The following is a 49,103-nucleotide window of genomic DNA, read 5'->3' as shown; positions in this document are numbered from 1 at the left end:
TCTCTATCACGAGGCGATTAAGGCGCACATGAGTGAGCAAACCAACCCAAGCCTTTGATAGCGTGCTAGACAAAGCGGCATTGCAAAATTATATCAGTAGGAGATTCTGCAACAAACCCCCACAGAGTTATAAATGGCGATTAATAATGTCGTGCAAAGGGGAGGTAAAGTGTGTGCCTACGATGAAAATGGCGAGGAGCTTTTTAGTAAATCTGGGGAGTTGGTGCGCTACACGAGTAGCTCCGTTTATGCAAGATGGGGAAATAAAGTGTGTAAGCTTGATGCTTACGACTATGTGATGAATCCGGATGTCAAGGATGAAGGAGGAGACTGGATATGGGGTGTTTTATTTGTGGTTGTCGTTGGAGTGTTTGCTGCGTATTGTTCTAGTGATCGTAATAAACCAGCTACCCAAGAGCAGAGCAATAAAGGATATGACAAACAGCGGATATCTTCTACGATGCGATGGAGTTCTTCACACAGCGAAGCTACGAACAAGCTTTAGAGCGTTTTATTTGGCTTGCCCAAATCAAATACCGCCCTGCCTTTAGTTCTTACATGGCGGGGCAATGTGCTTATAAAGAGAAACACTACCAAGAAGCCATTAAATTTTATCAACAAAGCCTAGCGATTAAAGAACAGGCAAGCTACACAGCCATTTTATTAGAAAACCTAGCCAAAGCCTATAAAGCCCTCAAAGATGAGAAACATTATGCGCATTACAGGCATCTTTTAGAACAACAAAGAGCAGGGGATTGATAAGGGCGCAAGATTTAAGCCCCACCCCCTTTTCAAGTTTTGATCTCTTAGAGCGTGCGCGAGAGGGGGGAGCGACTAGCCCTCCAACTTTTCTTTTAACAGCGCGTTGAGCGCGCTAGGGTCTGCCCCCTTGAGGTTTTTGAGCGCCTGCCCAACAAAAAAGCCCAAGAGCTTACTCTTACCCCCCCTATACTCAGCCACCTTGTCAGGATGTTGGGCTAATAGGGCTTCAACCACGCGCAACAACGCCCCTTGATCTTGAATTTGGGCTAGCCCAAGTTTTTCTATCAAAGTGTCCACATCGCTAGGCTGGCTAGAGTTTTGATTCAACAGAGCGTCTAAAATCTCCTTGCCCGCCTTGCCAGAGATTTTCTTAGAATCAATGCGCTGCACCAAAGTGCCCAGAGTCTGCGCGCCCACTGTGCAAGATTCTAACTCTCCTCCCTCCAGCCGCCCCAATAACTCCACACACAGCCAAGACACGCTCCCCTTCACGCTCGCGCCCATCTCTACCATCTCTTCAAAATAGCGCGCGATGCCCACATCGCTCACCAGGATAGCCGCGTCTTCAGGCTTTACGCCTAATTCTACATAGCGCGCCCTTTTGGCATCGGGCAATTCGGGGATGTCTTGATCTAAGAGCGCTTGGGGGATGTGCACGCGCCTAAGATCGGGATCGGGGAAGTAACGATAATCTGCCGAGCCCTCCTTATCGCGCATGGATTGGGTGATCCCCTTGGCCGTGTCAAAAAGCCTAGTTTCTTGTACCACTTCTTTAGCGTAAGTCCCCCGCTCAAAGGCCTCAATCTGGCGTTCTACCTCGTACTCAATGGCCTTTTGGATAAATCTAAAACTATTGAGATTTTTGATCTCCACACGGGTATAAAGCTTCTCTTCCCCCTTAGGGCGAATGGACACATTGGCATCGCAACGAAAATTCCCCTCCTGCATATTAGCGTCCGAAATGCCCAAAAAGCGCACCAAGGCGTGCAATTTCTTAAGGTAACTGATGGCCTCTTGCGCGCTGCGCAAATCCGGGCGACTCACGATCTCTAGTAAAGGCGTGCCCGCGCGATTCAAATCCACCTTAGAAAACTCCCCTTCATGGATGTTTTTCCCCGCGTCCTCTTCTAAGTGGGCGCGCTCAATGCCAATGCGCTTCACGCCTGTTTCTGTGTCAATGTCCAAATACCCCGCGCTCACAATGGGGATTTCAAATTGGGAGATTTGATAGGCCTTGGGCAAATCCGGGTAAAAGTAATTCTTGCGCGCAAAGATCGAATCCTGGTTAATGGTGGCATCAATGGCCATCCCAAAAGCGATCGCCTTCTTTAAGGCCACTTCATTGAGCACGGGCAAAGCCCCGGGCAGGCCTAGGCACACCGGACAGGTGTGGCTATTGGGGGTGTCTTTAAAGCTAGTCGGACAGCTACAAAAAATCTTAGTCTGGGTGTTGAGCTGGGTATGCACTTCTAGTCCGATAATGGTTTCAAACATGAAAATCCTTTAGAATTTAATGCCAAATACTCTCAAGACAAGCACCACAACTGCGCCCACAAGGGCTAGCCCAAGCAAGACAACTGCGATATTGGCAAAGAAGACAAGTACCGCCACCACAAGGGCGATTGCAAAGGCGATCACAAGGGCGATGATCAAAAAGACCGCCGATTCGATGAGCAGGTCAAACACCACCGGAAACACGCTCACAAGCCCCCCCAAAGCCAACAGCCCAAGCAGGCAAAGCAAGAAAGTGCCCATCAAAAAAGCTCCACGCTAACACCTGAGTGCTTGCTATTTGCGCTCTACGGGAGCCATTTTTTCCTTTTGCGCCGCCTTTCTGGCTTGGACTTTGGGATCCATAGTGAGGATGCTAAAGCTCAAATCCGCCACCTCTGGGTGGGATTTGATATAGGCGTTGATCTCTTCTAGTTTCAAGTTCTTGATGCGCTCTAGCATGATCTTGTCGTAGTTGAGAGGAAGGCCTAAGTAGAAATTGTGAAACTTGGTGTTCAAGCGCTTGCCCAAAGTTTCATTGGCCAAAGGCTCAGAACCTAGCAAGAATTTCTTAGCCCCTTCTAGCTCCTCTTGGGTGATGCCCTTTTGTACAAATTCTTTAACCACCTGCTTGACCAACGCGATGCTCTTGTCTTGATTCTCTAGCTTGGTTTGCAAGTAACCTGTGGCGCAATTGATGATGCGCGAGAGTTGGACGCGCATGTAAGCGCTGTAGGCCAAGCCCCCCTTGACTCGAACAGCGTCCATCAAACGCGAACCAAAGCCACTAGAACCCAACACAAAGCTCATCACTTTGGCTAGGGGCAACTCTTTTTCCAAATCTTTCATGTGGAAGGGCGATCCAAAGTAGATATAGGCTTGCTGGGTGTCCTTGTAAATGATTTTCTCTTGGGCTTTTTGCGCCGTACTAAAGTGGGGGGTGAAAAAGGGTTTGTTGGAGGGCAGGGCCTCTAGCAAGGGTTTGAGCTGTTCTAGGGTTTTATCCGTATCCATGTCTCCGCCCATCACGATAATGAGCCGCTCAATGTCCAGCGCGTCCTCTAGGCGTTTTTTCACATCCTCTAACGAAATGCTTTGGATACTTTTTGGCGTACCCACAGCCGGGTGGGCTAGGGGGGTGTTGGCAAAGAGAATTTTATTGAGCTCAAGCTGGGCGATGTAGTCAAAATTGCTCATTTTGGTGAGCGCGTTGGCCACCATGTTTTTTTGCACCTTCTCTAAAGCGCTCGCGGTGAGATTGGGGGAGAGCAAGAGATCGTGCAAGTAACCGATGGCCTTTTGTTGGTATTCTTTCAGAAAGCCCAAATCAATGTGCAAGGATTCCAATCTAATATCTGTGTCTAGGGTGATGGCCAATTGTTCTAATTGCTCGGCAAATTTGACACTGCCTAACTCTTTGGTCCCCTCATTGAGCATCTCCGCGCTCAATTTAGACAAGCCGTATTTGTCCTTATCGCGCAAATTCCCCCCCCCAATGAACATCAAACGAATCGTACCCATGGGCAATAAGTGATTTTCTTCATAAATCACGGGGATCTTGATCCCTCGGATGGCAAAATATTTAATGCCCTCCCCAACCTGATCGCGCTTGATCACGCCGTATGTATCGCCCACTTGATTTTGTTTGGTCTGTTCCATCCATGCTCCTATCATAATTAGCACCAACACCACAATGGCTAGCAACAGTGCGTAGCGTATTCCTTTGACTTTCGCGCCCATCAATACCTCTCTAAAATTTCATAGGCCGTATTGCGTTTGGCGGCCTTGCCCCCTAAATCGTTCACCAGGGCGATCATCTCTTTTTGATCCATACAAAAACTCGTGCCCGCTGCCTTGACCACATTCTCCTCCATCATCACACTCCCTAAATCATTCGCTCCAAAGAGCAAAGCCAACTGCCCGACCATCGCTCCTTGAGTTACCCATGAACTTTGGATATTGACAATATTATCCAAAAATAGACGGCTACAGGCTAACAAGCGCAAATACCGATTCGCGCTGGCTTTTTTAATGTCGGGTCTTTCTTGCTGTAGGGGGGTGAAATTGGGCTGAAAACTCCAAAGAATAAAAGCCCGAAAGCCCCCCGTTTCATCCTGCAAATCGCGCACTCTTTGCAAATGTTCTACCACATCTTCTTCTGTATCCACACTCCCAAACATCATGGTCGCCGTGCTCTTGATCCCGCATTGGTGCGCTTGTCTGTGCACCTCAATCCATGCATCTGCGCTGAGTTTTTTAGGCGCAATGACCTGGCGCACCCGGTCGCTTAAAATCTCTGCGCCCGCTCCCGGGATCGAGCTCAAACCAGCCGCTTTTAGGCGTTGCAAGACTTCTCTTAAAGAGAGTCTAGAAACTTTGGCGATGTAGTCAACCTCTACAGCTGAAAAGCCGTGGATGGTGATGGTGGGGAATTTTTGGGCGATATGAGAGAGCAGGTTTTCGTAATAGTCAATTTTGAGCTGGGGGTGCACCCCACCTTGAAATAAAATCTGTGTACCCCCAATGGCTAACAATTCCTCAATTTTACAATCGATCTCTTCAAAACTGAGCAGGTAGGCATCCTTGTCTTTGAGGGTGCGCTTAAAGGCGCAAAACTTGCAATCCACAAAGCAAATATTGGTGTAATTGATATTGCGATCCACAATGAAGGTCGTGGTGTTGTCCGGGTGCAAAGCCTGCTTTTTGGCTAGGGCTAAAGCCCCGAGTTCCTTAAGCGGCTTGCGCAACATCCACTCTAAAAGGGTGCTCTTATCTAGTCGTTTCATCTTGTTCCTTAAAAACGCGTTCCCATAGAAAACTCAAAGCGTTGGGTGAGATCGCCCATGTCCGTGTTGAAATACAAGCCCTTCTTGCTGCTCCAGTCGTTGAAAAAGGCGATGGGGAAGATGAGTACCAAAGGCCCCATAGGCGAGATCCACTCAATTTGAATCCCCGTAGAAGCCCGCCAAGTACCATGCTCATAACCCGCCCCGATCACGCCATAATCTTTAAAACTCACATCGCTAGTGGTCAAAGCGTTGTGCCAAAAGCCCCCCATTTTGCTAGCGGTTTTAAAGGTCAAAAAGCCCCAGTCAAAGAACCATGCCACGCGCATTTTAGCCGCCTTGAGCAAACCATAACTCAATTCCACAGAACCGGTGTAGATTCCATCGCCCCCAACCCACATCCCTTCTGCGTTTCTGGGCGTGATCGAGCGGTTTCTAAAGCCACGCACCGTGGTAACACCCCCCAAGTAAAACACAGAGTTCAAGGGCAAATAATCCTCTGTATTGTAGCGGAAGATATAGCCCCCCTGCGTCTTGAAGCGCGCGATCAGATCAATTAAAATGTATTTTTTCAAATGGTGGTAGGCGGCGAATTTGCCATAGATTTTAGCGTTGCGCACATTCCCACCCAAGCCATTCCAAGAGTTGAGCGTGCTTGAAGAGGGCAGGCCGGCCATCGTGGTGTAGTTGGCAAAGGTGAAGCCATTTTTGGGGAAGTAGTAATCGTCCGTGTTGTCAAAATTGGTGCTTAGGGTGAACGAACTGGTGGTGGGGGTGTGGTAATCGCGATCCCATAAACCACGCAAGGGTTGGCCATTGGGCCCTAGTGCTGGTTGCCCATTAGGATAACGGATGATAGTGTCCTTGCTGCTGTAAAACATTTCATAGAGTGGGCTAGAAAACCCGATGATCTTGTTGATGCTGTAGTTATACCCTAAATTCATGCTAAAGGTGTTGGTGATCATGCGCCCCACAGACGCGCTAAAGCCCCCGCCTTGCTGGATATAGTTGTAGTTAATGATGTATTCAGCAAAGAGGCTAAGTGAAGAGCTATAACGGCTATCAAAAATCCTAGGGTTTCGAAGCGTCAAGTTTCCAGAGAACATGCGCCCGCTCCCCCTAATGCCATAATTGCGATTTCCACCCCCTGTAGAGACATTGGCATACAAGCTCATGCTCTGCCCTGTCCCAAAGAGGTTTTTCTCACTCACGCTCCCATTGAGCATCAACCCCCCATAGCTTCCATAGCCCAGACCAAATTGCAATTGCCCCGTGCGCCCCTCTTCAACATTGACTAACAAATCCATCAATTGGCTATTCACCCGTCTCTCTTCAATCTTGACCTTAGAGAAGAAGCCCAAACGGCGCAATGCGTTTTCTGAATTGGCGACTTTGGTCAAGCTGTAGCGTTCTTTAGGGTTGAGCCACACTTCACGGCGGATCACCCGGTCGCTGGTGCGTTGGTTGCCCGAGATAATAATGTCGTTGATGTAGACCATGTCCCCGGGTTCAATACGGTAAATGACCTTTACTTTGCCATTTTTCTCATCCTTATCTAGGTCGGGTTTGACCACCGCAAAGGCGTAGCCCTTATCAGCAATTTCACGCTTGAGTGTTTGGGCATCCGCACGCATGTCCTCAATATTGAACACCAAGCCCTTTTTGATCTTGAGCCCCTTTAAGAGTTTGGGGATGGGCACAATGGGCTTGCTAATTTGAATCTCGATTCCAGAGACGCGGTATTGAATCCCCTCTCTAACCTTGTAGTAGAGTTTGGCCTGATGGGTGGCAAAATTGGTATTTAAAAAGGGAGAAGACACATTCACATCCAAGAAGCCATGGCGCAAATAGACATCTTGGATACGCATGGAGTCGTATTCCAATTCGTTGAGGTGGAGTTTCCCGGAGTTCAAGCCCCACATCCAGCCCATGAAATCGCGTTGTTTGTTCGCGCTCAAGCTCTCCACTACACGGGGTTTGAGCTGTTCGCGCCCTTCATAAGTGGACTTGGTGATGTAAATGTGATTGCCCCGATTCACATGGAAGACGATGCGATAAGCCCCCCCATTGGCTAAACTCTCCGTCTGTGTCTCCACCACGCTTCCATAAAAGCCCTGCTGTTCTAAGGCGGCTTTGAGAATGTATTTGGCGTTCTCTAGCTTGCTTTCATCGTAAGTGTCCCCCTTTTTGATCCCCATTTGGGTGTAGAGATTCTCTTTTTCCTTTTCGGTACCATAGCCCTTGATCTCCACGCCGGCAATGCGGGGTTTTTCTTTGAAGTGGAACACCAACTTGCCCTCTTTAAAAGTGGCATACACATCTTCAAAATAGCCTTGACTGTAAAGGGCTAAGATGGCTTGGTCAATTTGTTCTAGGTCTAGGGGGTCGTTTTTCTTAAGTTTGACAATCTCGCTTGCGAGCATGTCAGACATGTAGGAGAGGTCTTTGTATTCTATGCTGGTGATTCTGGCCTCTTCAGCGTCTACAGGCACGAACAATTGCCCCGCGCACACCAACATAATTGTGAGAAACTTTTTAATGGAACACCTCTGATTTTGCTTGATTACCGGTTAGCCATTATAGCGCATTTGAGCCTTAAGTGTCCTAAAAATAAAAATAAAGTAAACGAAAATTTAACGACTACCACACCTTTAAAGGATTATATAAACTATCCCTCTCCACAGGAATAAAGCGCGCGTCCTTGATTTGGGCGATCAAGTCCTCTTTGGCTATCCCTCCAGCACTTTGTGCGCCCCCAGCAGATTGAATCTTTTCTACCCCAATGGTGCCATCTAGATCGTCTGCGCCAAATTCTTGAGCCACTAGGGCTAGATTGAGCCCCAAAGTCGCCCAATACGCCTTGATATGGGGGATGTTTTGCAAGACAATGCGCGCGATGGCAATTGTCTTTAAAATCTCCACCGCGCTAGGGCTGCGTGCCACCTTGAGAAAATTATGTTCTCTTTGATAGAGTAGAGGGATAAAGGCGTTAAACCCGCCCTTTTTCTCTAGGGCGTTAGGGCTTTGGGCGGCTTTGAGACGCAACATGTGATCTAAGCGATCCTGCTTGCTTTCAACATGCCCAAAGAGCATGGTCGCGTTGCTCATTCTGCCCAAAGAGTGCCAATATTGGTGGATTTCTAGCCACCTTTTTGAACTCACCTTGCCCCCACAAATGCGCTTTCTAACCCTCTCATCAAAGATCTCCGCCCCGCCCCCGGGCATAGAATCCACGCCCGCTTCTAACATGTCCTCTAGCACTTCTTGATAGGGCTTGTCAAATTTGGTGCTTAAAAAATGCACCTCCGCAGCCGTCATCGCTTTTAAATGCAAATGGGGCATGCGCGCCTTGATGAGTCTAAAGAGCTCCAAATACCACTCATAGGTGTAATTAGGGTTGTGCGCGCTCACCACATGCACCTCTTTAATGCCATTTTCATAGGCTTGGGCGATCTGCTCTAAAATCTCTCCATGTCCCATTTCATAGGGATTAGGGTTTTTACGGCTGGCTGAAAAAGCGCAAAACTTGCAACTATCCGCGCAAATATTGCTAGGATTGAGATGGCGGTTGGTGTTGAAAAAGACTTGATCGCCATGAAAACGGCTGCGAATCCCATGCGCGGCTTCGCCCAACGCATAGAGATCGTAATCGTATAGCCTTGCCAGACTAGAAGCGTCTAAATCCTGTGCCTCTAGGGCTTGTGTGAGTAAATCCATTCATCCTCCAGTTTGATAAAATGCGCGCTCAGAAATTTGATAAGCCCCGCTCCAAAGATTCTTTTCAGGCTTGTTAGCCACCGCCTGCTTGAGCGCACCTAGCATGCGCGCGCGCTCCGTACTCAAAATCGCCTCTTTGGCGTTCACGCTATCTTGATAGTACAAACAGGGGAACAAAGTCCCATCTGCGCTCAGGCGCACGCGGTTACAACTCTTGCAAAAATCCTCCTTATGGGGCGCGATGATCCCAAATTGGTAGCCATTTTCTAGGGTGTAAATTTGTGCCGGTCCTAGCTCTTTTTGGGGCGCGCCCACAATGGCATAGCGCGTCTGGATGATCTCTAAAATCTGTGCCGCGCTCAAGCCCTGTAAGCGCGCGCTCGCATGGGTGTTCTCCATAAACTCAATGTAGCGAATCTGCGCGCCCTTTTCTTGGGCGAATTCTAAGAGGTCTAAAATCTCATCAGAGTTGATCCCCTTGAGGGCGACCATGTTGAATTTGAGTATTAAACCCGCTTGCAACGCCGCTTCAATGCCCCTTAAAACAGCCCCCAACGCGTCCTTTTTAGAGATTTGCACCACGCGCTCAGGTTTGAGCGAATCCAGGGAGATATTCACCCGACTCAAGCCCGCCTCTTTGAGCGCGTGGGCGTGTTTTTCTAGTAGAAACGCGTTAGTGGTGAGCACCAATAAAACCTTAGGGTTGTAGGCATGCAAATTTGCAATAAAGGGCACTAAATCCTTGCGCAACAAGGGTTCGCCTCCAGTCAGACGGATTTTCTCAATCCCCTCATCTATGGCAACTTTTAAGAACTCTAGCATGCGATCTAGGGCGATCACATCTTCATGAGGGCTAAAATCTAGGGGGGTGGTGGGCATGCAATAGGCGCACCTAAAATTGCATTGTTTGGTGAGCGAAACTCTAAGGTAAGTGATTTGTCGCCCAAAACCATCTACTAACATCGCTTACTCTTTCTGTCGTTTTTCTTAAAATAGCAAATTTGGGCTGAATCAGAGCGGATCAGCCAAAGTTTTAATCGGACATGCTAGGCTAGAAAAATGAAAAATACCTTGCCCTTTGTAACCTTTATACAGACTTTAAGAAAGAGCAATCGCACTCTGGATTTTTTTGTAGCTTGGGATAAATGCGTGGCACACAGGACTCAAGTGCGCCTTGCATGCAACCACCTGAACCAATTGCTAGGTGTGCGTGCCCAGGAGTTGCCCACAAAGGTGATGGCATTATTTCAAGAGTGTCCCCAAGCTTTTCATGTCCTACCCTTATTGCTAGCCATTAGAGACCCTTTAGAGATCGTATTAAGTCCCACACAGCAAGAATTGCGCATACAAGATTACTTGCAAAGTCCACAGGGTATTTGCGATCTTTTGCAAGAGAGTGGACTTTTAAAACTATTGAGTGCAGGACAGATACGCGATCTAAACGACTTTGTTTTAGGGATTGAAGTAGGACTAGATAGCAATGCGCGTAAAAATCGTAGCGGCACTTTGATGGAGGCATATATAGCGCATGCCTTTGAACAAGCGCATTTAAATTTTAAAGAACAAGTGAGCGTAAAGGAGTTTGAGGATTTGCACCGCAGTTTTGGCAAGGACATTAAAAAGTTTGACTTTGTGGTCTTTGGAACACAGCGCACCTATTTTATGGAGTGTAATTTTTACAGCAGTGGGGGGAGTAAACTCAATGAGGTCGCTAGGGCTTACCAAGAACTCGCCCCGCGTTTTGAAGCGCACGCGCAAAAACGCTTTATTTGGATCACGGATGGACAGGGATGGCTGAGTGCCAAAAACAAACTTGAGGAAGCCTATCAAAGTGTGTGCATCTATAACTTAAGCCAACTGGATAGTTTAATAGACGAGTTACGCCATGCTTAAACCTATTTTTGTGAGTGAAGATTTGAAATTCACGCTTTATCATCAGGATTGTAGGGAGGTTTTGGCGCGCATGGAGGGGTGTTTTGATTTGATCTTTGCCGATCCGCCCTACTTTCTCTCCAATGGTGGCTTGACTATTGAGAGTGGTAAAATTGTGAGCGTGAATAAGGGGGCATGGGATCGCGCACAGGGCATAGAAGCCATCCATGCTTTTAATTTGGAGTGGATCGCTCTAGCTAAACGCGCGCTCAAACCCACAGGCACAATTTGTATCAGCGCCACCCAGCACAACCTCTTTTCTCTAGGGCTAGCCTTGCAAACTCTAGGCTTTAAACTCCTAAACACGATCACTTGGCATAAGAGCAACCCCCCGCCCAATTTCTCATGCCGCACGCTGGTGCACGCTAGCGAGCAAATCCTATGGGCTAGAAAAAGCCCCAAGCATGCCCATATCTTCAATTACGCGCGCATGAAAGCGTTCAATCAAGGCAAGCAAATGCGCGATGTGTGGACTTTGAGCGCCATCGCCCCTTGGGAAAAGCATTTGGGCAAGCACCCGACCCAAAAGCCCTTGAGTCTGCTTTTGCGCTTGATTTTGATGGCTAGCCATGAAGATAGCTTGATTGGCGATCCCTTTAGCGGCTCTGGCACTACAGGGATTGCGGCTAACTTGCTGGGGCGATCCTTCATTGGCATCGAGCAAGAAAAAACCTTCATCGATCTTTGCGTTGCACGCAAGCAGGATTTAGACGCGCGCTTTGGCGAATTTGCACATAGGGTTAAAAAAATGGGCTTGGTTAGCCCATGATCAAGATCCCCTGCGTGATCCTCACAGGAGGCAAGAGCGCGCGCATGCGTGTGGGGGAGCAATGGCGCGATAAGGCGTTGTTGCGCTTTGGCGATCAACCCAGTCTTCTAGCCTACCAACACGCTAAGATGGCGCGCCTCTTTGAGCAAGTGTATATCAGCGCTAAAACCCCCTATGATCTGCAAGCCGCTTACATTTTAGACGCAAGCCCACACTGCTTTAACCCCCTATTAGGGATTGGGCGCGCGCTTAAAGAATTGCAACAAAGAATCTTTGTGATCCCTATAGACATGCCCCTAGTTTCAGCCCAAAGCATTTTAGCCCTCTGTGAACACTCCCAAAAAGCGGGCGTGGTGTATGCCAAGAGCGCGCGGCATTTTTACTTGCTGGGGTGTTGGCAACCCTGTGTACTAGATGCGATCGATGATGCCTTGCAAAGCAACGCGTCCATTTATGCGCTCTTAGAGCAGGTGGATAGCGTGGCTATAGAGGTTACAGATAGCTCTGAGTTTAGCAATTGTAACACCTATGCAGATTACCAACATGCCCTAAGGAGCTTGCATGGCTGAAGAAGAAAAAACCGAACTCCCCTCAGCCAAGAAAATAGAAAAGGCGCGCGAAGAGGGCAATGTCGCTAAGAGTTTGGAGGTGGTGGGGTTTTTGGGGCTGGTGGCGGGCTTTGGGGGGGTGTTTGCCTTCTTTGGGATGTGGTTGGATCGCTTTGAAAACATGTTTAGAGAAGCCTTGCATTGGATCGCCCTAGACTTCACACCCCATAATTTACACCTGCTCTCTTTGCAATTGCTCAAGGATGTGGCATGGCTTCTCTTGCCCTTTTTGTTTTTGGTGTTTGTGGCGGCGTTCTTGGGCAATGTGATACAATTTGGCTTGCTCTTTAGCCCTAAGGCGATCGTGCCCAAGTTTTCTAAAATCAACCCTATCAATGGGTTGAAAAATCTCTTTTCTCTCAAGCGGCTTTTAGATGGCTTGCTCATCACGACTAAAGTCTGTATCGCCTTTGTCTTGGGCTTTGTGGTGGTGAGTTTGTTTATCGGGGAGTTGGCTAAAATCGCGCGCATTGACATCAGAAACCAAGCCCTTTGGTTTGAACACAAAGCCCTTATGCTCATCGCGGTTTTGCTCTTTCTCTTTTTGGTTACTTCGCTGTTGGATTTTCTGCTCAAACGCCGCCAATACATTAACTCGCTCAAAATGACCAAGCAAGAAGTCAAAGACGAATACAAGCAACAAGAGGGTAATCCCGAGATCAAGGCTAAAATCAAGCAGCTCATGCTCAAAAACTCCATGAGCAAGATGATGGCAGCCATCCCTAGCGCGAATGTGGTGGTTACTAACCCCACCCACTACGCGGTCGCGCTCCGCTTTGATGAAAAAGATGTCGCCCCGGTGGTGGTGGCTAAGGGGATCGAACACTTGGCTATCCGCATTAAAGCGATCGCTAGAGAACATGATATTGAAATCATTGAAAACCCCAAACTAGCGCGCGAACTTTACAAAGAGGTGGATGTGGATGAGGTGATTCCTAAAATGCTCTTTGAGGCGGTGGCGATCGTCTTTGCCCAAGTGGCGCATATTGAGCAGATGAAAAACAAACATTAGAGTTGGTGCTTATCTAGCCAAGCTAGCAAAATCTCTAAAGCCTCTTGCTTTTCGGGCTCATCAAAGATTTTATGCCGCCCTTGTTCTAAAAGCGCTAAAGAGACCTGTTTAAACCCCTGTGCACACAAGGCATTATAAGCCTTGATCACCCCCACCCCAAAGCCCCCGCACACATCTTCTAAGCCGCTCATCAATAAGATAGGCAGGTTTTTATCCCCATAGGCATGGGCACTAAAAACCAAATGCGTGCCCTCTAGCAGACAGGCAAAGCTATTCATACTAAAAGTGAAACGGCTTGCTTTATCTGCGTGGTAGCGTTTGAGTACCTTAGGGTCTTTACACAGCCACGCGCCCCTGCGCCCAAAGGCGCGCACTTTGGGGTGCAGACTGAAAAGCACGCTTAAATTCCATCGTGGCGTGCAGTGCAGGGCGTGCAACCCCCTAGCAAGGCGCGCACACCATTTCAAGCCCCTAAAGGGGGTGGGTGTGCCTGTGAGAATGAGCGCGTCTAAACGGACATAATCATGTTGGATCAGACGGCGCGCCAAGAGTGAACCCATGCTATGCCCCAAGAGCACGCGTTTATGCTTTGGGCAGGTGGTGTGCACCACGCGCGCCAATTTGGCTAAATCCAACACGGCATGCTCAAACCCATTTTCTCCCATTTCTCCCCAAGAAATTTCATCGCTATCTTCTAACACGCTTTGCCCATGCCCGCGGTGATCGAGCACAAAGACATCATAGCCATATGTACATAGGCTAGAAGCTAGCCATGTATAGTGCTTGCGGTGCTCCACCATGCCTGTGGCGATGATCAGTGCCACATTTTTAGGGCGATTAGGCACATAATGATCGTAGTGCAAATCCAAATAGCGGGGGTGATCCGCGCTAAAGCGCGCGCTATAAACCATGGCTTAAGAAAACCTCAAGCTATGGTAACGCTTTGGGATCAAGTAGTCCTGTGTGCGCAAGGGGGCGGGATAGAGCCCATGTTGAAAACCCAAATCAAAAAGGGCATTGAGCCCTTGAATCTGTGCCTCACTCAAGCGACTTGCATTGGCATAGAGTGTTAAATAAGTGGCTAGATTGTCTGCCTGTACGCGTACTAAACCCCTTTCTATGAGCATGGTAGAGAGCAGCCCAGAGTGGGCTAAGGCTAGGTCAATGGCTTGGGTGAGTTTTTTTTCTAGGGCGATGGCTTGGATTAAGGGGATGGAGCGGCGCAGTACCATCCGCCTAAGGGCAGGGGTAATTCTGAATTAGAGAGCTCACACCACACCTCCCAAATCTCTTTTTCTACCACTAGATCCGGGTGAAAATCTAAAATACTCTCATGAATGAGCACCCCCGCGTCTACCTCCCCACTCAAGACCGCCCCCTCAATCTCTAAGAAATTTTTATAGATCACGCGCGCATGCGGGTAGTAAAGCCTAAAGAGCAAGGCGTTAGTGGTGTAACGCCCACTTAGAGCGACTTTAAAATGTTTTTTGAGCTTTTTAGAGGCTTTGCGGATGAGCTTAGGTCCATACCCCTGCCCAAAGCTAGCCGCACAGCCCAAGAGGGCGTATTGATCGGCGATGAGTGGGTAGAGCCCAAAAGAGATCGCGCTGATGTCATATGCGCCCTGCAGGGCTTGGGTGTTGAGGGTTTCAATGTCTAGGGCGTGGTGGCTAAAAGCTTTGGGCAGATCCACCCAACCAAAAGCGATCGCATAAAACATAAAAACATCGTCCGCATCCGGACTATGGGCAATACTAAGCATGGATGTTCCTAACTTTACAAGTAGGGTTTGTCGCTTACGTTCAAGATAATCTTTCCCAAGTGGTGGTAGTGGGGGTGTCCATTAAGGCAATCCCTAGCTTGGCTAGATCTTCTCGAATGCGATCGGCGCGCGCAAAATCCCTAGCCTTTTTGGCCTGCAAACGCAGGGCGATCTGGGCTTCAATATGGGTTTTAAGCGTTTGATCCACACCCAACTGGAAGTAAAGAATGGGGTCTTTACCCCCCAAACCCAGCAGCGCGTCCACAAAGGCCAAATCCTGTAACACCTGTTTGGCGTTCTGTTTGTGAGGGCTATTGAGTTGATCGTTAGCGATGTGGAGATATTCTTCTAGCACGCTCAGGGCTTTGGAGATATTCAAATCATCGCGCATGCACTCTAGCAGGGCGCTAGCAAAGGGATCGCTTGGGGGGGGCAAATCTAGAGGCGCAGTGAGTTGCAAGGCGCGCTTTTTGAGACGATAGAGCTTGTCCAAACGCTTTTTGGCCATGCGCAAATCCTCTTCGTTGAAGTGCAGAATCGCGCGGTAATGCACACCTAAGAGATAATTGCGCAAGATCTCGCCATCATAGACTTGCAAAGCGTCCTTGATGTAAAAACTATTGCCCAAACTCTTGCTCATCTTTTCGCCCAAGACATTCACAAAACCATTATGCACCCAATACTTGGCGAGTTCTTGATCAAAGGCGCAACGCGTTTGGGAGGCTTCATTTTCATGATGGGGGAAGAAGAGGTCTGATCCCCCCCCGTGGATGTCAATTTGGTAGGGTTGATTGAGATAGGCCAGATTGGCAAAGATCATCGCCGAGCATTCAATATGCCAACCGGGCCGCCCCTTGCCCAACACGCTCTCAAAGCCCAAATCATCCCCCCCCTTATAGGCCTTCCACAGCGCGAAGTCCTTTTCATGGCGTTTTTGTGGGTTGTCTTCTAAACGACTTACGCTCTCTTGGTCTAAGAAATGCGCGCTCAAAGTGCCATAGGCGCGATCGGTGCTGGTGTCTAAATAGATGTCCCCATTGCCGGTTTTATAAGCATGCCCCTTTTTTAAGAGGGCTTGGATCATCTGGGCGATGGCCTCTAAATGCGCGCTTGCCTTGGGCTCTAAATGCGCGCGTTGCACGCCCAAAGCCTGCATGTCTTCTAGATAGCTTTGCATGAAGCGCGCGCTCAGGCTATAGATGTCTAGGTGTTCTTGTTTGGCTTTGGCGATGATCTTATCATCAATGTCGGTAAAATTCTTCACCACCTGCACGGCATAACCGCTCAGTTCTAAAGTGCGTCTGAGCAGATCAAAGGCGATCGCACTTCGGGCATGCCCTAGGTGGGAATAGTCATACACTGTGGGGCCACAAATATAGATTTTGACTTGATGGTCTTGAATGGGTTGAAAAAGCACCTTTTGCTTTTGGCGGCTGTCGTAAATGTAGAGGGGTTGCATCTATGCCCTTAAGTGAAGTGATAAAATAGCGTCCATCCTTGTAAGCACCATAGAAACAAGGCCAACACAAGGGCTTCTAAAGCGAGCAAGCCCACTAGCCAGATCCCTTGCTTGAGCGCGATCATGCCCAAAAAGCGCTTAAATCCAAAAGCCCTAATGTTCAAGGCACAGAGCATGTATCCGGTCAAACTGCTTGCTAGGGCCAACCCGCGCGCTTGCAAATAGTGCATGCATACCAACGAAGCGAGCGCGCCAAACACGAGGGAAACAAGCGTGATCTTGGCTGCGCGGAGTTGTTGCCCCTGTGCGTAAAGCCATAGCGCAAAAATCTTAGACAGCCCAAAGGGCAAGAGCCCCAAGAGATACATTTCAAAGACCGCCGCGCTCTGCAGGGTGTCCTGCGCGCCAAAATGCCCATGCTCAAAGAGCAAGGCGACAATGGGCTCGCTCAACACAATCCCCCCCAAACTGGAGGCCAATAGCATAAAAGTTAAGAAATTGAACGCTGTTTGCATGTGCGCTTGGGCTTGGGCGTGTTGGCGATTCTTAAGGGCTTTGGCGATGGTGGGAAATAGGGCAGTTGAGATGGCAATGGCAAAGAGGGCTAGGGGTAATTGAAAAATGCGGTTGGCGTAGTAGAGATAGGAAATACTCCCCGCGCTCAAAAAGGAGGCTAAGAAAGTGTCCAAAAAGGCGGAGAGTTGGCTGGCTGAATTGCCCAACACACTAGGGAAGAATTGTTTAAAAAAACGGGCTAACTCCCCCTTTAGAGTGCCTTGAGTGGGGCTTTTAGCGCGCTTGAAGCCATGTTTAAAGCCCAAGTAAAACAGCTTGAAAAACCCCAGCGCATACAGGGGGTAGAAATGCGCACACACCTGCGCCACTCCGCCCCAAAGCACCCCATAGCTCAAATAGTAAACCACCTCTAAAGAAGTCCTATCCTTGCCCAAGAGCAGCCCAGCGATCATGCCCATATTGAGCAGAATCGTATGGTACGCGCTCACAAAGAAGCTATTTTTGTATTGCAATAGGGTGCTAAAAAAGGTGCTCAAGAACACCAAGAGCAAGTACCAAAAATTTAAGGCCACGATGTCTTGGGCGAGCGTGATGGTGTGTGCGCTAAAGCCAAAGGCTAGTAATTTTGTAAAAAAGAGCGCGTTAGAGTGCACAAGCGCGCACAGCACAAGAAGCAAGGCGCTAAAAATGCCCAACACGCTCAAGCTAAAACTAGCCTTATGGCGGCTGTGGATGAAGGCGGGCATAAAACTTTGGCTAAACGCCCCTTCAGCAAAGATGCGCCGAAAGAGATTGGGGAATTTGAAGGCCACAAAGAAAATATCGCTATAAACCCCGCTCCCTAAAATGGACGCGCTCAACAGATCCCGCACGAATCCGGCAATTCTAGAGCATAAAATCCCTGAACTATTGGTCAAAAAAAACTTTTTGAACACCAAAACCCCCATAAAAGGATAATTTTAGTCTAAAAAGATTAACCAGTATTGTGCTTTTAGCCGATGTGTATTAGAATACGCGAGGATGACACAAAGGAGTGCATTTTGGCAGGTGAATTTTACTCTAAGACAGTGTTGGATTGCGCTGACATCCAATTGGAATTAGAAAAAGTCGCGCAAGCGCATGGAATGGAAGTAGAAGATATATGGTTTGACCTACTTAAGGTACACACATTGGTGCGCACAACCCCAAAGATGTCTTTAAACTTTTGGAGGAGAGAGAGGTCAAACGCATTGATGACGATGTGTTTTTTAATGATAAACAGGTAGAAGTGATTCAGCGCTATGACATCTGCATTAGAAAGCGCTTGTTTGATTACTTTTTCAATTTAGAACTCTCTAAAGAGGGCGATGAACTCTATGTGATCTTTGAGAGTCCTTTTGTGATTGTAGAAGATGAGGGGTTGTTTAAAGAAATTTGCACCTCCATAGAAGGCACAATGGCACACCAAAAGATTTTATTGCGCCAAATGGAAGCCCAGCATGCCAGCCTGCGCAAGGAAATTGAGCGTTGCATGAAATTGGGGTTACACCCAGAGAGAATCTTGCTCAAACGCGCTCTGTATCGTCCTAACAAACAAGGGCATGTGAATTTCATCTTGAAAAAAGTTTGGGAAGAAAAGAACGCCCAAAAGGCCCCAGCCAATTCGATCTTTGGGGCGGGCGTGGGGGATGCGGTCTTGGAGTATGTCAAGCCCATTGCCGGGGCCAGTGGGCCCAATCTCTTGGGGCAATTTGTTAAGGTGAAGGAGGAAAAGCCCATCCCGCCCGTCTTTGAATGTAACAGCGATGCTTTCGAGCTCAAAGAAGGCCCCCAGAAGATGGTCTATTTTTCTAAGATTGCGCAGTATGTGGCTGTGGTGGGCAATGCGCTAAAGAGTTTCACTAAAGATAGTTACATTGAGATGAAAAGTACCAATACACCCATGTTCTTAGGGGGGGTGCAAAATGGCATGGTGCTCCGCATTGGGGCTAAAAACGAGATCGATAATGCCATTGAGAGCAATTTGCGCATCGAAGCTGGAGAAATCCATGTTAAGGGTAATGTGGGCAAAAATGTCAATTTAGTGGCTAAAAAGGTGATCGTAGAGGGGCAATTGCACAATGATAGCAGTGTGGAAGCCGATGAAATCTTTGTTAACAACAATAAGGGCACTTGTCGGGGCAATAAGGTGATTTGCAAATACGCTGACAGAGGTACGATTATCGCCCAAACTTGCGAGATCGACGCGGGCAGTGGGTCGCAGATCTTTGCTCGAGAAATTAGCATGCAACAACTCAAATCCAATAACACCTTTTATTTTTCTAGCAAATGTGTCGTGGATCACATCGATGGGAGTGAAAACACCTTTTGCTTTTCTGCCTTTGCGGATCCCCAAAGCAAACGTATTCTAGAAGAAACTAAGGACGAGATGGCCATTTACAAAGAGAAAGCCCAAAAGGTGATGACCCAATACCAAAAACTCAATTTCTTCTTACAACAAAACCAAGCCACCATTGATAAGATCAAGAGCGCGGACGCAGCCACACGCAAACTCTTGATGGAAGACGAGTCGATCCAGCGCACGTATTACGATTTTATGGATTGCCTGCGCCGCATTAAGATTTTGCGCCTCTATGTGCTTAAGATTCAAGAGCTCAATCGGGGGTTCTTGGATCGCTTGGTTTCTTTGGAGTCTAATATGCGCGGTACGCGGTTGTTCGCCAAAGGCGCATGGACAGCTTTCAACACCATTACATGCAATCGCCTCTACACGGGGCGCAGCAACCAGAGTTTACAGACAGAAAGCGGGGAGATGGTAGATTTTAAACTAGATGGGGTTTCTCTAGTGCGCGCCAAACGGCAAGTGAGCTTTGAGGATGGCGCGTGATCGTGGGGCTTGTGGGGAATGTAGAGGGGATAGAACCCACCTTTATCACTCTGAATGTCAGCGGAGTGATCTATGGGGTGCATGTGAGCTTGCGCGCTAGCGCGCTCTTGCAAGAGGGGCAGGAGGCACGTTTATACACCACTTGCATTTTTAAAGAGGACGCGCACGATCTCTATGGATTTTTACAACCAGAAGAGCGCGCGCTTTTTGAACGCCTGCTAAAGATCAATGGCGTGGGGGCTAGGGTTGCCTTGAGCGTGCTCTCCCTATATGGCGCGCCAGAATTTGGCGCTTTGTTGAAAGCTCATGATCTCAGGGGTTTACAAAAGGTGCCCGGGGTGGGAAAGAAATTAGCCGGCAAGATCATGCTAGATTTGGAAGGGTATTTAGCCTTTGGCATAGCCCCTAACCCCCACGCCACAGAGGCGGCATTGGCTTTAGAGAGTTTGGGTTTTAAAAGCGATGTGGTGCATAAAGTCTGTGCGGGCTTGCCCGCAGGGCTCAACACCCAAGAAATCATCAAACAAGCATTGCAACAATTGAGGTGAATATGCAAGCATGGCATGCACAATCATGGCGTAATTTTCCCATTTTACAACAACCAGACTATCCCGACTTAAGGGCTTTAGAAGCGGTGGAAAAAACCCTTAGAAGTTACCCGCCCCTGGTCTTTGCTAAGGAAATCCGTACCTTGAAAGAGGCGCTCAAAGAGGCCGCTCAGGGCAGGGCGTTTTTATTGCAGGGGGGGGATTGCGCCGAGAGTTTTGAGGCTTTTAGCGCGGATGGGATTAGGGACCTCTTCAAGGTCATTTTACAAATGAGTGTGGTCTTGGCCTTTGGGGGGCGTTGTCCGGTGATCAAAGTGGGGCGCATTGCCGGGCAATTTGCCAAACCCAGAAGCCAAGAGAGCGAGCGCGTGGGGGGGGTGGAGGTCCCCATTTATCGGGGCGATATGGTCAACAGTATGGACACCAATGCGCGCCAAGCCGATCCCCAAAGACTGCTACAGGGCTACCACCAAAGCGCGGCTACGTTGAATTTATTGCGCGCCTTTGCTAAGGGGGGCTTGGCGGATTTGGCCGAGATCCACCGCTGGAATTTAGATTTCGTAAAAAACAATAGCTTTGGCCAGCAATACGAGGCCTTGGCCATGCAAATCACCCAAGCTCTAGATTTCATGCAAGCCTGCGGGGTGGCCAATTTGCCCACTCTAAAAGAGACAGATTTTTACACCAGCCACGAGGCATTATTGCTCCACTACGAAGAGGCCCTAACGCGTCAAGATAGTTTGACCTCTAAATGGTATGGCTGTTCTGCACACATGCTCTGGATTGGGGAGCGCACTAGAGGGTTGGATCAAGCCCATGTAGAGTTTTTAAGGGGAGTGGATAACCCCATTGGGGTAAAGATTGGTCCTAATAGCACCTTAGAACAGCTCTTAGGGCTTTGCAAGGCACTCAACCCCTATAACCAGCCCGGGCGCTTGAGTTTTATTGTACGCATGGGTCCCCAATTGCGCGCCAAATTTCCCCCCCTTTTGAAGGGCATTTTAGAGGCGCGCCAAGCCATCGTATGGGTGTGCGACCCCATGCATGGCAACACCATCAAGACCAAAACGGGGGTTAAGACGCGATCCTTTGCGCATATTTTGCACGAGGTCAAGGAATTTTTTGCTATCCAACACGCCCAAGGGGGTTGTGTGGGGGGGATTCACTTGGAGATGACCGGACGCGATGTTACAGAGTGCATTGGGGGTTCGCAAGCCATCACAGAAGACGCACTAGAATCCAATTACCACACCCAGTGCGACCCTAGGCTCAACGCCACCCAAGCCCTTGAATTGGCGTTCTTGTTGGCAGACATGTTGAAAACCAATAGTAAAACGGCGCATCATTAGGGTTTTTGGTTACCAACCGCACGCTAAAGCCCTAGCTTTAGCTATGGGGATATAAGGCTAGCATTAGTAGCCTTGTGCTAATATCTGCCCTGCAATCAAGGGGTTATACCCTTGGGGTTGGGGCATCAACCTTTGGAATTGTGTCAAAGTACCCATAGAGATTATCATTTAAAGGACTTGGTATGCGTTGGTGGTTACTGGCTGGGGTGGTGGTTTTGTTCTTAAACGCGTGTGCAGAGACAAAGGCGCAGATCTTAGAGGATGAAAAAGACTACAAGCCCTCTGAAAAGACGATCTGGCAACCCGAACAAAAGTAGCCCTAGGGGGTGGGGCCTAGCAAATCGGCTTGCTTGGCGTTGGCGCAGTCGCGCTTAAAGGTTTTGGTCATGACATTGATCTTGAGCGCGGAATGGAAGGCTTCTTGACAACGTCTGAGCATCTTGGCGCGTTCATGAGGGTGGTCGCGGTAATGTTCTACAGAATGGGGGAAGCTCATGTGAAACTCCATAGGGGGCAAACGCTCACTTGGACTCCCCTCGCATTCACTGCTACAATAGCCGCTTTGGGCGTGCGCGCCCACCAATAGCAAACTCAAAAGAACCCATCGCATCGCAATCCTTTCTCTTATTCTAAACTTAAGTACTTAACCAGTAGCCAACGACTTCCCCAGTAAAGCGCGATCACCTTGCTACTCTCTAAGAGCCAAAACCATACCATCGCGCGCGTTTCTAAAAAAGGGAGGCTCAAGTAAAACTCTAAATAGCCATAATCTAGACTTTGTTGGTAGAATTGGTAGAGCCAGCGTGTAGGGATGTCCAAGATTACACTCAAGAGGATAAAGAGGGCTAACCCCGTGAGTTTGGGCAAGGACTTGAGCTTAAAGGCATGCAACACACTCAGTACCAAGAGAATTTTCAAATACAACAGGGCAAAGAAGAGCAATAAAATAAAGGCGTGTTTGCCAAAGCGTACGCAGTTTTGAGTCAGCGCGCTTAAAAAGGCACTGAAAAAATCTGGGCCATTGTTGAGCGCAAAAGAGAGCGCAAGGGCTAGGAGCAAAAAGAGCAAGCCTAGCACGATCCAAAAGAGATTGATGGCCAGTTTAGGCAATAAGATGTGATCCACATTCAAGGGCAAACTCCAAGTCAAATATGCCTCTTGACCAAAGAGCTTTTCAAACAAGGATCGCAAAAAAGCCAAAGTCAGACACAGGGCTAAAACACAACTCCCTAGAAAAACCAACACCCCGCCTAACAGCTCTAAAGCCAGCCAGTCTGCGCTAATCAACACCATACAGCCACATAAAAATACCTGCGTGCCCACAATGCTAGGGTAACTCTCTAAAAAATCATGTTTAAAAATGCGCTTCATTGCATGCATTCCTTGTAGAGAGATTCTAAATTCAGGTCCGCTTGATCTTTGAGCTGGTGGCAGGCCACAAAGCGCCCCGCCTTTAAAAACAGCGCGATGTCTAAATGCGCTCGCACGTCATGTACTAAATGTGTGGAGAGCAAAATACTAGCCTGTGCACACTGCTCTAAAATGAGTTCTAAGATTTGCGCACGCGCTAAGGGGTCTACCCCACTCAAGGGTTCATCAAAGAGGAATAATTGCGCTTTGCGCGCCAAGATGAGCAAGAGTTGGAATTTCTCTTGCGTGCCTTTGGAAAGCCGTTTGAAGGGGGTTTTCAAAGGAATATGAAAGCGTTCTAAAAGACTCAAAGCGCGCTGAGGCTCAAAATCGCTAAAAAAGTCGCTAAAAAAACCCAACATCTCTTGAGCACTGGCATGGGGGGGCATGTAGCTGTATTCGGGAAGATAGGCCACGTACTGCTTAGTTTCTACCCCTATGTTTTGATTGGCGATTAGAGCCTGCCCCTCATAGCACACACACATGCCCGCTAGAATCTTCAATAAAGTGCTCTTGCCCGCCCCATTGGGCCCCAAAAGCCCGATCACCTTGCCCGCAGGGAGTTCAATATTGAGCTGATCTAGGGCCTTGTGCTTGCCATAGGATTTACTCAGATTATTCAGGCGAATCATCAGTAAGAAAACTTGGTAAAGAGTACGAGCGAAGAATTGCCAATATTGCTCACCACTTTAGAGGAATAAGAATAGACATAGCCAATGCCCGCATCTAGGATCATCTTTTTATACTGCCACACTTTGTAATTGGTCATGAGAGAATACTCCTGATAAATGCCATAAGCTAACATCAAATCTACCCTAACTTTGCTAGTTTTCATGCCCCCAAAGAGATAGCCCGTGTAAGTGTCGTTAGCAAAGTAGATCGCAGGTACACCTACGGAGTTGATCCCCCGTCCATAGAATTTACTCTTGTCATCAAAGGACCAAAAAAAGCCCCTTTGCCCGGAAGCGGGCACGCCATAAAACCCCAAGCCAAAGTTAAAGATTTTATACACGAAAGTTTGATCCACCCAAAATAACCCCCCCTGGGCTTCTTGTTTAACCCCCCCAGTGGCCCCGTATTGGTAGATGCCATGCACGATTGTATAAGACTTAAAATTTCTAGGCAAATCGCGCTCATACTGCGCCTTAAAGCCCAATTGGAAGAGAGTGCCCATGGCTGGCTGGGGGAGCTTGGTATCAGCGAGCAAAAAAGGGGAGATTTGCATGCCCTTGTCATTATTATAATCCATGCCAAAGGCCACCACTTCGCCCCCCACATACTTTTTCTTAGAAACCGGATCGTAGGAGGCAAGCGCGTTGATGCTTGTGGCAATTCTGGGGCCTTGTAAGTCATTGCCTTGATAGCCATTATAAAGCATCGAATCCATGAAAATGCCCCAGTATTTGAAGTCATTGCGGTGGATAAACAAGCTCCCACCCTGAATATTGCCCTGAATCCAATCAAAATCTACAAAATTGGTGTTAAAGCGCCCCATGGCAAATTTAAGCCGCTGGGTGTCAAATTTGACATACGCGTCCGAAATATCCCCCATGCTCAAGTAGGGGCGCATGTTACTCTCCACACTCCCCAAGACATTACCCACACTCACAATGGGCTGGAAACGTTTGTTGCGGCTATAGACATTCCACGCCCCAATGGCCCCAATCCCAAAAGCCCAACCATTGTTGAAGGAAAAATTCGTCCCCACGCGCGCGTCAAAGCCCACATAGCTATGCGGACGGTGCTCAAAGCCTTGGTTGTAGATCATCCCCAAATACCCAAAAGGATCCATGACAATCTCTGCCCCCATCAAGGGCAGACACCCCAATATAGCATTCGCAAAATAACGCTTTAACTTCAGCAAAATCAATTCCAAAATTTAATCTAGATGCCCCATTATACCCAAAAGATCGAGAGAGTTTAAAGGTTGTAATGTTACAACATGTGCTAAAATTCGGTTTTTAGTACAGGAAATTAGATGAGTTTTAAAGAAAAGATTGCGTTGATGTTGATCGCCGTGTTGGCGGTGAGCTTCATGGCATTTGGCGTATTTATCGAGCGGTTTGCAAATAAAATCGTGGTAGAGAACACCCAAGAACACCTGCTTGAGATTGTCAAGACCAATGTCAATTGGATCGTGGCATGGAATCAAAACACCCGGAAATTATTTGATGTCGGTGCTCAAGAAATCCGCGATCACTGGGTGGATAGCCCCACATTGGATACAAAAGCCCTCATCAAAACACTCAAATACGTTGCCAAAACCCTAGGCGCTTTAAACACATATGTAGGGACAGAGGATGGGGGTATGTACTCTAGTTTGATGGCTACCCCAAAGGGCTATGACCCCAGAGTGCGCGACTGGTACAAGAATGTGCGCGCGCAACAAAAGACCATTGTTTCTGAGATTTATAAAGATGCCTACACCGGTAAATTGGTTATTTCTTATTCCACGCCCTTAATTGTCAAGGGGAAGTTTTTGGGGGTGATCAGCACAGATATTGATTTAAACTTTTTTGAAATGCATGTCCAGAGAATCAAGTTTGGCGATGGGGGCGGGCTGGACTTGATTGACAGCAGCGGGCTGGTGCTAGGCTCTAATAAGCTCAAAGCGGGGGTTGGGTTGTCCGATGAGACCTCTTTTTTAAGAGACGTTGCGCCCAAGATTTTAAACTCCAAAGAGGGGACAATCCACAGCGATAAGGAACATCATAAATTTGTACTTGTTTACACCACAGTACCCGGCCATGATTGGAAAGTGATCGCGCGCATCCCTACTGAAGTCGCGTTTAAAAGTATCTCTAAATTGCGCACGCTCATGCTTGTGATCTCCCTTTTGGCACTTTTCATCACCCTGAGCGTGATGCTCTCTTGGATTTACTATCTCATGCGCCCCTTGGATCGCTTAAAACGCTTGAGTATGGACCTCACAGCCGGGGATAGGGATTTGACTAAGCGCCTTCCTTGCAGTAATAGGAGTAGGCGCAATGAGATCGTAACTATTACGCGCAACATCAACGCCTTTATCGAACAGATGCAAAGCGTGATGCGCCATTTTAAAGAAATCAGCAGCCAGCGTGCTAAGGTTTCTGCTGCCCTTGTAGAAAGTACGGCCAATGTGCACACCAATACGGACCGTGCGATCGTGGTGGTTAGAAAGGCAGTGGTGCATAGCCAAACTAACATTGACACAATTTTAGAGCATGTCAAAAATGTAGAGGACAATAACCAAAAGCTCAACCAGACCGGTGAGTATTTGGGCACTGCACACGACAAGATGACCGAGCTCAATACCCGTTTGGAACACAACGCAACCCAGAGTATGGAATTTGCCCGTAGGCTAGAAGAAACCGCCAGAGGAACGGCCAGCATTAAAGAAGTGTTGACCATTATTGATGACATCGCTGCCCAAACCAATTTGCTCGCGCTCAATGCCGCCATTGAAGCGGCACGCGCGGGCGAGCATGGGCGCGGCTTTGCGGTGGTGGCTGACGAAGTGCGCAAATTGGCTGAGAAAACCCAAAGCAGTTTGACCAGCATTGATGCGACCATCAACGAGATGGTACAGGGTGTACAAGACATCAACCACCATTTGGGGGAAAATGCTCAAGAACTTAGCCAGACTGCAAAATTGGCCACCAGTGTGCAGGACATGATGCAACAGAGCGTGCATGGAATCGAGCAGGTCATCGAATGCGCGCATCAAGACACACAGAGTTTACAGGAAGTGGTGCAAAATAGCCACAATATTAACAAGGAAATCGAAGAAATCAACACTCTGGCATATTCAGAGCAAAAGGATGTCCAAAATATGCGCAACAACCAATCTTCTCTAGACGATCTCTACAGCACCTTGGGTGAAGAAATCGATCAATTTAAGGCTTAAAATGTGGACAAGGATACTTATCGCATTGTTGTGGCTTGCTCTCCCTGTACATGCCCTGGATTATTTCCAGTCTTTAGATCAGGTGAAGCGGTGGTCTAATGACTTTGTGCGCCAACAGGGTTATAAAACTCTAGGAGGCGACAATTACAATCTTTACTCTAAGGCTACCGGGAAGAGTTTTAGCGTCCAGAATCAAAACTACATGTTGCTCTATGTGATCAACACCACTGAGGGAAACACCCGCCCCCCCGTGGTGTGTACGGGCATTCTCTTCAAAGAGAAACTCTACAAGGGCTTTTGTTTGGGTGGTTTTGACAACTTGGACATGCAAAACACTAAGGACACCTTGTTGCTCAAGCTCATCGCAACCGGGACGCACACGCCCACGGCCAACACCAGCGCACAAACCCTCTTGGTCTTTAAAAACATAGAGGGCACTTTCTACTTGGTGCGCTACGCCAAGCAGGCTTTGGATAACGCGCTTTTCCCAGCAGGGGCTCCTAAGACTTTCTACGAACAAGAGAGCTCCACCTACGCCATGAGCGATGTCAATGACAAATTATTAGAGAAATTGCAACACAAACCCAGCAGTACTAGCGCGCGCCCTTCTAGAGAAGTTTGCCTTGGAGAAAATGCGGACTCTAACCCCTGTGATCCCAAGGTGAAAACCAAAACAGAAGACCTGCTCTCTTTTCAAGCGGGCGCGGATCGCTACAGCTTTAGCAAAAGAATCACCTATGTAGATAACCCTGAAGATTCTAACTCCGTCTGTGTGTTGACGCGCCACAATGGCAAATTGCTCAGTAGAACCCTTTGTATCCATCAAGGGCAGGTGGATTTGGCCTATAAATTCCCCTATCTGACCTTTGAGATGGGGCATTACGACCCTTCTGAGGACAATATCTATACTAAACTCTATGTAACCTTTAAGCTGGTGGACAACACCTTTTACCTGCACCAATTCAGCCAACAATTCTTCAGAGAGGCAGATAATGGGGATAGGCAGGTGGTACGCACCTTGATTTTTTACCGCCAAAGCAGGGACGATCCTAGAAAACGCCATTTGCTGTCTTTAGACAGCTTGGAGCCCGGTTTTACCCAAAAATTGCAAACGCAATGTTTTGAGAAAGGTTATTGTGTGTATTGACAAGCCCTGCTTTGGAGGGCAGTTAGCGCGCGGTTGGTTTTCTTAGATTAGAGTGCGCGCATGCTAGATGCCTTGTATAAGTTTTTGATCTTCATGTTAGTGGGGGTGTGCTCCATGGTTGCCAAACCTCATATTTACATCTTAGCCACGGGGGGTACGATTGCAGGGAGCTCTGAAAGCGCGCTGAGTAGTGCTTATAAATCTGGGTCGCTGAGTGTGGATAGTTTGCTGGGTGCTATCCCCCAAGCTAAAAAGTTGGCTAATCTCAAAGCCGAACAGATAAGCAACATCGGCTCTCAAGAGATGAATGATGCCGTATGGCTTAAATTAGCTAAACGCGTGCAAGCCCTGTTATCAAAAAAAGATGTGGATGGGGTGGTGATCACGCATGGCACGGATACGATGGAGGAGACCGCCTATTTTCTAAATCTTGTGATCAAAAGCCATAAACCCATTGTGATGGTGGGCGCGATGCGCAACGCGGATTCTCTAAGCGCAGATGGACCGCTCAATCTCTACAACGCGATCGCCGTGGCTAGCGATGTACAATCTAAGGGCAAGGGGGTGTTGGTGGTGATGGACGATGCCATCCATGCCGCCAGAGAAGTGAGCAAGACCAACACCACAGGCGTAGACACTTTTAAATCCCCCAACAGCGGCCCCCTAGGCCATGTCCTCTATGGGCATGTACGCTTTTACATGCAGGCTTTGCGCAAGCATACTTTAGAGAGCGCGTTTGACATCGCTCAGATACATGACCTGCCCCGTGTGGACATTATCTATAGCCATGCCAACGATCATGCAGACTTGATACAGAGCGTGCTCCAACATGGAGCAAAAGGGATTGTGAGCGCAGGGATGGGCAATGGCAATCTCTACCCCTCTGTATTGGAAGCACTGGCTAATGCGGTTAAAAAGGGCGTGGTTGTGGTGCGTTCTAGCCGTGTGGGGAGTGGGTTTATCACGCGCCCCGGGGAGATTGATGATTCTCAATACGGCTTTATCAGCGGGGATAACCTCAACCCCCAAAAGGCGCGAGTGCTGTTGATGCTTGCTCTAAGTCAACATGCCAATCGCCAAAGAATTCAAGATTATTTCGACACACATTAGGCTATTAAGATTTTTGGCGTATACTTTTAAAGAATTTTCTACAAAGGGTGATATGTGTCTATCAAACGTCTATTAAAAGTTTCTCTGTTGTCTGTAAGTCTATGCGCGTCTTTGCAAGCCAGCAAACCCAAGCCCATAAATCCGCAGGATTTGATCAAAAAGGCCCTGGAGGCTAACTTGATGCCCATGCCCACGGGCAAGGCTTTGGACAAGTATCTCAAGGACAAGGTACATAATTTAGGAGTCTCTTATAAGGGGGCTGTGCTCACAAAAGCCCAAGTGGAATTGGGCAAGATGCTGTTTTTAGACCCTAGAATTTCTACTTCCTACCTCATCTCTTGCAACACCTGCCACAATTTGGGCATGGCCGGGGTGGATATGGTTTCGCGCGCGGTGGGCGAGGGGTGGAAGCCCAACCCGCACTTCTTAAATTCCCCCACGGTGTATAACTCTGTGTTTAACGCCGTGCAGTTTTGGGATGGGCGCGCCGCGCACCTAGACGAACAGGCCAAGGGGCCTATTAGCAATCCGGTAGAAATGAACGCCGATCCTAAAGTCGTGGTGGCTAAGATCAACTCTATGCCCGGCTACGTGAAAGCCTTCAAACGCGCCTATGGCAACCATATTAAAATTGATTTTAATCTCATCACGGACACTATCGCCATGTTTGAAGCCACACTCAACACCCCTAGCCGTTTTGACGACTTCTTACGCGGGAATGTCAAGGCATTGAGCCTCAAGGAACAAGAAGGTTTGGCACTCTTTCTAGAAAAGGGGTGTACAGGTTGCCACAATGGGATCAACTTGGGCGGAACAATGCAACCTTTCCAAGTGGCTGCTCCCTATGAATTTGCCAATGTGGGGGACTTCAAGGGCAATAAAGACGGGTTGATCAAAGTCCCTACTTTGCGCAATATCTTAGAAACCATGCCCTATTTCCACAATGGGCAGTATTGGGATATTAAAGACGCGATCAAGGCGATGGGCGCGGTACAATTAGGAATCCATATTAGCGATGCAGACGCACAAAAGATTGCCACTTTCTTTGGCGCGCTCACGGGTAAAAAACCCACCCTTGTCTACCCCCATCTCCCCACCATTACGGATAACACGCCTAAACCACAGGGGATTATGGAAAAAGACATGCCTTCTGCTAAACCTACGCCCGCTAAGGCAACTCCAGCACCAGAAAAGCCAAGCCCAGCCAAGCCTGCCCCAGCCAAATCCTAGCTTAAGCGCAAAAGCGCGCACATTAGGTTATAATGTGCGCTTTTAATCCAAAGGAGAATCTATGGCGCGCAAATGCGATCTGACTTTAAAAGGCCCCATGGTAGGCAACCATGTTAGCCATGCTAATAACAAGAGCAAAAGGCGTTTACTCCCTAATTTGCGTACGATTCGCATCACTCTAGAAGACGGCACAAAGCAAAAAATCCGTGTGGCCGCCTCTACTTTAAGGACTATGCGCAAAAGCCAATAGTCCGCAAGGACAATGTTTAATTTTAAGGCGCTCTTTAGGAAGAAATCCCCCAAAGAAGACCCCGCGCACCAAATCAACGCGGATATTTACGCCCATTTTAAACTCTTTGCTCTGCCCTTAGTACTCATCCAGCTCTTTATCCTCTTGGGTACTTTGGGCTATTTGGGCTTGGAGAATTACTCTCTCATGCAAGCCTTCTTCCAAACCGCCTACACCTTCACGGCGACCGGGTTTGGGGCGTTGGATGAAAGCAAGTTTGGGACATGGAGCATTTTTTTAAGTGTTTTGATCATGTTCTGTGGGGAGGCGTTGATGACCTTCACGGTGGCCGTGCTCATTGGGGTGATCAACAAGGGAGTCTTAGCCAAACTCATTCGGGAGAAGAAGATGATTTATAAAATCACGCGCCTTAAAAATCACTATGTGATCTGTTATCATAACGAATACACTATCGAGCTTGCCAAGCAGTTTAGAAACGCCCAAATCCCCTTTGTAGTGGTGGACGATCAACCTGAATTTGAAGAAGAAGCGATCAAATACAAATATCCCTACCACATTGTGGGTGATCCCCATACTAATTTGAGCATGCTCAAAACCAATTTAAGCAGCGCGAAGGGGGTGGTTACTTTTTCTAAAACCTTTTCTGTCAATATTGCCCTAATCGCTAATGTGCGCTTATTAGAAAAAGAGTTGGGGCGCAAGCCTTACTACATCATCGCTAGCGCGCACAATGACGAGGATTTAGAAAAGCTCAAAAAGCTAGGCGCAGATAGCGTTGTCTCGCCCACCAAATTAATGGCACAACGGGTGAGCGCGATGGCGATTCGCCCGGATATGGAAAATATTTTAGAGCGATTTATTTACAAAAAAGACACCTTATTAGACTTAGAAGAGGTGATTGTGCCCAAAGAGAGTTGGCTGGTGCAACGCAAGCTCAAAGAGGCGCATTTTAGAGAGATCGCTAAGGTTTTTGTCATAGGGATCATCCAAAAGGATGGGCGTTACATCCCCATGCCTGAGGGGGAGACCATCGTCGCTAGCGAGGCTAAATTATTGGTCATTGGCACTTCTGAGGGGGTTACCAAGTCTAAAAATCTCGTGCTCCAACACCAACGCCCTAGAGAGGTGGATTATGTCGCGCTTTAATGGAGATTTTTTAGCGCGCCCAAAGCCCTACAAATCGCGTTTTTGGATTTGAAATATTGGATTTCACCTTTGGGGTTTAAATACACACAAGGGACATCATCCACGCTCAAAAGACGCGCTTGTTTCAAAAGAGCGCGCAGAGAGTCAAGCACACTCTTAGGCGGGCTTTTCAAAACCCCTAAACAAGCTTTCTTGGCTTTATCACTTAGATATTTGGGGAGCAAGCAGAGTTGGGGTTGATTTAAAATGCGGGTGTGTGTGTTCTTATAGCTGGTAGAAAAATGAGGAATCTCCGGGTAGTTATCTTGAAAATTCGAGTATTCATCTTGAAAGAACCCTTGGAGATAAAATGGGGTGTTGTGCAGGTAGAACAACCCCTTAAGCAAGGCATAATTTTTAAACGCCTCTAAAGAGATGCTAGGATCGCTATTTAATATCTCTTCTAAAAAGGGGTTGTGTTTTTTAGAGATTTGGACTAGATACCATGCACCCTTAAGAGCATTTGCTAGAGAAACAATAAGACCCATATCTTCATCTGAAGTGTGAAAATCCCCTCCCCAGTGATCATGGTAATTATTAACAGCTGTAGCCCAATAGAAAAAATCTAGCGCGCTCGCTAAGCCCTTTAAATAGGCGCATTTGCCTTGTGCGCAAGCGTTGTTAAGGGAGGGTAGGCTTTGGACATAGTCTAGGGGGTCTAGTTGAGAGGCAAGCAAGGGAGAGAATAAAAGCGGGATGATGGAGTCTTCAAAGAGGTAGAAGGGTTCAAGAAAATCAGTGAATACGGATTCGCCCGGATCGTAGTCTAGGTTAGTCAAACGCGTATCCTCCAAACACTCCCACAACAAGAGCAAGGCGATGCTTTTAAAGGCTTTAAGGGTGCGCGCGGGGAGTTTGCGATCTTTAAAGATAGGGAAGACATCTAAAAGGGGCCAAGCTTGTTTGTAAAAATCTTGAGCCCTTTGTTTTTCAAAAGCTTGGAGGCGTTTTTGGCGCGTTTCTTGATCCACGCTGCGATCTAAAAGCAGGCGCGTGTAGGCAACATCTTTAGCGATCATCTCCAATTGCAAGGCTTTCATCTGATCTTGCCATGCCTGCGGGGCTTCAGTCCCCACTAAAGCCAAACACAATAGACAGACACACACTAAAGCGCGCATTAAGACCCCCCAGCGGCTTTAAGCCATGCTTGATAATAGTCATCTAAGAGTTTGGCGGGTTTTTGTTGCAAATCCACACCCAAGAATATTTTAATAAACCTACCATAGGTGTCCTCTTCATCATCTCTATCTAGATCGTCATCATCAAATCCATAAGAGAGCGAGTCTAGCTGTTTAGAAATACTTGCGCTAGAATTGTATTTTCGCACCTTTAGAGTTTGGCTACTTAGGGCATCCCATAGACTTGAACCCTCCTTGTGGGCTTTGAATACGGGAGCAAAAAATAGATTGAAGGTATCTAAAAAATTTTGGGTAACTTGGGTGGCGTCAAAGGCATCAGGGAGCGAAACGCCATTCTCACAGCTATCAGGAGTGGGGAGATAGCCACGCAAGTTTGCAAAGAGTTGCAAGGATTCATAGGCTTTAAGAGTCTTTACAAATTCTTTATCTTGGGGGGTTTTTGGCTGGAGGGTTTGGAGTAGGGGGATCTTATCCATAAAATCTAAAGCCAAAGAGAAAAACAAGGCGGCATGCCTCTTCATCGTATCGTGGTAGGGGTGAGGATCTTGACATGTCTCATCCACATGTTGAATCAAACTCTCTTCATACATACGCATCGTGAGCGCGCGCATCGCTTGCATCTCTTGGATCAGCTCTTTAAGGGGTTGGCTAAAAGCAATCCCAAAAATGAGAAAAAGTAATGCCAAGCAACGCACCATGTCCCCTTGAACCTGTTTATAGAGCTTTTAACAATCTTTCTTGCTTGAAGTGTTGATAATCTAGCGTGGCGTAGTTGGCAAAGGGGGTGATGGTGATCCCTCCGCGCGCGCTAAAATGGGCTTGCACTTCTAGGTATTTGGGCGCTAGGAGGGCGACTAGGTCGTTTAAAATCTTGCCCACACAATCCTCCCCAAAAACCCCCTCATTGCGAAAACTGAATAAATAGAGTTTAAGCGACTTGCTCTCTACCATTTTCAAATGCGCGATATAGGCAATGCGCACGCGCGCAAAATCCGGCTGGGCGGTGATGGGGCAGAGGCTGGTAAATTCTTGGCTCTCTAAGCAGGTAAAAATGTCCTGCCCCGGGTGGGGGTTCTCAAAGGCTTCTAGCAAATGGGGGCTATAGTGTTGCGCGTAGTGCGTCTTAGCCCCCAAATGGCTAAGAGTGCTAGGCATGCAAAACTTCTTCACAGCGCTCACACAGATCGTCTTTAGGGGCTAGAAAGCGCCAACAACGCGGGCACTTCTTCAAAGAGGCGCGTGCCAAAACAAAATCCGGGGTTTCTAACAACACATCCGCCCCGCTGCCCTCCCAAAGCCCCACGCAACTCACCATCAACCACTCCGCATAATGGGTAAATGCCATGTCCTTAGCGTCTTTGAGGTACATTTGCACTTCTAGGGAGGTTTTCACCCTTTTATCCTTTTTGAGCCCGTCCAACGCCTCACTAAAGCGCGCGCGCAATTCTAGGGGGCGCTCAAATTGGTCTAACACGCTTTGAGCAACCGCTCCCTCCAATAAAAAGGGCATTTGCAGATCAAAGACCCCGCCCCCAGCTAAAGCCACTTCTTTAAATAGAGAGCTAGCGTGTTCTAACACCTCTTCAATGGTGTAGGTGAGAATGGGAGCGAGCGCAAAACTCAAATGGTGGGCTAAATAGAGCATGGTTGTTTGGATCGCGCGCCGTTTGGGGCTCTCTTTGGGATCACAATACAGGCTGTCCTTGCAAATATCCATGTAAATCCCGCTCAAGTCGTTAGCCACGAAGCTAAAGAGTTTCTGCAAGCCCTTGACGAAGTCAAATTGCTTAAAGTGTTCTTGCACTTGGTTAAAGACTTTGGAGCTTAGGGCTAAAATCCAAGAATCTATCAGGCTCAAATCTTGCAGGGGGGTTAGGCGTTCTAACCCCGCCGTGTTAGCTAGCAAAAAGCGCAAGGTGTTGCGCACCTTTTTATACCCTTCAGCAGTTTGGGCAAAAAACTCATGAGAGACGCTCAAATTGTCTTGATAGTCATTCATCACCACCCACAGGCGCAAAATATCGCTCCCATAGGTGTTGAGCACTTCATCTAAAGAAAAGACATTTCCCTTAGACTTGCTCATCTTATGCCCCTTAGAATCCACGGTAAAGCCATGGGTTAGCACCCCTTTAAAGGGCGCGCGGGAGTGTTTGATACAGCTTAAGAGTAAGGAGCTTTGAAACCAACCGCGGTGTTGATCGCTGCCCTCTAGCACCAAATCGCTAGGATAAACCCCCAAACGCTCTTCACACACCGCCTTAAAGGTGCTCCCACTATCAAACCACACATCTAAGATATGGGTGTTCTTTTCTAAATTGGGGGCTAGGTGCTTAAACCCCTCTGGCAAGAGATCTACCACGCTTTGCTCCCACCACGCGTTACAGCCCTTTTCTTTGAACATCTGGTAAATATGTTCTAAGATGGGCGCGTCAAACAAGGGCTCTTGAGTGCGTTTGTCCAAGAAAAACGCCATGGGCACGCCCCAGTTGCGCTGTCTGCTCACGCACCAATCGGGGCGTTGCTCTAGCATGGCTTTGAGGCGGTTCTTGCCCTGTTTGGGGTAAAAGGCGACATCCTCAATCGCCTCTAGGGCAACTTGGCGCAAAGTTTTATAACTGCCATCTTCTTGTAAAAAAGGCTCATCCATCATGATAAACCACTGGGTGGTGGCGCGATACAAGACGGGTTCATGGGTGCGCCAACAATGCGGGTAGGAGTGCGTGATGGTGCTGTGGTGCAAGAGGCTTTGATCGAGCAATTCTAAAATCTTGGGTTGGATTTTGAGCACATGCTGGCCTAAAAACTCTTCAGGCAAGAGCTTTTTTTGCAAGATCTCCTCATTGTAACGCCCGTAATCATCTACAGGCACTAAGACCTCTAAATCATATTGTAGGCATAAATGGTAGTCTTCTTCCCCGTGTCCGGGGGCAGTATGCACCGCCCCGCTCCCCTCTTCTAAGCTCACATGATCGCCTAGCAAAACCACAGAATCGCGCTGGTTTAGGGGGTTAGTGGTTAGAGCCCTCTCTAACAATTCGCTCTCAAAGCTCCCCACAATCTCCCCTTCTAAGATACCCTTTTCTAGCAACTTTTGGGCTAAAGAAAGCGCGACCACATGCCCTTTAGAAGTGATCGCATAGGTTGTCTTGGGTTTGAGCGCAATGCCCACATTAGCCGCTAGGGTCCAAGGGGTGGTCGTCCAAATCACAAGGGCAAATTCTTTAGGGGTTTCTTGGGTGCTAAAATGGGCTTGTTGGCTGAGAAGTTGGGCGCTTTGTGGTTGCAGGGCAAAGCTGACAAAGATTGAATCGGACTGCTTATCCTTATACTCTACTTCGGCTTCAGCCAGCGCGCTCTGGCATGCCCAGCTCCAATAGACGGGTTTAAAGCGTTGCTTGAGCAAACCTTTTTGTGCGGCAATGCAGAGCATTTGATAAATGCTGGCTTCAAAATCGTATTTATAGGTTTCATAGGGTTTTTCATAATCCCCCACCACCCCTAAGCGCAAAAACTCTTCGCGTTGGACATCAATAAACTTTTGGGCATGCTGGTAGCAACGATCGCGAAACTCCAGCGCGTCCAAAGCGTGGCGTTGCTCTGCGGGCAATCTGTGTTGCTCGGCTTTAAAATCCTTTTCAACTTGTTGTTCAATGGGCAAGCCATGGCAATCCCAACCGGGCACATAATCCACCTTTTTGCCTAAGAAATATTGGTGTTTGACGATCACATCTTTTAAAATCTTGTTGAGCGCGTGCCCGATGTGCAAATGCCCATTCGCATAGGGCGGTCCGTCATGCAAAACAAAGCCCTCTGAGGCGTTTTGGCGTTTGTCCAACATATGGGCATAAACCGCTTGTTCGCGCCAACGCGCATAAAGCTTGGGAGCGTTGGCAATGGCATTAGCTTTCATGGGGAAGGAAGTTTGGGGGAGGATAAGACTATCTTTGTAATCTTGCATAGCAAACCTTTCTATTGGGATTTATTCTAGTTCTTGTATGTACAAATGACTTTGGGATTTGGGGATGGTTTTAAGTGTGGGGATGGCCAGCACGCGGTAAGATTTCAGGCGATCCAAATACTTAATTTGGAGCACATCGCCCACCTTCACCTCTTTACTGGGTTTAACACAGACCCCATTTAAGTGCACCACCCCCTCTTTGAGCATATCTAGCGCAATCGCGCGCCTTTTGGTGATATTAGTCGCATTTAAAAATTTATCCACACGCATGCATTATTGTAACACAATACGCCTAAATCTGTACTAAGCTTGAGTTAGAGTATGCCCACAGATGAAAGCGGCCAAGACAGGCCCATCATCGCGCGCACCTATACGCTACACTGGAAAAAAGGGCGCAAAGGGCGCAACAAAGCCCTATGGCTCCATGACCCCAACCCTAAATTCGCCCACAGGCGTATCATGATTCACGTAGGAAATGATGCCATGATAGCCTAGGGTGTATCTTGCTAGGAAAGGGGTATAGTAAAAACATGGGGTACATCACCCAAAGCAATAAAGCGGCCGCAGGGTTTTACCAATTTTTAGCGCGCGCATGAAAAGGGGTGGATAGAAGGCTATACGCGCAGTGCGCGCACGCCAAACTTCTAATCATCTCCATCTAGGCCTAGTTCTAAGGCTTTGATGGGTACGATGGCGTTGCCTGCAATGCCTTCAATAGAACCACGTGTACGCGCCACGATAAATTGAAGCCCCTCTATTTGTTTCTCGCGCTTTGCCCATTGTTTTTCTAACTTGGCCATGTAGCTTTTTGCGGCTTGTTTCTCTTCGTGAATGCTAGCGCGCATCGCACTAAAGATTGCGATTGCATTTTCCACCTCTTTGGCAAACTCCGAGCCTATCAAGTAGTCATAGAGATCACCCATCTTACTCCCCTTGTTTTCCTGACTTTGCTGTGCCCATGCCAAATTAATGATCATCTCGCGCAAAATCCCACAAAGCCCCTTGAATTCTTGGAAGGTGCAGACATACACGCCCTTATAAAGCCCCATGCGCTCCATAGTACTAGGTAAGTGTGCGCTCACAAGCACGCCTAAATGCGCGCCTGCTTCGCGTTTGTTCTGTGTGAGCGTTTCCACCCATTCTTCCTTGAAGTCTTTAGCGCGCTTGCTTTCATAGCAAATCATGCCGCAATCCTGCCCTCTATTGTTGCGCACCCTTTGTAAACAATCCGCTCCCCTTTGCCCTTTTTTGATCTCTTGGATGTGATCTAGGGGGAATTTATCGCGTAGATATGTTTCAATGGCCAACTCTTGGGCCTCTCCTTGCAATTGCTGGGAAATGCTAGGCTGTGCCTTTCTGTTGGCTTCTTGAATCGCCTTTTCTAAACGCTCTTTTTGCATCTCTTGTTCTTTAAATTTGAGTTCGTATTCTGCTTCAAGCTTGGCTTGCAAGGTCTTTTCTATTTTCTCTCTTTGTATTTGCAATTGTGCGGCGTTTTGGGCTTGCAAGCGCGCTTGTTCCTGTTGTATCTGGGCTTGCATTTGATCACGTTCTTTTTGAAGTACCTGTTCCATTTGCGCTTTGAACTGGGCCTCTTGGCGTACTAGAGTCTGTTTTTGCTCATGGAGTTGCTGGAGAGTTTGTTGGTTTTCTTGGCGCTGCTTGGTGATCTCTGCGTCAAAACGGGCTCTTTCTTGGGCTATCTCTACTTGTAATGCTTGTTGAACCTGCGCGGATAAGAGCGCGTCCATCTTGAAAGTGTGCTTGCAATTAGGGCATGTAAAGGTGTCTATCATGTAATAATCCTTTGTTTTGAGGCATTGTAACGCAAAATTTGTGCACAATCACACTAGCGGCTGGAGAGTTTAATCTAAAATACGCTAAGGTCAAGGCATTTTCCCTAGGGGGTGTGTCTTGCGTTTTTGGGTGTTTTGGGCTTTAGGGGCTTGTGCGTTGTGGGCACAGGGGGCAGAAGACTTTTTTAATGCGATCGAGGCGCAATTGAAGAGCAACACGGCTAAGGGAATCTTAATGCTGATCTTCATTGGCATTGCCTTTTATGTGTGGCGTAACTTGGATCGTTGGCGCGAGATTTTCTTCACTATCTTGGGCGTGGTGTTGGGGATCATGCTCTTTTTTAAGGCCCCGGCCCTAGCTTCGTGGTTCATGGGGTTATTTTAATGGGTTACCCCGTACTGGTGATTTCTGTGCCCAATCTCAAGGAGATTTCGGCCAAAGACAAATTTCTATGGCTGAACGCCAAGTCTTGGATTTTGGCAATTTTTATCCCCTTTGTACTCTTACCATGGCTGGGCATTCTCTATGCTCTGCTATTATATGGGGGATTCTTATTGCTCTTTAGTGTGCTAGAGTTCTTTGATGAGGACATTGCAGACATTTTGATCGCACGTTCCCAAATCAAAACCCCTAGCGATGCCTTTTATGCCTGAGATTGTAGGTCAGCTAGGATTTGATCCACGATCACACGTGCCCCATTGCTAGAAATTTTATCTCTAAGCCTTAGACTCACTTGAGAGATTAGGGGGCCTTGCTCCTGCGGGGTTTGTAACCACTCTATGAATTCAAAGAGCTGAGGAGGGCGCAAAGAGCGTTGAGGAATAATCTGGCTCAAACCCTCCTGCTCAAATTCTAGGGCGTTGAAATACTGATGGTTAGCAGCTGCATATGGGTAGGGTATAAACATCGTTGGCAGATTGTTTGCACAAAGCTCCCACACACTGCTAGCCCCTGCGCGACTCACACAAATATCTGCTTGGTGCATTTTTTCTACTAAATTGGAATCAAAGGCAAAGAGGTCCACTCTATCTAAGATCCCTAAACCCTTATAAAGCGCAGCGATGCGATCGAACTTGAGTGTGCCGCATTGGTGAATCATTTTGAAGCCCTTCTGCAAGAGATCTCTAGCGCATAAAATGGCAAAATCATTGATGGCGCTAGCCCCTTGCGAGCCGCCTAAAAATAAGATGGTTTCAATTTTATTACGGATACGCGCTTTTTTAAAAAAGATTTCCTGTACCGGATAGGGGGTTTGGCTAAACTTGGGGCCAAACTTGTCGGGCGCAAAACTCCCAAAAACGCGCTTGGCATAGGGGGCGGTGTATTTGTTAAGCGCACCTCGAACAGCGTTTTGTTCATGGATAAATAAGGGCGTGCGCGATAGAATACTAGCCAAACTCCCCGGCCCTGCACTAAACCCCCCCACGCTGATGAGCGCGCGCACATGGTGGGTTTTGAGCACGCCCATTGCCTTTTTAGCACCCCTGAGTTGCGCCCAAAGCGCAGGGATTTTCTTTGCGAAACTCTGGTTGACCACCCCGCTGGTTTCTAAGAAATAACGCTCCACAAATAAGGGACTTGTTTCAAACCATGCGCGATCTTGCCCGGCATTACTGCCTAAATAAATCAAGGACTCGCCTCGATGGACTAACTCTTGGGCTAGGGCTTTGGCGACACACAAATGCCCTCCCGTTCCCCCACCACTGATCGCAAACACGGCTAGTAACTGGCACGCGCACTTGCTTGCACGGGAGGTACAAAGGATTTAATGGTTTCTCTAAACCCAAAATCTGGGTAATCCATGATGGATAGGGGAATCTGGGCGGCATAGCCATTGCGCGGATTAAAGATCAAGGGAGCTAGGAAATTGACCATGGAATCCTCTAAATTCTTTTGTACCACCACCACGCAATAAACCTCTACTTCTGAGTGCGCATCCAACTCCAAGAGCAATTCAATATACTTAGGGATACTGAAGCTATATTCTCTAAGTTTGTAAGGATTGGCTAAAACAAGGCTGATCGTGCCATCTAGGCTACTGACCTTGCTGAAAAGATCGTCTATCTTAGTGAGCTCCACTTCCATGATGTTTTCAAAGCCTAGAATGGGAGACTTGAGTTGGTAATGCATGCGCTTCCTTTAGCAAAATATGCCAAGTTCTCAGCAAAAGCTGTTCCAAAAATTTAAAGGGGATTGGTGGCGGACAGGGAGGGATTCGAACCCTCGGTAACCTTGCAGCTACGCATCCTTAGCAGGGATGTGGTTTCAGCCAACTCACCCACCTGTCCAAAAAGGCGCATTGTACTCTCTCAAAGTTAACAACACTCTTAAACTCAGCCCAAATGCCCCTGAAACTCGCTTGTGCCGTGCTGGTTATACGTGTATTTTGGCCAAAACCTCTAGCGCGCCCTGTTGCTTGAAGATGCGCAGCAGGTCTTGTAGCAGTTCTGGAGCGCGCGTGCGCGCGCCCACAACGCGCTCTTTGATAAAGGTTTGGCCATCTAAAAGCCCCACCATGGCGCGTATTTCTATTTGATCGCCTTGTAGGCGCGCATGCACACCCAAGGGCACTTGACAACCCCCGCCCAAGGCGCGCACAAAATCCCTCTCTAACCCGCAACACAACGCGCTCAAAGGATCGTTTAAACTAGAGATTTGGGTTAAAAGAGGGTGATTAGCGCGCATCTCTACCCCCAGCGCGCCCTGCCCCATGCTAGGGATCATCTCTTCTATACTCAAGGGCACTTGATAGGGCAACTCAACCCCTAAGCGTTCCACCCCCGCGCAGGCCAAGATCACCGCCTCAAAATCCCCATTCTCTAGGCGTTCCAAGCGTCTTTGCACATTCCCGCGCAGGCTTAAGGGGTCTATATCCATGCGCAGGGTCTTAAGCTGCATCGCACGCCTCAGCGAGGTTGTGCCCACGCGCGCATGGGGGGGCAACGCTTGCAAGTTGGGGTATTGGTAACTCAAAAAACAATCTTGAGGGTTAGCGCGCGCGCTCACACAGGCTAACACCAAGCCCTCTTGCAAGTCCACCGGGACATCTTTGAGCGAGTGCACGGCTAGATCGATCTCCCCCTTGAGCAATAAAATTTCTAATTCTTTAGTGAAAAGCCCCTTGCCCCCGATTTTAGCTAGAGGCACATCTAAAATCTTATCCCCCTTAGTTTTGACCACCCTAATTTCACTTTGCAAACCCAAAGGGGCTAGGAGATCTTGCACATGTCTAGCCTGCCAGAGCGCGAGCGCGCTCCCTCGGCTCCCAATGACAACTCTAGCGCCCATCTTTGTCCAACACTTCTACATCAATGATTCCATCGTCCTTTTGGGGGGGTTTTCTTAACCACGCCGCCAGCAAAGCCAACAAGCCAAAGACATCGCAGAGTACCCCAGGCAAGATCAAGAGCAACCCCCCAATGGTGCGCAAAAACACCCCTTCCATCCATTTTAACGGATCGCGCTCCCTCAAGTCTAGGGCTTTTAGGGAGCCCTTTAAAAGCGCGCCTCCTCCTAGTAACGCGCTCAAAACCACTTCTAAAAGAAAGATGAGTAACCCAAAATCCTGTACAACGCGGACAATCAAAACCACCTCAACCACGAGGTAAAACACCCCTAGAACGAATACAAAGGGCATCAGGCTAACGCCTCTACAAGAGTTTGCACCACGCTCTCCCTAGCGATCACGCGCTTGCCCAAACCCTGCCTTGTGATGAGCTCAAATTGCCCCTCTAGGGCTTGTTTGCCTATAATGAGCGCATAAGAGCAGCCGATGAGTTCAAAATCAGCCATCTTGGCCCCAAAGCGATCGGGGCGATCGTCTAGCAAAACATCTATTTTTGCCGCTTTGAGCTCTTCATAAATCTGCGTGCCCAATGCCTCTAGGGCGCGATCTTTGGGGTTGGCCACCACCACCACCACCTCAAAGGGCGCGCTTGCCTTGCTCCACACACAACCTTTTTCATCGCTGTATTGCTCTAAAATCGCGCTCATCAAGCGCGTTACACCAATCCCATAGCAACCCATCTCAAAGTACTGCAAACGCCCCTCTTGATCTAAAAAACGCGCTTCTAGGCTTTTAGAATATTTATTGCCCAATTTGAAAATATGCCCCACCTCAATGCTACGCTGTTCGCTCAAAGGGCCTTGACATTCTGGGCAACGATCTTGAGGGCGGGTTTGGGCGATGTCTTGGTAATTCAAATGCGCAAAGCTGGACAAATCCACCCCTACAAAGTGTTGATCCACTTCATTAGCCCCACAGATCAAGCAATCTGCCTCTTGCAAATCCACATCAAAGATCACCTCTATATCGGGCACTAAATGTTTGAGCCCATAAGCCCCGATATAGCCCACGGGCAGGCCTAATTTGGCGATCTCATGCGCGCTCATCTCCTCTAGTTCTAGGGCGTTTTGCTGGGTACTTCTATTAAAGGCGTTGAGGGCTTTAGTCTCCTCTAATTGATCGTCCCCTCTTAAGAAAAACACCACCGGGCGCGCGCTCGTACTCAAGCGCGCTTTTTTGAGTACGGCCTTCATCAAAAAATAGGGGGGGACTTTGAAAAACGCGCTGAGTTTTTCAATAGTGGGGGTGTTGGGGGTGTGGAATTTGGCAAAATGGGCTTTGGGGGGATTCTCTGGTTCTTGGCGTTTGGCGCGCTTGGCGATCTCCACATTGGCCGCGTAAGCGCACTCTTGGCACACAATCACGCTATCCTCCCCGCATTCTGCCAAGACGACAAATTCTTGACTCTTGCTCCCCCCAATGGCCCCGCTGTCCGCCTCCACCGCGCGAAAATTCAACCCTAAACGCGCGAAAATCTGGCTATAGGCCGCGTGCATGCGCATAAACTCTGTATCCAGACATTCTGTATTGGCATGAAAACTATAAGCGTCCTTCATCACAAATTCGCGCGCGCGCATCAGCCCAAAGCGGGGGCGGATTTCATCGCGAAATTTGGTATGGATTTGGTAGAGATTTAAGGGGAGTTGTTTATAGCTCTTGATGTGGGTCTTGATGATCTGGGTGATCGCCTCCTCATGGGTGGGGCTAAGGACACAGGGGTTTTCTTTGCGATCTAAAAAACTTAACAGTTCTTTGCCATATTGCTCAAAACGCCCGCTCTCCTGCCACAAGGACGCGGGCACCACAAAGCCTAGCGTGCACTCTTGCGCGTTGTAAGAATCCATCACTTCTTTAATGAGCGCGCGGATTTTGCCCAACACTTTATGCCCTAGGGGCAAAAAGTGGTAAAGCCCGCTGCCCATTTGCTGGATAAAGCCCCCCTGCACCATGAAGCGGTGGCTCTTGAGCAGCGCGTCTTTGGGCACCTCCTTGGTGGTGGGGGCAAAGAGTTGAGAAAAACGCATTAAAATCCTTCTTCGCTAAATTCGCATTTGTAGCGGTTGATAAACATGCTTTCTTTACCTAAATTGAACAAGCTTTTTAGACATTCGCCCAGCATGTCGCTCTCGGGTTTGTGGGCGTTTTTTTTGAGGGTGGCGCTAGGGTGGTGTAAAAAGGTGTTGAAGGCGTTGTGCAAAATGCGCGCCACGCATTCTTCATGCTCTTGGGGCAAATAGCCCTTTTTGATAGCGCGGCGCAACTCTTTGAGCGCGGCTTGTTTGGCCAACTCTCTTAAATCCTTAATGAGCGGGTCTACCTCCAAACTCTGCAACCACTGGGCAAATTGGACGCTAAAGCGCCCCACCACTTGGTAGGCATGGCGGGTGTCTTTTTGGCGTTGCTCTAAATTGCGCGCCACCACTCCTTGCAAATCATCTACGCTATAGAGCCAAATATTGGGCTCTTGGGGGGGTTCGATGTCCCTGGGTACAGCCAAATCAAACCACCAACGCCTAAAAGTACAAGGTTGCACCATCGTAGTGCTAATCACGCTATAAGGCGCGCTGGTGGCGCAGAACAAAAAGGCGTACGCGTTAATCCCTTGTGCCAAGGCACTGAGGGGTTGTACTTGCAAGTTGGGGTTGTCTAGGCTCTTGGCAAAATCTAGCGCGCGTTGGGTGTTGCGGTTATAAAGAGCCACTTCAAAGCCCTTAGCGAGCAGATGTTTGCACACCAACTGCCCCATCTCCCCCATGCCCACCACCATCGCGCGCTTGGGTGCGATCTCTGTTTGTAAAATCTCAGCGGCCTGTTTGACCGCCACAGAGGCAATAGAAACAGCCTGTGAGGAGATCGCCGTGGCATTGCGCACCCCAGCGGCGCATTTGAGCGCGAAATGGGCTAGACGGCTCAAGTGTTTGGCGCACAAACCCGCTTGCAAGCAGAGTTTAAAGGCCTCTTTAAACTGCCCGGTGATCTGGGTCTCCCCCACCACCAGGCTATCTAAACTGCTCACCACGCAAAAGACATGGTGGATGGCGTGCTCTTGGGTGTGAAACTCTAAACTGGTTTGCAAGGCTTTTAAGTCCACTTGCTTGGTATGGGCGAGGGCTTTGAGTAGAGGGGGGGCGATCTGATCGGGGGCGTGGGTGTAGAGATAAAATTCTACGCGGTTGCAGGTGCAAAGCGCCATGATCTCATGCACGCTAGGGTGCTCTTGCCTAAAGCGCGCCAAAAACTCCAGCAACGCCTCTGGCTCAAAAACCAGCTTTTCGCGGGTGTCCAAAGGCAAGAGCTTGTGGCTAAAGCCTAGAGTCAAATAAGCCGCCTGCATTCTAAAACTCCCGCTCGATCAAACTAGAAGCCACCTTTTCTAACGCGCTATGCCCCTTGATAGCCTGCAGGGCTATGTGGGCGTAATGGCGGATGTACTCTAGAGTTTGCTCCACAATGCCATGGGTTTGAAATTGCGCCACACACCACGCCAAGGCCTGTTCATCGGTGTTTTTAAAACAGGCTTGTAGGCGTTCTTGGTTAGGGGGGTCTAGTTGTTGGTACAATAAAATATAGGGCAAAGTACTCTTGCCCTCTTTAAAATCGCTCAAAGCGGGCTTGCCCAAGACCTCTTTGGGTTGAGTGATGTCTAGCAGATCATCCATGATCTGAAAGGCGATGCCAAAATTCAAGCCGAAAACGCGGTAGGCTTGGGGGTCTAGCCTAGCTAACATGGCCGCGCCCGCGCAACTGGCTATGATTAAAGAGGCACTTTTATCTTGGATAATGTCCACATAACGCGCCGTGTCGGCATGAAAAGCATGAGAGGCCATCACATCTTTAATCTCCCCCCTAGAGAGCTCCATCACGCTATGGGCGACCAACTGGGCGATTTTTGTGTCCAGTTTAGTGAGCTCTAAAAAGGCCTTAGCATAAAAGACATCGCCTAACATGATGGCGTTTTGGTTGCCAAAGGCGTGGTTGATGGAGGCGTGCGCGCGCCGGGTGTGGGCGTTGTCAATCACATCGTCATGCAGGAGCGAGGCACTTTGGATCATCTCAATGATGGCGCAAAAGTCCAAAAGCTGGGGGTGTTCAGGGCAAATGGCTAAAATGAGCTTGCTGCGCAACATCTTGCCCTGCCCTAATGAATCGGCCATACGCTCCACATCTGCGCTTTGCACTTGGGCTAGAAACTGCTCAATCCTCTGGACGATTTGGCCTAGCATTAGGGCTGTTCGATCCATTTGAGTTTAGAAGAGGCGCGCACGCGCAGGCTGGCTTGCTGGCTAGCGGAGTCAAATTTCTTAAAGGTTAGCGCAAAGTAGGGGGGCGTGGGGTCAGCACTCTGGCTCATGTGGGATTGGATAGCTTCTTTGAAGAGATCGAGCCGAAAAGTGTCGCGCTGGAAATCTGGGTAGAGGATGAACTGATAGGGGAAGTTGTTGCATTTGAGATGTACCACCAACCCGCCGTCTTTAAAGAGTGTCCAACGCAAGGAGAGGGGTTTTTTGAATTTGCCCAGTTGCAACTCCCCCTTGTAGACTTGATCTTTTTTGAGATTGAGGAGTTTGTCTAGGCTCTTTGCCATGGCGATCTCACACAAAACGATCAAAACGACAAAGAGCCTATTCATGCCCTAATACATTGGCCATGGAAGTCATCACCAAATCTATTTTCTTAGCCCGTGCGCGCGCTTGCAGAGCGGGATCAAACTTACAGGACTTGAGCAAACCCTCAAGCTTCTCTTCTAAGCCCGCCTCTTCTAAAAGCAACGCGCTCAGAGCCTGCAACTCCAAGAGGCGTTCTAGCTCGGCGCGTACAAGCTTCTGACTGGCATGCAAGAGCACATCGCCCCACTTCTCAATGGGGTCGCCCTCAAATAACTCCTCCATTTAGGCTAAAGAAGCCTTCAGCATCCAAATAGCTTTTTGCAAATGCCCCAGTTGTTCGTCTGCGTAGGCAACAGTTACTTTGTCATCGGTTTGCCCAGCTAAATCGGAGAGTTGCGCAAAGTGCTTTTCTAGATGTTCGTAATCTTTGAGCACAGCCTCAAACACCTCTCTAGAGTTGAAGCTATGTTTGCTTTCTTCTTTGAGATGGGCGACTTCCAGCGCTTCACCTAGCGTAACTACAGGCACATGCCCCAATTGCGTAACGCGCTCGGCCAAGTCGTCAAAGAGCTCAGCAAATTGTTCATAAACCTCTTGAGTAAACTTGTGCACGGGGTGAAAATCCGGCCCTTTGACATTCCAATGGAAATTATGCAATTTCACAAACAAGACGAGACTATCCGCCTGAAGCTGTTTGAGCAAATCAACTACTTTTGTTTTCATAAGGCGCAATCCTTTTTGTGTTTTCTCTAGCCTCAAGGCTAGGGCCGCATTCTAGCGCAAAATACCTAATCATTTTATAAAGGCGCAATTTGTGGGCTTCATAGCAGGTTAATTCCCTCCATGATGGAAGGGTGGGTGTAGATCATGTTTTTAAGGGTGTTGAAACTGATGTTTTGGTTGATAGCCAGAGTGAATAAATTGATGAGCTCATAAGAGAGCGCACAGTGCAAGCTAGCCCCTAAAATAGTCTGCTGGGCGTTGTCCTCTACGAGCACTTGCAGATGCCCTACAGGGTTTTCTACGATTCTTGTGCCCGGAATAGACGCGCTGGATAGAGTTTTTACCAATACTTTTTTATCGGAACCCTCCATGTCCTTAGCGCGCATGCCCACATGGCTATAGGGGGTTTCTATGTAGAGCACTTCGGGCAAAACCCCGCGGTTTTTGGTGGTGCGAGATTGTGCGCCATAGAGATGATCAAAGGCGATTCTAAAGTCGTCCAAACTCACATAGGTGGTAAACATCTCACCTCCCTTAACATCGCCCAGCGCATAGACATTGCCCTCGTGATCGGCGTTGGCAATGAGAAATTCGTTGGTGAGAATCTCTTGGTATTTTCCCAAGCGCAAACCCGCTTTTTCCAATTGTAAACCTGTGGTGTTGGGTACACGTCCGGTGGCCAGTAAAAACGCATCGGCTTCCAAACAGATTTCTTGATTGGTTTGGGTGTTTTGATAGTAGAGCTGGTGACCTGAAATGCTTTGCAATTGTGCGTTGCAAATGATCTCGATGCCCGCTTGACTGAGCGATTCCAAGATACTTTTTTGGAATAGGGGGTCTTCCTTAGGCAAAAAACGATCGCCGCGCACCAAGACGCTCACTTTAGTCAGACTCTTATGCCCTGCGCGCCCAAAGAGATTGAACATGCTCGCAAACTCCAACCCGATATACCCTCCGCCCACGACTACCAAGTGCGCGGGCAACATATTGAGTTGCATCAAAGTCGTGCTGTCATAAATTCTATTCGAATTAAGGGGCACGGAGGGAGTGATGGGTATGGAACCAGTGTTGATAGCAATCTTGTGCGCGCTCATTTCCTGACAGCTATCTTTATGGTAGATCATCAGGGTGTGGGGGTCTTTGAAGCTAGCCCTCCCCTCTACCAAATGCACGCCCGCATCAAGCAAGCTTTGGTAATTTTGTTGGCGCAAAAAAGCGACCAATTTATTTTTTTCTTCAATACTTTCTTTATAGCCCATAGAGCCTTTCTTGTGAGTGGCTAGGTGGGCGAGTGCTTTGGAGGGAATACAACCAATATTGACACAAGTCCCCCCATACATCTCTTTAGATTGTTCCACAAGTGCCACTTTCTTACCTAATTTAGACGCGCTGGCCGCCAAAGTCTTGCCCGCTTTGCCAAACCCCACCACGATCAAGTCATAATCCCATTGCATTTTCCATCCTTTAATTGTAAGGTCATAAGGGGTTATTATAGCAAGATCGTCTAATAATGATTGTTTGCGCGCCATTTTTATGGGTTTTTAACCAACCTCCCTTCAACATCGTTTTAGAGGAGTGTTTTAAGCGCGCTATGCACTCTTAGGTGAAATTCTTTAAAGCGAAGCATTCCTGCTTTAATTTTGCATCATCAAAGCCTACCGCGGGGCGTATAAAACCACTTTGCTAAGCCGTATGCTCACGCTCTGGCTCTTTGCTAGAGGGGAGCGCCACTACATGA

General features: G+C 48.3%; 50 protein-coding genes, 1 tRNA gene and 1 pseudogene. 19 read left to right on the top strand and 33 right to left on the bottom strand.

The genetic code is table 11. The annotated features are described in order from the left end of the window. Positions 1–133: 133 nt before the first annotated feature. Complete coding sequence (locus tag EAO38_RS05965) at positions 134–505, top strand: hypothetical protein (protein ID WP_121022041.1); 372 nt, start codon at positions 134–136, stop codon at positions 503–505. Between the two features lie 53 nt (positions 506–558). Further along, the gene (locus EAO38_RS05960) at positions 559–759 is read left to right on the top strand and encodes a hypothetical protein (RefSeq protein ID WP_235852539.1); all 201 of its coding nucleotides are present in this window, start codon (positions 559–561) and stop codon (positions 757–759) included. Between the two features lie 75 nt (positions 760–834). Here EAO38_RS05960 and gatB read toward each other — a convergent pair whose 3' ends face one another. From gatB to moaA, 7 genes are all read right to left on the bottom strand, one after another. Further along, positions 835–2,262 carry an Asp-tRNA(Asn)/Glu-tRNA(Gln) amidotransferase subunit GatB gene (gene gatB / locus EAO38_RS05955; protein WP_121022037.1) on the bottom strand — a complete coding sequence of 476 codons (1,428 nt, stop codon included), beginning with the start codon at positions 2,260–2,262 and terminating at the stop codon, positions 835–837. Between the two features lie 3 nt (positions 2,263–2,265). Next, positions 2,266–2,505 carry a hypothetical protein gene (locus tag EAO38_RS05950; RefSeq protein WP_162982701.1) on the bottom strand — a complete coding sequence of 80 codons (240 nt, stop codon included), beginning with the start codon at positions 2,503–2,505 and terminating at the stop codon, positions 2,266–2,268. Positions 2,506–2,550: 45 nt separating this feature from the next. After that, the gene (locus EAO38_RS05945; RefSeq protein WP_407927426.1) at positions 2,551–3,993 is read right to left on the bottom strand and encodes a M16 family metallopeptidase; all 1,443 of its coding nucleotides are present in this window, start codon (positions 3,991–3,993) and stop codon (positions 2,551–2,553) included. Beyond that, positions 3,993–5,003 (bottom strand): dehypoxanthine futalosine cyclase, encoded by a 1,011-nt coding sequence (locus EAO38_RS05940; RefSeq protein ID WP_407927427.1) that lies wholly within the window; start codon positions 5,001–5,003, stop codon positions 3,993–3,995. Before EAO38_RS05940 ends, EAO38_RS05945 begins: the two co-directional genes overlap by 1 nt. Before the next feature lie 44 nt (positions 5,004–5,047). Then, positions 5,048–7,558: an outer membrane protein assembly factor BamA gene (gene bamA, locus EAO38_RS05935; protein ID WP_121022030.1), complete on the bottom strand. Its 2,511-nt coding sequence runs from the start codon at positions 7,556–7,558 to the stop codon at positions 5,048–5,050. A gap of 121 nt (positions 7,559–7,679) precedes the next feature. After that, on the bottom strand, positions 7,680–8,756 hold the full coding sequence (mqnE, locus tag EAO38_RS05930; protein WP_121022028.1) for an aminofutalosine synthase MqnE: 1,077 nt from the start codon (positions 8,754–8,756) through the stop codon (positions 7,680–7,682). Next, a complete protein-coding gene (moaA, locus tag EAO38_RS05925) occupies positions 8,757–9,719 on the bottom strand; it encodes a GTP 3',8-cyclase MoaA (protein WP_121022026.1) in 963 nt (320 codons plus the stop codon). It abuts the gene before it with no gap. A 96-nt stretch (positions 9,720–9,815) separates the two neighbouring features. Here moaA and EAO38_RS05920 point away from each other — a divergent pair, with 96 nt between their 5' ends. From EAO38_RS05920 to flhB, 4 genes are read left to right on the top strand one after another with little or no spacing between them, the layout of a single operon-like run. Continuing rightward, positions 9,816–10,649 carry a type II restriction endonuclease gene (locus tag EAO38_RS05920; RefSeq protein ID WP_121022024.1) on the top strand — a complete coding sequence of 278 codons (834 nt, stop codon included), beginning with the start codon at positions 9,816–9,818 and terminating at the stop codon, positions 10,647–10,649. Beyond that, positions 10,642–11,457: a DNA-methyltransferase gene (locus EAO38_RS05915; protein ID WP_121022022.1), complete on the top strand. Its 816-nt coding sequence runs from the start codon at positions 10,642–10,644 to the stop codon at positions 11,455–11,457. Before EAO38_RS05920 ends, EAO38_RS05915 begins: the two co-directional genes overlap by 8 nt. Next, the gene (locus EAO38_RS05910) at positions 11,454–12,026 is read left to right on the top strand and encodes an NTP transferase domain-containing protein (protein WP_121022020.1); all 573 of its coding nucleotides are present in this window, start codon (positions 11,454–11,456) and stop codon (positions 12,024–12,026) included. Before EAO38_RS05915 ends, EAO38_RS05910 begins: the two co-directional genes overlap by 4 nt. Further along, positions 12,019–13,077, top strand: a complete 1,059-nt coding sequence (gene flhB / locus EAO38_RS05905) for a flagellar biosynthesis protein FlhB (protein ID WP_121022018.1) — start codon at positions 12,019–12,021, stop codon at positions 13,075–13,077. Before EAO38_RS05910 ends, flhB begins: the two co-directional genes overlap by 8 nt. Here the strand turns inward: flhB and EAO38_RS05900 are convergent. The 4 genes and pseudogenes from EAO38_RS05900 to murJ form a co-directional block, all read right to left on the bottom strand. After that, positions 13,074–13,988, bottom strand: a complete 915-nt coding sequence (locus EAO38_RS05900) for an alpha/beta fold hydrolase (RefSeq protein ID WP_121022016.1) — start codon at positions 13,986–13,988, stop codon at positions 13,074–13,076. The genes flhB and EAO38_RS05900 overlap by 4 nt on opposite strands. 3 nt (positions 13,989–13,991) lie before the next feature. Next, positions 13,992–14,839: pseudogene (locus tag EAO38_RS05895) on the bottom strand (menaquinone biosynthesis family protein). 40 nt (positions 14,840–14,879) lie between these two features. Next, positions 14,880–16,298 (bottom strand): cysteine--tRNA ligase, encoded by a 1,419-nt coding sequence (cysS, locus tag EAO38_RS05890; protein ID WP_121022014.1) that lies wholly within the window; start codon positions 16,296–16,298, stop codon positions 14,880–14,882. Between the two features lie 8 nt (positions 16,299–16,306). After that, positions 16,307–17,749: a murein biosynthesis integral membrane protein MurJ gene (gene murJ / locus EAO38_RS05885; RefSeq protein WP_162982700.1), complete on the bottom strand. Its 1,443-nt coding sequence runs from the start codon at positions 17,747–17,749 to the stop codon at positions 16,307–16,309. Between the two features lie 269 nt (positions 17,750–18,018). Between murJ and EAO38_RS05880 the strand changes: the two genes are divergently transcribed. The 4 genes from EAO38_RS05880 (at position 18,019) to EAO38_RS09365 (ending at position 21,894) form a co-directional block, all read left to right on the top strand. Further along, complete coding sequence (locus tag EAO38_RS05880; RefSeq protein ID WP_235852538.1) at positions 18,019–19,680, top strand: DUF342 domain-containing protein; 1,662 nt, start codon at positions 18,019–18,021, stop codon at positions 19,678–19,680. After that, complete coding sequence (ruvA, locus tag EAO38_RS05875; protein ID WP_121022009.1) at positions 19,677–20,228, top strand: Holliday junction branch migration protein RuvA; 552 nt, start codon at positions 19,677–19,679, stop codon at positions 20,226–20,228. Before EAO38_RS05880 ends, ruvA begins: the two co-directional genes overlap by 4 nt. A gap of 2 nt (positions 20,229–20,230) precedes the next feature. Beyond that, entirely contained in the window at positions 20,231–21,577 is a 1,347-nt protein-coding gene (locus tag EAO38_RS05870) for a class II 3-deoxy-7-phosphoheptulonate synthase (protein ID WP_205588358.1), read from the top strand. 182 nt (positions 21,578–21,759) lie between these two features. Beyond that, positions 21,760–21,894 (top strand): hypothetical protein, encoded by a 135-nt coding sequence (locus tag EAO38_RS09365; RefSeq protein ID WP_268877823.1) that lies wholly within the window; start codon positions 21,760–21,762, stop codon positions 21,892–21,894. A gap of 2 nt (positions 21,895–21,896) precedes the next feature. Here EAO38_RS09365 and EAO38_RS05865 read toward each other — a convergent pair whose 3' ends face one another. Genes EAO38_RS05865 through EAO38_RS05850 form a run of 4 tightly spaced genes read right to left on the bottom strand, consistent with a single transcriptional unit; the run spans position 21,897 to position 24,779 of the window. Beyond that, positions 21,897–22,187: a hypothetical protein gene (locus EAO38_RS05865; RefSeq protein ID WP_121022005.1), complete on the bottom strand. Its 291-nt coding sequence runs from the start codon at positions 22,185–22,187 to the stop codon at positions 21,897–21,899. A 14-nt stretch (positions 22,188–22,201) separates the two neighbouring features. Continuing rightward, positions 22,202–22,948 carry a hypothetical protein gene (locus EAO38_RS05860; protein WP_121022003.1) on the bottom strand — a complete coding sequence of 249 codons (747 nt, stop codon included), beginning with the start codon at positions 22,946–22,948 and terminating at the stop codon, positions 22,202–22,204. Next, positions 22,945–23,622, bottom strand: a complete 678-nt coding sequence (locus tag EAO38_RS05855; RefSeq protein ID WP_162982702.1) for an ABC transporter ATP-binding protein — start codon at positions 23,620–23,622, stop codon at positions 22,945–22,947. Before EAO38_RS05855 ends, EAO38_RS05860 begins: the two co-directional genes overlap by 4 nt. Continuing rightward, positions 23,619–24,779: a hypothetical protein gene (locus EAO38_RS05850; RefSeq protein WP_235852537.1), complete on the bottom strand. Its 1,161-nt coding sequence runs from the start codon at positions 24,777–24,779 to the stop codon at positions 23,619–23,621. Before EAO38_RS05850 ends, EAO38_RS05855 begins: the two co-directional genes overlap by 4 nt. 186 nt (positions 24,780–24,965) lie before the next feature. On the opposite strand from EAO38_RS05850, the gene EAO38_RS05845 reads away from it, so the two are divergent. The 6 genes from EAO38_RS05845 to EAO38_RS05820 all read left to right on the top strand — a co-directional run bounded on the left by EAO38_RS05845 (position 24,966) and on the right by EAO38_RS05820 (position 31,756). Next, complete coding sequence (locus EAO38_RS05845) at positions 24,966–26,873, top strand: methyl-accepting chemotaxis protein (RefSeq protein ID WP_121021999.1); 1,908 nt, start codon at positions 24,966–24,968, stop codon at positions 26,871–26,873. Between the two features lie 28 nt (positions 26,874–26,901). Then, a complete protein-coding gene (locus EAO38_RS05840; protein WP_162982699.1) occupies positions 26,902–28,020 on the top strand; it encodes a hypothetical protein in 1,119 nt (372 codons plus the stop codon). 93 nt (positions 28,021–28,113) lie between these two features. Further along, on the top strand, positions 28,114–29,130 hold the full coding sequence (locus EAO38_RS05835; RefSeq protein WP_121022047.1) for a type II asparaginase: 1,017 nt from the start codon (positions 28,114–28,116) through the stop codon (positions 29,128–29,130). A 180-nt stretch (positions 29,131–29,310) separates the two neighbouring features. Then, positions 29,311–30,360, top strand: coding sequence for a cytochrome-c peroxidase (locus EAO38_RS05830; RefSeq protein WP_121022045.1), 1,050 nt, complete (start codon positions 29,311–29,313; stop codon positions 30,358–30,360). Positions 30,361–30,421: 61 nt separating this feature from the next. After that, entirely contained in the window at positions 30,422–30,610 is a 189-nt protein-coding gene (gene rpmB, locus EAO38_RS05825; protein ID WP_121021995.1) for a 50S ribosomal protein L28, read from the top strand. A gap of 12 nt (positions 30,611–30,622) precedes the next feature. Beyond that, positions 30,623–31,756: a potassium channel family protein gene (locus EAO38_RS05820; RefSeq protein WP_121021993.1), complete on the top strand. Its 1,134-nt coding sequence runs from the start codon at positions 30,623–30,625 to the stop codon at positions 31,754–31,756. Here EAO38_RS05820 and EAO38_RS05815 read toward each other — a convergent pair. The 5 genes from EAO38_RS05815 to EAO38_RS05795 are packed head-to-tail and all read right to left on the bottom strand — an operon-like array spanning position 31,753 to position 37,162. After that, the gene (locus tag EAO38_RS05815) at positions 31,753–32,913 is read right to left on the bottom strand and encodes a hypothetical protein (protein ID WP_121021991.1); all 1,161 of its coding nucleotides are present in this window, start codon (positions 32,911–32,913) and stop codon (positions 31,753–31,755) included. The genes EAO38_RS05820 and EAO38_RS05815 overlap by 4 nt on opposite strands. Beyond that, the gene (locus EAO38_RS05810; RefSeq protein ID WP_162982698.1) at positions 32,913–33,629 is read right to left on the bottom strand and encodes a hypothetical protein; all 717 of its coding nucleotides are present in this window, start codon (positions 33,627–33,629) and stop codon (positions 32,913–32,915) included. The genes EAO38_RS05815 and EAO38_RS05810 overlap by 1 nt, the downstream gene beginning before the upstream one ends. A gap of 19 nt (positions 33,630–33,648) precedes the next feature. Then, positions 33,649–34,089, bottom strand: coding sequence for a preQ(1) synthase (gene queF / locus EAO38_RS05805; RefSeq protein ID WP_199767665.1), 441 nt, complete (start codon positions 34,087–34,089; stop codon positions 33,649–33,651). Next, positions 34,082–36,892 (bottom strand): isoleucine--tRNA ligase, encoded by a 2,811-nt coding sequence (gene ileS / locus EAO38_RS05800; protein WP_121021987.1) that lies wholly within the window; start codon positions 36,890–36,892, stop codon positions 34,082–34,084. Before ileS ends, queF begins: the two co-directional genes overlap by 8 nt. 21 nt (positions 36,893–36,913) lie before the next feature. Next, on the bottom strand, positions 36,914–37,162 hold the full coding sequence (locus EAO38_RS05795; protein WP_120955718.1) for an RNA-binding S4 domain-containing protein: 249 nt from the start codon (positions 37,160–37,162) through the stop codon (positions 36,914–36,916). Between the two features lie 51 nt (positions 37,163–37,213). On the opposite strand from EAO38_RS05795, the gene EAO38_RS09005 reads away from it, so the two are divergent. After that, positions 37,214–37,387 carry a hypothetical protein gene (locus tag EAO38_RS09005; protein ID WP_205588357.1) on the top strand — a complete coding sequence of 58 codons (174 nt, stop codon included), beginning with the start codon at positions 37,214–37,216 and terminating at the stop codon, positions 37,385–37,387. A gap of 149 nt (positions 37,388–37,536) precedes the next feature. On the opposite strand, the gene EAO38_RS05785 is transcribed toward EAO38_RS09005, so the two are convergent. Continuing rightward, a complete protein-coding gene (locus EAO38_RS05785) occupies positions 37,537–38,688 on the bottom strand; it encodes a DUF2130 domain-containing protein (RefSeq protein ID WP_121021985.1) in 1,152 nt (383 codons plus the stop codon). Positions 38,689–38,818: 130 nt separating this feature from the next. Between EAO38_RS05785 and EAO38_RS05780 the strand changes: the two genes are divergently transcribed. Together EAO38_RS05780 and EAO38_RS05775 are read left to right on the top strand one after the other, a co-directional pair. Continuing rightward, complete coding sequence (locus EAO38_RS05780; protein ID WP_121022043.1) at positions 38,819–39,073, top strand: TrbC/VirB2 family protein; 255 nt, start codon at positions 38,819–38,821, stop codon at positions 39,071–39,073. Beyond that, on the top strand, positions 39,073–39,342 hold the full coding sequence (locus EAO38_RS05775) for a competence protein ComB (protein ID WP_121021983.1): 270 nt from the start codon (positions 39,073–39,075) through the stop codon (positions 39,340–39,342). The genes EAO38_RS05780 and EAO38_RS05775 overlap by 1 nt, the downstream gene beginning before the upstream one ends. On the opposite strand, the gene murG is transcribed toward EAO38_RS05775, so the two are convergent. From murG to EAO38_RS05715, 12 genes are all read right to left on the bottom strand, one after another. Continuing rightward, positions 39,333–40,406 carry an undecaprenyldiphospho-muramoylpentapeptide beta-N-acetylglucosaminyltransferase gene (gene murG / locus EAO38_RS05770; protein WP_121021981.1) on the bottom strand — a complete coding sequence of 358 codons (1,074 nt, stop codon included), beginning with the start codon at positions 40,404–40,406 and terminating at the stop codon, positions 39,333–39,335. The two genes, EAO38_RS05775 and murG, sit on opposite strands and share 10 nt — an antisense overlap. Positions 40,407–40,408: 2 nt before the next feature. After that, positions 40,409–40,819: a flagellar assembly protein FliW gene (gene fliW, locus EAO38_RS05765; RefSeq protein ID WP_121021979.1), complete on the bottom strand. Its 411-nt coding sequence runs from the start codon at positions 40,817–40,819 to the stop codon at positions 40,409–40,411. Positions 40,820–40,886: 67 nt separating this feature from the next. Beyond that, positions 40,887–40,977: transfer RNA gene (locus tag EAO38_RS05760), tRNA-Ser, on the bottom strand. An 85-nt stretch (positions 40,978–41,062) separates the two neighbouring features. Next, the gene (gene hemC / locus EAO38_RS05755) at positions 41,063–41,977 is read right to left on the bottom strand and encodes a hydroxymethylbilane synthase (protein ID WP_121021977.1); all 915 of its coding nucleotides are present in this window, start codon (positions 41,975–41,977) and stop codon (positions 41,063–41,065) included. Continuing rightward, positions 41,967–42,326, bottom strand: coding sequence for an FxsA family protein (locus tag EAO38_RS05750; protein ID WP_121021975.1), 360 nt, complete (start codon positions 42,324–42,326; stop codon positions 41,967–41,969). The genes hemC and EAO38_RS05750 overlap by 11 nt, the downstream gene beginning before the upstream one ends. Then, positions 42,326–44,059 (bottom strand): proline--tRNA ligase, encoded by a 1,734-nt coding sequence (locus tag EAO38_RS05745; RefSeq protein ID WP_121021973.1) that lies wholly within the window; start codon positions 44,057–44,059, stop codon positions 42,326–42,328. Before EAO38_RS05745 ends, EAO38_RS05750 begins: the two co-directional genes overlap by 1 nt. Further along, positions 44,059–45,369: a glutamyl-tRNA reductase gene (gene hemA, locus EAO38_RS05740; protein WP_121021971.1), complete on the bottom strand. Its 1,311-nt coding sequence runs from the start codon at positions 45,367–45,369 to the stop codon at positions 44,059–44,061. Before hemA ends, EAO38_RS05745 begins: the two co-directional genes overlap by 1 nt. Before the next feature lies 1 nt (position 45,370). Then, positions 45,371–46,258 carry a polyprenyl synthetase family protein gene (locus tag EAO38_RS05735; protein WP_121021969.1) on the bottom strand — a complete coding sequence of 296 codons (888 nt, stop codon included), beginning with the start codon at positions 46,256–46,258 and terminating at the stop codon, positions 45,371–45,373. Then, entirely contained in the window at positions 46,258–46,665 is a 408-nt protein-coding gene (locus EAO38_RS05730; protein ID WP_121021967.1) for a hypothetical protein, read from the bottom strand. Before EAO38_RS05730 ends, EAO38_RS05735 begins: the two co-directional genes overlap by 1 nt. Next, entirely contained in the window at positions 46,658–46,924 is a 267-nt protein-coding gene (locus tag EAO38_RS05725; RefSeq protein ID WP_121021965.1) for a DUF2018 family protein, read from the bottom strand. Before EAO38_RS05725 ends, EAO38_RS05730 begins: the two co-directional genes overlap by 8 nt. Beyond that, on the bottom strand, positions 46,925–47,365 hold the full coding sequence (locus EAO38_RS05720; protein ID WP_121021963.1) for a Dps family protein: 441 nt from the start codon (positions 47,363–47,365) through the stop codon (positions 46,925–46,927). Positions 47,366–47,463: 98 nt separating this feature from the next. Continuing rightward, positions 47,464–48,819 carry an FAD-dependent oxidoreductase gene (locus EAO38_RS05715; RefSeq protein ID WP_121021960.1) on the bottom strand — a complete coding sequence of 452 codons (1,356 nt, stop codon included), beginning with the start codon at positions 48,817–48,819 and terminating at the stop codon, positions 47,464–47,466. Positions 48,820–49,103 lie beyond the last annotated feature (284 nt).

It is taken from the genome of Helicobacter vulpis (genome assembly GCF_003660395.1).
GTDB classification, from domain to species: Bacteria; Campylobacterota; Campylobacteria; order Campylobacterales; family Helicobacteraceae; genus Helicobacter; species Helicobacter vulpis.
Note: the sequence above shows the minus strand (reverse complement) of the source record. Positions and strands in the feature narration are given on the sequence as shown.

Excerpts from the sequence above, each read along its gene's own strand:
- EAO38_RS05965 (WP_121022041.1), top strand. The coding sequence starts at position 134 with ATGGCGATTAATAATGTCGTGCAAAGGGGAGGTAAAGTGTGTGCCTAC.
- EAO38_RS05960 (WP_235852539.1), top strand. The coding sequence starts at position 559 with ATGGCGGGGCAATGTGCTTATAAAGAGAAACACTACCAAGAAGCCATT.
- EAO38_RS05945 (WP_407927426.1), bottom strand. The coding sequence starts at position 3,993 with ATGGGCGCGAAAGTCAAAGGAATACGCTACGCACTGTTGCTAGCCATT.
- EAO38_RS05940 (WP_407927427.1), bottom strand. The coding sequence starts at position 5,003 with ATGTTGCGCAAGCCGCTTAAGGAACTCGGGGCTTTAGCCCTAGCCAAA.
- bamA (WP_121022030.1), bottom strand. The coding sequence starts at position 7,558 with ATGTTGGTGTGCGCGGGGCAATTGTTCGTGCCTGTAGACGCTGAAGAG.
- mqnE (WP_121022028.1), bottom strand. The coding sequence starts at position 8,756 with ATGGATTTACTCACACAAGCCCTAGAGGCACAGGATTTAGACGCTTCT.
- moaA (WP_121022026.1), bottom strand. The coding sequence starts at position 9,719 with ATGTTAGTAGATGGTTTTGGGCGACAAATCACTTACCTTAGAGTTTCG.
- EAO38_RS05920 (WP_121022024.1), top strand. The coding sequence starts at position 9,816 with ATGAAAAATACCTTGCCCTTTGTAACCTTTATACAGACTTTAAGAAAG.
- EAO38_RS05915 (WP_121022022.1), top strand. The coding sequence starts at position 10,642 with ATGCTTAAACCTATTTTTGTGAGTGAAGATTTGAAATTCACGCTTTAT.
- EAO38_RS05910 (WP_121022020.1), top strand. The coding sequence starts at position 11,454 with ATGATCAAGATCCCCTGCGTGATCCTCACAGGAGGCAAGAGCGCGCGC.
- flhB (WP_121022018.1), top strand. The coding sequence starts at position 12,019 with ATGGCTGAAGAAGAAAAAACCGAACTCCCCTCAGCCAAGAAAATAGAA.
- EAO38_RS05900 (WP_121022016.1), bottom strand. The coding sequence starts at position 13,988 with ATGGTTTATAGCGCGCGCTTTAGCGCGGATCACCCCCGCTATTTGGAT.
- cysS (WP_121022014.1), bottom strand. The coding sequence starts at position 16,298 with ATGCAACCCCTCTACATTTACGACAGCCGCCAAAAGCAAAAGGTGCTT.
- EAO38_RS05870 (WP_205588358.1), top strand. The coding sequence starts at position 20,231 with ATGCAAGCATGGCATGCACAATCATGGCGTAATTTTCCCATTTTACAA.
- EAO38_RS09365 (WP_268877823.1), top strand. The coding sequence starts at position 21,760 with ATGCGTTGGTGGTTACTGGCTGGGGTGGTGGTTTTGTTCTTAAACGCG.
- EAO38_RS05865 (WP_121022005.1), bottom strand. The coding sequence starts at position 22,187 with ATGCGATGGGTTCTTTTGAGTTTGCTATTGGTGGGCGCGCACGCCCAA.
- EAO38_RS05860 (WP_121022003.1), bottom strand. The coding sequence starts at position 22,948 with ATGAAGCGCATTTTTAAACATGATTTTTTAGAGAGTTACCCTAGCATT.
- EAO38_RS05850 (WP_235852537.1), bottom strand. The coding sequence starts at position 24,779 with ATGGATCCTTTTGGGTATTTGGGGATGATCTACAACCAAGGCTTTGAG.
- EAO38_RS05845 (WP_121021999.1), top strand. The coding sequence starts at position 24,966 with ATGAGTTTTAAAGAAAAGATTGCGTTGATGTTGATCGCCGTGTTGGCG.
- EAO38_RS05835 (WP_121022047.1), top strand. The coding sequence starts at position 28,114 with ATGTTAGTGGGGGTGTGCTCCATGGTTGCCAAACCTCATATTTACATC.
- EAO38_RS05830 (WP_121022045.1), top strand. The coding sequence starts at position 29,311 with ATGCCCATGCCCACGGGCAAGGCTTTGGACAAGTATCTCAAGGACAAG.
- rpmB (WP_121021995.1), top strand. The coding sequence starts at position 30,422 with ATGGCGCGCAAATGCGATCTGACTTTAAAAGGCCCCATGGTAGGCAAC.
- EAO38_RS05820 (WP_121021993.1), top strand. The coding sequence starts at position 30,623 with ATGTTTAATTTTAAGGCGCTCTTTAGGAAGAAATCCCCCAAAGAAGAC.
- EAO38_RS05815 (WP_121021991.1), bottom strand. The coding sequence starts at position 32,913 with ATGCGCGCTTTAGTGTGTGTCTGTCTATTGTGTTTGGCTTTAGTGGGG.
- queF (WP_199767665.1), bottom strand. The coding sequence starts at position 34,089 with ATGCCTAGCACTCTTAGCCATTTGGGGGCTAAGACGCACTACGCGCAA.
- ileS (WP_121021987.1), bottom strand. The coding sequence starts at position 36,892 with ATGCAAGATTACAAAGATAGTCTTATCCTCCCCCAAACTTCCTTCCCC.
- EAO38_RS05795 (WP_120955718.1), bottom strand. The coding sequence starts at position 37,162 with ATGCGTGTGGATAAATTTTTAAATGCGACTAATATCACCAAAAGGCGC.
- EAO38_RS09005 (WP_205588357.1), top strand. The coding sequence starts at position 37,214 with ATGCCCACAGATGAAAGCGGCCAAGACAGGCCCATCATCGCGCGCACC.
- EAO38_RS05785 (WP_121021985.1), bottom strand. The coding sequence starts at position 38,688 with ATGATAGACACCTTTACATGCCCTAATTGCAAGCACACTTTCAAGATG.
- EAO38_RS05775 (WP_121021983.1), top strand. The coding sequence starts at position 39,073 with ATGGGTTACCCCGTACTGGTGATTTCTGTGCCCAATCTCAAGGAGATT.
- fliW (WP_121021979.1), bottom strand. The coding sequence starts at position 40,819 with ATGCATTACCAACTCAAGTCTCCCATTCTAGGCTTTGAAAACATCATG.
- hemC (WP_121021977.1), bottom strand. The coding sequence starts at position 41,977 with ATGGGCGCTAGAGTTGTCATTGGGAGCCGAGGGAGCGCGCTCGCGCTC.
- EAO38_RS05750 (WP_121021975.1), bottom strand. The coding sequence starts at position 42,326 with ATGCCCTTTGTATTCGTTCTAGGGGTGTTTTACCTCGTGGTTGAGGTG.
- EAO38_RS05745 (WP_121021973.1), bottom strand. The coding sequence starts at position 44,059 with ATGCGTTTTTCTCAACTCTTTGCCCCCACCACCAAGGAGGTGCCCAAA.
- hemA (WP_121021971.1), bottom strand. The coding sequence starts at position 45,369 with ATGCAGGCGGCTTATTTGACTCTAGGCTTTAGCCACAAGCTCTTGCCT.
- EAO38_RS05735 (WP_121021969.1), bottom strand. The coding sequence starts at position 46,258 with ATGCTAGGCCAAATCGTCCAGAGGATTGAGCAGTTTCTAGCCCAAGTG.
- EAO38_RS05730 (WP_121021967.1), bottom strand. The coding sequence starts at position 46,665 with ATGAATAGGCTCTTTGTCGTTTTGATCGTTTTGTGTGAGATCGCCATG.
- EAO38_RS05725 (WP_121021965.1), bottom strand. The coding sequence starts at position 46,924 with ATGGAGGAGTTATTTGAGGGCGACCCCATTGAGAAGTGGGGCGATGTG.
- EAO38_RS05720 (WP_121021963.1), bottom strand. The coding sequence starts at position 47,365 with ATGAAAACAAAAGTAGTTGATTTGCTCAAACAGCTTCAGGCGGATAGT.
- EAO38_RS05715 (WP_121021960.1), bottom strand. The coding sequence starts at position 48,819 with ATGCAATGGGATTATGACTTGATCGTGGTGGGGTTTGGCAAAGCGGGC.